The organism is Burkholderia sp. WP9, from assembly GCF_900104795.1.
Classification (GTDB): Bacteria; Pseudomonadota; Gammaproteobacteria; order Burkholderiales; family Burkholderiaceae; genus Paraburkholderia.
Genome location: NZ_FNTG01000001.1, coordinates 115344 through 172703, shown reverse-complemented (window position 1 = coordinate 172703; position 57360 = coordinate 115344). Strand labels below are relative to the sequence as shown.

Genomic DNA, 57360 nt, shown 5'->3' with positions numbered 1-57360 from the left:
GCCGCCAGCGCAAGCGTCAGGCGCTCTTCGCGAGCCGGTAGCCGCTGCCGCGCACCGTCTCAATCATAGCATCGCACCCGGCCGGCTTGAGGGCCGCACGCAGGCGTTTGATATGCACGTCGACCGTGCGCTCTTCGACGAACACGTGATCGCCCCACACCTGATCGAGCAATTGCGTGCGGCTGTGCACGCGCTCCGGGTGCGTCATGAAGAAGTGCAGCAGACGGAATTCGGTCGGGCCGAGATCGAGCTTGATCTCGCTGCCTTCCGCTGCAGCGGCCACGCGGTGCGTCGCCGGATCGAGCTTGAGACCGTTGATCGCGACCACGTCTTCGGTCAGCTGCGGCGCGCGACGGCGCAACACCGCCTTGATGCGCGCCATCAATTCTTTCGGCGAGAACGGCTTGGTGACGTAGTCGTCGGCGCCGATTTCGAGGCCGAGCACCTTGTCCTGCTCGTCGCCACGCGCGGTCAGCATGATGATCGGGATATGCTTCGTGCGCTCGTTGTTGCGCAGATCACGCGCGAACGCAATGCCCGATTTTCCCGGCAACATCCAGTCGAGCAGCACGAGGTCGGGCAGTACGTCGCTGATCAGGTTTTGCGCCTGCTCCGCGTTGTACGCGCGAATCGGGCAGTGTCCGGCGTGTTGAAGATTGACCGAAATCAGTTCGGAAATGGCGGGCTCATCTTCAATGACGAGAATGCTGCTGGGCATCGGCACCTCTGGTCCTTATGTCTGGATTAACTGAGTGCTTCGCGTTCGAGCGCGTCGCGCGACTTGTGCCGCACGTCGGTGCCCTTCACGATGTAAATGATGAATTCCGCGATGTTCTTCGCGTGGTCGCCGATCCGCTCGATCGCCTTGGCGATGAAGAGGAAATCGAGGCCCACCGAAATCGAACGCGGATCTTCCGTCATATACGAAATCAGCTTGCGCACGAACGCGCGGAATTCTTCGTCGATCGCTTTGTCGTCGCGCACGATCTGCGCGGCGGCCACCGTGTCGAGGCGCGCGAACGCGTCCAGCGCGCGGCGCAGAATCGACACCGCCATTTCGCCCGACAACTTGATCTCGGCGATGTTGATGGTGCGCGAGGCGCCGTCTTCCATCAAACGCTTGGTGCGCTTGGCGATTTTTTCGGCTTCGTCGCCAGCGCGCTCGAGATTCGTGATGGTCTTCGAAATCGCGATCAGGAGGCGCAGATCACGCGCGGCCGGCTGACGGCGCGCGATGATGTTGCTGCACTCTTCGTCGATCTCCACTTCCATCTTGTTCAGGCGCTCTTCGGCGGCGATCACCTGCTCGGCGATGTCGAGATCGAATTCGTTGAGTGCCTGCATGGCCTTGACGATTTGCGATTCGACCAGGCCGCCCATTTCGAGCACCTTGGAGGAGACCAGATTCAGGTCGGCGTCGAACTGGCTGGACAGGTGTTTGTCGGACATGTCGTACTCCCTTGTTTGACTCGGCGATTTAACCGAAGCGGCCAGTGATGTAGTCCTCGGTTTCCTTGCGGACCGGCTTGATGAAGATCTTTTCGGTGTCGCCGAACTCGATCAACTCGCCGAGGTACATATAGGCAGTGTAGTCCGAACAGCGGGCCGCCTGTTGCATGTTGTGCGTGACGATCACCACCGTGTAATCGCTCTTCAATTCAGCGATCAGCTCTTCGATGCGGCCCGTGGAAATCGGGTCGAGCGCGGAGCACGGCTCATCGAGCAGCAGCACTTCCGGACGGATCGCGATACCGCGCGCAATGCACAGACGTTGCTGCTGGCCACCCGACAGACCGTAGCCGCTCTGGCCGAGCTTGTCCTTCACTTCGTTCCACAACGCGGCCTTGGTCAACGCCCATTCCACGCGGTCGTCCATTTCCGAGCGCGGCAGCGTTTCGAACATCTTCACGCCGAACGCGATGTTGTCGTAGATCGACATCGGAAACGGCGTCGGCTTCTGGAAGACCATGCCGATCCGTGCGCGCAGCAGCGAGATATCGCGCTTCGTGGTCAGCAGGTTTTCGCCGTCCATCAGGATCTCGCCCTCGGCGCGCTGCTCCGGATAGAGCGCGTACATCTTGTTGAGCGTGCGCAGCAACGTGGACTTACCGCAGCCCGACGGACCGATGAACGCGGTCACCTTGCCTTCCGGGATTTGCAGGTTGATGTTCTTCAGCGCGTGATACTTGCCGTAGAAGAAGTTCAGGTCGTTGATCTCGATCTTCGGGCGCGACGGCGCTTGCGATTGGCCGCTTTGGGCGGGGTCGAAACCGGCGGGCGCCGTGGAGCGCTCGATCGGATTGAGTTGAGTTTCTGCCATATTCATCGGATTACACTCCGCCCTTACTTGTTCGTGAAGATCGTGCGCGCGAGGATATTCAATCCCAGCACCGCGAGCGTGATCAGGAAGACGCCGGCCCACGCAAGCGATTGCCACTGCGCGAACGGGCTCATCGCAAACTTGTAGATCGTGACCGGCAGGTTCGCGACCGGCTGGCCCATGTCCATCGAGAAGAACTGATTTGACAACGCCGTGAAGAGCAGCGGCGCGGTTTCGCCTGCGATACGCGCCACGCCGAGCAACACACCGGTGACGATACCCGCGATGGAAGCCTTCAGCGTGATCGACAGCACCATCTTCCACTTCGGCGTGCCGAGTGCGAAGGCGGCTTCACGCAGCGCATTCGGCACGAGTTTCAGCATGTTTTCCGTGGTGCGGATCACAATTGGAATCTGCAATAAGGCAAGTGCGAACACACCGGCCCAGCCACTGAAGTGGCCCATCTTCGCGACGACCAGCGCATACACGAACAGACCCACCACGATCGAAGGCGCCGACAACAGAATGTCGTTGATAAAGCGCGTGATGCTCGCGAGCCAGCCCTTCTGCCCATATTCGGCGAGATAGACGCCCGCCAGAATGCCAATCGGCGTGCCGACGAACGTGGCGAGCCCAACCAGCATCAAACTGCCGACAATCGCGTTGGCGAGGCCACCGCCGTCGGTGTTAGGCGGCGGCGTGGATTGCGTGAACAGTTCCACCGACAAGCCGCCGACACCCAGGCGCAAGGTCGTGTACAGAATCCAGATCAGCCACACCAGGCCGAACGCCATCGCGGCGAGCGACATGGTCAGCGCGATCGCGTTCTTCATGCGGCGGCGGCCTTGCAGACGCACGCGCATGGCTTCGAGCGCGGCGGCGTCGGTCGAACCCGGCATATTCAAAGTGGGCTGGCTCATTTCGCGCCCTCCCCTTTTTCGAGGCGAAGCAGCATGACTTTGGAGATCGCCAGCACGATGAAAGTGATCACGAACAGAATGAGGCCGAGCTCCATCAACGCCGACGTATGCAGGCCCGGATCCGCTTCGGCGAATTCGTTGGCGAGCGCCGACGTAATGCTGTTGCCCGGCGAAAAGAGTGAGACGTTATCGAGCAGATTGGTGTTGCCGATCACGAACGTGACCGCCATGGTCTCGCCGAGCGCGCGGCCGAGACCCAGCATGACGCCGCCGATCACGCCGCTCTTCGTAAAGGGCAGCACGATCTTCCACATCACTTCCCACGTCGTGCAGCCGATGCCGTACGCCGACTCTTTCAGCAACACCGGCGTGACTTCGAACACGTCGCGCATCACCGAGGCGATGTACGGAATGATCATGATCGCGAGAATCACGCCCGCGCACAAAATGCCGATGCCGATCGGCGCGCCCTGAAACAGCGCACCCACTACCGGAATGCCGCCGAGCACCACGCCGAGCGGCTTTTCGAAATACGTCGCGAAGATCGGCGCGAACACGAGCAGACCCCACATGCCGTACACGATCGACGGAATCGCGGCGAGCAGTTCGATCGCGATACCGAGCGGCCGGCGCAGCCACGCGGGCGCGAGTTCGGTCAGGAAAAGCGCGATGCCGAAGCTCACAGGCACCGCGATGATGAGTGCAATGATCGAGGTGGCGATCGTGCCGTAGATCGGCACCAGTGCGCCAAATTGCTTGCTGGGTGGATCCCAGTCGGCGGTCCACAGGAAGCTGAGACCGAACTGCCTGATCGACGGCATGGACGCGACGATCAGCGAAACAATGATGCCGCCGAGCAGCAACAAGGTGATGACGGCGGCGAGGCGCGCGAGACCGCCGAAGATCACGTCGCCGGCACGGCCAGGCGCTTTCTGCTGCGATGCGCTGCCGGGCGGGGTCGACCTGCTCGCGCCGGACGCTAATTGGATATCGGACATGAGAGCCTGATGGATCTGTTTCCAGTTGCCGTATGACACGTGTCGTGCGGCCGGTAATGCCGAGGGTTAAAGCCATTGGCCGTCCTCACATGAGGACGGCCAACGTGTTACGTACTGCTGATGCTGACCGCCTGACTTACTCGGCGATTGCCTTGCCCGAAGCGTCCTTCACCTTTGCCTTCCATTGCGTGCGGATTTCCGCCACGACCGAATCCGGCAGCGAGATGTAATCCAGATCGTTCGCAGCTTGCGTGCCGTTCTTGAATGCCCAGTCGAAGAACTTCAGCGTTTCCGTTCCTTGCGCCGGCTTGTCCTGCGCCGTGTGCAACAGCACGAACGTCGCGCCGACGATCGGCCATGCGTTCTTGCCCGGCTCGTTCGTCAGGATCTGGTAGAACGACTTCGACCAGTCCGCGCCTGCTGCCGCTGCCTTGAAGGTGTCCGTTTTCGGCTCGACCACCGTGCCCGACGAGTTCTTCAGCGCGACGTACGTCATGTGGTTCTGCTTCGCATACGCCCATTCCACGTAGCCGATTGCGCCCGGCAGACGTTGCACGAAGGCTGCAACGCCGTCGTTGCCCTTGCCGCCCGTGCCCGTCGGCCAGTTGACCGTCGAACCTTCACCGACTTTCGACTTCCAGTCCGCGTTGACCTTCGACAGATAGTTCGTCCAGATGAAGCTGGTGCCCGAACCATCGGCGCGGCGAACCACGGCGATGTCGGTATCCGGCAGCTTGACCTTCGGGTTCAGTGCAACGATCGCCGGATCGTTCCACTTCTTGATCTTGCCCAGGTAGATGTCGCCGAGCACTTCGCCCGACAGCGTCAGTTCAGCCGGCTTCACGCCCGGCACGTTGACGACCGGCACCACGCCGCCGACCACCGTCGGGAACTGGAACAGGCCTTCCTTGGCGAGTTCGTCGTCCTTCAGCGGAGCGTCCGAACCGGCGAAGTCGACGGTCTTCGCGACGATCTGCTTCACGCCACCCGACGAACCGATACCCTGATAGTTAACCTTGCCGCCACCGGACTTCTGATAGGCGTCGGCCCACTTCGTGTAAATCGGTGCTGCGAAGGTGCTGCCCGCGCCGGTGATGTCTGCGGCTTGCGCTGCGATCGCGAAAAGCGCGCCAGCGACGCCAGCGAACACGGTTTGCATCAATTTCATGAGACCTCCAAGGTGTGAGCGGTGTGAGCGAGTAACACGAACACCGCGAAGCTTAGGGTCTCTTTGTGACAGTAACGTGACTAACCGTGAAACGGATGTGACAGTGGGATTACTAGGGTGAAAGGCTTTTGGGGTGGGGAATTGCCGGTTTTGCTGAACTGGGCGGCTTCGTTCTACAGATTAGACGAAAAAGATGGGGCGCGAACGTTTGCGCGTGGAAGGCGGGGTGGGGAAAGGTTCAGATATGTGGCCCGCATGACGCCGATTGGTTTGGCGGGTTTGGCGGGTTTGGCGGGTTTGGCGGGTTTGGCGGGTTTGGCGGGTTTGGCGGCGGGACGATATTGCCATGTCCCGCCGCGCTGCACTAATAAGGCGCGCAGCTTACGCCGTAGCCAGCTTCACGGCGCTGGCAATCGATTCCGCATGATGAACCGCGTCGGCGACATTTTCCGCTTCCACCATCACGCGCAACACCGGCTCGGTGCCAGACGCGCGGATCAGCACGCGGCCGCGGCCGTTCAGCGCGTCTTCGGCCTTGGCAATGGCGCGGCGAATCACGTCGCTGCCTTTCCAATCCGCGTCGGGCTTCATCCGCACGTTGATCAGCTTTTGCGGGAACAGCGTGACGCCCTCGAGCAGATCAGCGAGCGTCTTGTCGCTGCGCTTCATGGCCGCCAGCACCAGCAACGCGGAGACGATGCCGTCGCCGGTGGAATGGCGGTCGAGCGACAGAATATGGCCGGAGCCTTCGGCCCCGAGCTGCCAGCCGTGCTCGCGCAACTGTTCGAGCACGTAACGGTCGCCGACCGCCGCGCGGACGAACTTCACGCCGGCCTTCTGCAGCGCGACTTCCACCGCCATGTTCGTCATCAAGGTGCCGACCGCGCCCTCCACCTTGCCCTCGGTCGCAATACGGTCCTTGACGAGGATGTACAGCAACTCATCGCCGTTATAGAGCCGGCCCGCGGCATCGACCACCTGCAGACGGTCGGCGTCGCCGTCGAGCGCGATGCCGAGATCGGCATGGTTCGCTCGCACGGCGCGCACCAGCGCATCCGGCGCGGTCGCGCCAACTCCGTCGTTGATGTTGAAGCCGTTCGGCGCAACACCGATCGGAATCACGTCGGCGCCCAGTTCATGGAAGACGTGCGGCGCGACGTCATACGCGGCGCCGTGCGCGCAGTCGACCACCAGCTTCAGCCCACGCAGGTCGAACGCAGCCGGGAAAGTGCTCTTGCAGAATTCGATGTAGCGGCCCGCCGCGTCGTCCAGACGCCGTGCCTTGCCGAGTTGCTCGGATGCCGCACAGTTCAGCGGCTGATCGAGTTGCTCTTCGATCTGTGCTTCCACTTCGTCCGGCAACTTGTTGCCGTCGGCGGAGAAAAATTTGATGCCGTTGTCGTAGTACGGGTTATGCGACGCGCTGATCACCACGCCCGCGGCCAGCCGCAACGCGCGTGTGAGGTAGGCGATGCCGGGGGTCGGCATCGGGCCGGCCAGCATCACGTCCACACCTGCCGCGGAGAAGCCCGCTTCCAGCGCCGCTTCGAGCATATAGCCCGACACCCGCGTGTCTTTGCCGATCAGCACGGTTGGCCGCGTGCCCGTCCTCGCCCAGCGGTCCCCGCCCACCAGCACCTTGCCGGCCGCGTAACCGAGCCGCAATACAAATTCCGGCGTGATAGGTCCTTCGCCGACTTTGCCCCGAATGCCGTCCGTTCCGAAATAACGACGTGCCATGTTTTATATTCCTCCTTGGCTTGTGGGCTCAGCCGCGCGCGCGACTGTGATTCGCCGCTTCGCGCATGGCTGCCCAGACTTTCAATGCATCTACTGTTTGCGCGACGTCGTGCACGCGCAGAATCGCAGCGCCCCGTTCAGCAGCGCACACCGCCGCTGCAATACTGCCCGCGACGCGTTCAGGCGCCGGCCGCCCCACCACCGCGCCGATCATCGACTTGCGCGACATGCCGGCAAGAATGGGATACGGCGGCTCGGCTCGCGGCGCCGTATCCGGCAGGTGGGCAAGCAGCGCATAATTGTGCTCGACCACGGCCTTGCCGAACCCGAAACCTGGATCCACGCTGATGCGAGCACGCGCGATGCCAGCCTGTTCAAGCGTTGCGACGCGCTCCTCCAGAAATTCCCGAACGGCACTCACCACGTCATCATAGAGAGGCTCGCCGAGTTGCATGGTCTGCGGCTCACCGAGCATATGCATGACGCACAGGCCGCATTGGCTGTCGCGCACGGCGTCGATTGCGCCGGCCATCCGGAAGCCCCAGATGTCATTGATCAGATCGGCGCCCGCGGCCAATGCGTGGCGCATCACTTCAGGCTTGTATGTGTCGACCGACAGCGGCACATTCGCGCCGCGCAATTGCTCGACGAGAGGGATCACCCGCTCGAGTTCTTCGTCGAGCGGCACTGGCGGCGCACCGGGCCGCGTCGATTCGCCGCCGATGTCGATGATGTCCGCGCCGTCGAGCATCATACGCTCGGCCTGGCGCAACGCATCGCCGCGCATCGCGTATTTGCCGCCATCGGAAAAAGAATCGGGTGTGACGTTCAGAATGCCCATGACCAACGGGCGTTCAAAGGTCAGCTTGAAACGGCCACACTGCAACGGTTCCGGAACTGGTAAAGCAGAAAATTCGACTTTCGACACGAGGAGATACTTCACGCAAACGAATAAATGCAAAACGGGCCGGTGTGAAAACACACCGGCCCGCACTTTCTAGTGGTCGCCGATCAGGCCGGAGCTGTTGCGCTACCCGGCTTGACCTCGGTACCCGGGCTGCCGCCCGATGAGGCGTCGCTTGCCGACGGCGGCGAGCTTTTCGGCGAGCGCGGCGGACGGCCAGCCATGATGTCGTTGATCTGATCGGCGTCGATCGTTTCCCACTCCATCAGTGCGGCGGTCATTGCCTCGACCTTATCGCGGTTCTCGTCCAGCAGGCGCTTCGCGAGGTTGTACTGCTCGTCCAGCACGCGGCGGATTTCGGCATCGACCTTCTGCTGCGTCGCTTCCGAAATGGTGCGAGTGAAGCCTCGGCCAAACGGCGTCGCGTCGTTTTCGTCGTCGACGTAGACCATTGGTCCGAGCGCATCCGTCATGCCGAAGCGGGCCACCATGGCGCGCGCCGTTTGCGTCGCCTTGTTGAAGTCGTCCGACGCGCCGGTGCTGATCAGGTTCAGGAACAACTCTTCCGCAACGCGGCCACCGAACAGGATCGCGAGACGATCCAGCAGGTAGTCCTTCGAATACGTTTCGTTGTCATGCTCCGGCAACTGCCACGTCACGCCCAGCGCACGGCCGCGCGGAATGATCGTAACCTTGTGCACCGGATCAGCCTTTGGCAGGAGCTTGGCGATCACCGCATGGCCCGACTCGTGGTACGCCGTTGCGCGCTTCGATTCTTCGCGAATCACGGCAGACTTGCGCTCCGGACCCATGAAGATCTTGTCCTTCGCGTCTTCGAAGTCCGTCATTTCGACGATGCGCTTGCCGCGGCGAGCCGCGAACAAGGCCGCTTCGTTCACGAGGTTCGCGAGATCGGCGCCCGAGAAGCCCGGCGTGCCACGTGCGATCACTGCTGCATCGACGTCGTTCGAAATCGGCACCTTGCGCAGGTGGACCTTCATGATGTGTTCACGGCCGCGAATGTCCGGCAGACCGACATACACCTGACGGTCGAAACGGCCCGGACGCAACAGCGCCTTGTCGAGCACGTCCGAACGGTTGGTTGCAGCGATCACGATCACGCCCGAGTTCGCTTCGAAGCCGTCCATCTCGACGAGCATCTGGTTCAGCGTCTGTTCGCGTTCGTCGTTACCGCCGCCCATGCCGGCACCGCGATGACGGCCAACCGCGTCGATTTCGTCGATGAACACGATGCATGGCGCATGCTTCTTGGCTTGCTCGAACATATCGCGAACACGAGCCGCACCGACACCCACGAACATTTCAACGAAGTCCGAACCCGAGATGCTGAAGAACGGCACTTTCGCTTCACCGGCGATAGCACGTGCCAGCAGCGTCTTACCGGTTCCCGGCGGCCCGACCAGCAGCACACCACGCGGAATACGGCCGCCCAGTTTCTGAAATTTCTGCGGATCGCGCAGGAAGTCGACCAGTTCGGAGACTTCTTCCTTGGCTTCGTCGCAACCGGCGACGTCGGTGAAATTGATTGCGTTGTTGTTTTCGTCGATCAGACGTGCACGGGATTTACCGAACGAGAACGCACCGCCTTTCCCGCCTCCCTGCATCTGTCGCATCATGTAGAACCAGAAACCGATGATCAGGATCGTCGGCCCGAGGTAATACAGTGCGGACACAAGCGCATTGGGTTCGTCATCAGCCTTGCCGCTCACCTGAACGCCGTACTTCATCAGATCGCCGACCATCCAGATGTCGCCGGGCGACACGATCTGGTACTTCTGGCCGTCTGCTGGAGTGACCGTGAGGTTCCGCCCCTGGACAATGACGTTCTTGACTTTGCCGTTCTTTGCGTCGTCCATGAACTGCGAATAGGAAACGCCTTCCTGGACACGGGGCTTGTCGAACTGCTTGAACACCGTAAACAGCACCAGTGCGATAACCAGCCACACTGCTGCTTTCGAAAACATATTGTTGTTCAAAGCACCACTCCTTCACTTAGACGGGCGCCTACATTTGCCTTGCGGCACCACGAAAGCATTCTAATCCAGTCCGCAGACCCCTGCCATAAGGTTTCACTACCACAGAAATAGGACAGCGTGCCATTGCAGCACCCGTTTCTGAAGTCGTGATCGCATTAACGGCAGATGCGGAACCTTCCTGCAGCGCCTCTATGCGGGCCGCTTGAGATGCTTACCCAAAATAAACGTTTCTGACGATTTGTCCCGCGACGCTTTCGGCTTGCGGGCCCCCACTACCTTGAACTGATGCTTGAACTTTTCGACAATCTGGCTGTAACCGCTGCCGTGAAAACATTTGACTAAAAGGGCACCATCCGGTTTCAGGTGATTTTGTGAGAATTCCAGCGCGAGATCGCATAGGTGCTCGATTCGCGCGGCATCCGCCACCGCCACTCCCGACAGGTTGGGCGCCATATCCGAAATTACAAGATCTACCTGACGTTCGCCGACCAATTCTTCCAGTTGCGCCAGAACCGAGTCTTCGCGGAAGTCACCCTGAATGAAGTGAACGTCGGCGACCGGCTCCATTGGCAGCAGGTCGAGCGCGATGATCGTGCCGTCGATCCCGCCTTCGCGCTCGGCGTCGCGTTGGGCGCCCTTGGCAAGTTTGTTGCGCGCATACTGGCTCCAGCTACCCGGCGTCGAGCCAAGGTCGACGATGACCTGCCCCGGGCGGATCAGCTTGTCCTGTTCGTCGATTTCCTTGAGTTTGTAGGCCGCGCGGGCGCGATAGCCCTCCCGCTGCGCCATTTTTACGTACGGATCGTTGATGTGGTCATGCAGCCACGCGGTGTTGAACTTGTTTTTTGCCATTAAACGTTGAACTCTTGCTGCGTGATGTCACGCTTTAGCGGATAATACGCGGTTAATTCGCGCGGCCACCGCCAAAACTGGCGGCCATCCGCGATTCTGTTGTTCTGACGCGCCGCCCTGCCGAATCGCCTCGATCAAGTCAATCGAACGACTGTACCGGGGAACGCAGGTGCCGCCATTTTAGTCGAGTCTCCCACTTTCCATGCCCGCCCTCAAAGTCTCTTCCGACCAACGCGCCGAGTTGCGCTCCCAGGCACATGCGCTCAAACCGGTCGTACTCGTCGGCGCCGAAGGCTTGACCGACGCCGTGCTCTCCGAGATCAAGGTCCACCTTGGCGCTCATCAGCTCATCAAAATCCGCGTGTTCGGCGACGAGCGCGAAGCGCGCCTTGCGATCTACGAAGAAATCTGTGACAAGCTGAACGCCGCGCCGATCCAGCATATCGGCAAGCTGCTGGTGATCTGGAAGCCGGAAGCCACACAGCCGGCGGTGAAGGCCAAACGCGGCGCACTGCCGAGCGCGCGCGAAGCCGCTGTGGAAGCCAAACCGGGCAAAGGCCGCGCGCCACGCGTCGTAACGGTCGTCAAGCCCAGCGAAATCCCGATGCGCAAACCGAAGGCAAAAGCAGTCGTGGTGCGCGGCAATGAACGTGTTACCCAAGGCGGCAACATCAAGCGCGCCAAGAAGCGCCAAAGCAGCGCGAAGCGCGCGCATCAGTCGTCGAAATAAGCGATTGATGAGAGGTGCGGGCGAGTCCCGCATCTCGGCGTTGCCTGCCGAACGCGTCTTTCAAGCTCAACATCGTGCTCAGCGAAAGAAACCGCCGCCGAGTCGATTTGCCCAGACGCTGCGAAGCGCCCCACTGGTTCGCAACGTCAGCCAGTGACCTTGCCCGCTGTGTTGCGGGTACCTTGCTCCGCCGCCGCAACACCTGCGCCCGCAGGTAACTTCCACACGAGCGCCACGCCCAGCAGGCTTTCGATCAGATAAAACAGACTCGACACGCCGTGCAGGATGCCAAAGCGCGTCGCATAAGCCGAATGGCCGACGTCGCTGCCCGCTTCGAGCGCGGCGATGCGCATGGCATTCATGAACGGCTGCAACGCGAAGTAGCCAACGAGCACGCAAACGAGCATGCCGGCGATCAGCCAGCGCAAGCGTCGATAGGCATCGCCGCCGCGGCGAACCAGTACGTTCGCAAGACCGAGCAGCAAAATGCCGCACACCGCACCCAGCACGCCTTCAATGCGAAACAGTTGCGCCGCGACCGCGCCCGCCGTCACTCGGTCGAGCGAGCTGAACAGCACGGGTGCAACGGCATAGCCGATAGTCAGCAGACTACCGACCCACACCACCGTCAATAACCGGAACAATCGATGCGGCATCTGGGGCACCAGGGGCGCGTTCAAACGTAGCTGACTGCGATGATTTCGTATTCGCGCACGCCGCCCGGTGCCTGCACGGACGCAACGTCGCCTTCCGACTTGCCGATCAAGGCACGCGCGATCGGCGAGCTGATCGAGATCAGGCCATGATCGATGTCCGCTTCGTCGTCGCCGACGATCTGATATTTGACGGACGCGCCCGAATCCAGGTCTTCCAGTTCCACCGTTGCACCGAACACCACGCGACCGTCCGCTTCCACCGCTGACGGGTCGATCACTTGCGCACCGGCCAGCTTCGATTCGATTTCGGCGATACGGCCTTCGATGAAGCCCTGCTTTTCCTTCGCCGCGTCGTACTCTGCATTTTCCGACAGATCGCCCTGGGCACGCGCTTCCGCGATCGAATTGATCACCGAGGGACGCTCAACCGATTTCAGGCGCTGCAATTCATCGCGCAACATTTCCGCGCCGCGCTTAGTCAATGGAACAGTGCTCATAAACAACTCTATGCAAAAAACAGCCGTAAAAAAAATCACCGCGGTTAAGTGCATTCCGCGGGGGCCAGAGCGCCGGGCAAAACCCGGTGCCAAGCACCTGCGGAACGCCGCTTAACCGCGGCACTTACATCTTGGACAGGTATTCGAAGCCTTAGTTTAGGCGAGCGTGGAGGCCTTGTAAATCATAGACTTCCAGGTCCTTCAAATAGCGCAAACCTTCCACTGCGGCCCGCGCGCCGGACATGGTCGTGTAGTACGTGACCTTGTTCGCCTGGGCGCTCATGCGGATCGAACGCGAATCGGCGATCGCGGCGCGGGTTTCGTCGACGGTCGTGAAGACCAGCGCGATCTCACCATTCTTGATCATGTCGACGATGTGCGGACGGCCGTCCTTCACCTTGTTGACGACCTTGACCGGCACACCGGCCGCTTCGATGGCCGCGGCCGTACCCTTGGTCGCGACGATCGGATAACCGAGTTCGTGCAGCATGCGTGCGACTTCGACGGCCTTCGGCTTATCGGCGTCCATCACAGTCAACAGCACCGTGCCCGACTCCGGCAAACGCGAACCCGCCGCGAGTTGCGACTTGAACAAGGCTTCGCCGAAGGTCTGACCCACGCCCATCACTTCGCCGGTCGAACGCATTTCCGGTCCGAGCACCGGATCGACTGCCGGGAACTTGACGAACGGGAACACGGCTTCCTTCACGCTGAAGTACGGCGGGTCGATCTCTTTCGTCACGCCTTGCTGCGCCAGCGTCTGGCCGACCATTGCACGCGCGGCGATTTTCGCGAGCGGCAGGCTGGTCGCCTTCGACACGTACGGCACCGTACGCGAAGCACGAGGATTCACTTCGAGCACGTAGATGATGTCTTCTTTCGAACCGTCCGCCTGCGGCACCTGCTGGATCGCGAACTGCACGTTCATCAGGCCGACCACGTTCAGCGCCTTCGCCATTGCGCCCGTTTGACGCTTCAGTTCCGCGACGGTTTCCTTCGACAGCGAATACGGCGGCAGCGAGCACGCCGAGTCGCCCGAGTGCACGCCAGCCTGTTCGATGTGCTCCATCACGCCGCCGATGAAAACGGCTTCACCGTCGGAGATGCAATCCACGTCGCATTCGATCGCGTCGTTCAGGAAGCGGTCGAGCAGCACCGGCGAGTCGTTCGACACCTTCACGGCCTCGCGCATGTAGCGCTCGAGGTCGCGCGGCTCGTGGACGATTTCCATCGCTCGGCCACCCAACACGTACGACGGACGCACCACCAGCGGATAGCCGATTTCGTCGGCGAGCTTGAGCGCTTCGTCTTCGGCGCGCGCGGTGCGATTCGGCGGCTGACGCAGACCGAGGTCCTGCAGCAGCTTCTGGAAACGCTCGCGGTCTTCCGCGGCGTCGATCATGTCCGGCGACGTGCCGACGATCGGCACACCGTTCGCTTCGAGATCGAGCGCGAGCTTCAACGGCGTTTGACCACCGTATTGCACGATCACCCCGACGGGCTTTTCCTTGTCGACGATTTCGAGCACGTCTTCAAGCGTCAGCGATTCGAAGTACAGACGATCGGACGTGTCGTAGTCGGTCGAAACGGTTTCAGGGTTGCAGTTGACCATGATCGTTTCGTAGCCGTCTTCGCGCATGGCGAGCGCGGCGTGCACGCAGCAGTAGTCGAACTCGATGCCCTGCCCGATCCGGTTCGGGCCACCGCCCAGCACCATGATCTTCTTGTTGTTGGTCGGGTTCGCTTCGCACTCTTCCTCATAGGTCGAGTACATGTAAGCGGTTTTCGTGGCGAACTCGGCCGCGCAGGTGTCGACGCGCTTGTACACCGGGCGCACGTTCAACTCGATACGGCGTTGACGCACTTCCGCAGGCTTCGCGCCGAGCAGTTTCGCGAGACGCCGATCCGAGAAGCCGCTTTGCTTCAGGTACTTCAGCTCTTCCTTCGAAAGGCTCCCGAGTGTGCGGCCGGCCAGCGCCTTTTCCTTCAGGATGATCTGTTCGATCTGCGCGAGGAACCACGGGTCGATCGAGGTTTCCTCGAAAATCTCTTCAGCCGTCATGCCGACACGGAACGCGTCGCCCACGTACCAGATACGATCCGGGCCGGCTTCGCCGATCTCGCGGATGATCTCGTCACGGTTGTCGGTCTTTTCGTCCAGACCGTCCACGCCGACTTCGAGACCGCGCAGCGCCTTCTGGAACGACTCCTGGAAGGTGCGGCCGATTGCCATCACTTCGCCGACCGACTTCATTTGCGTGGTCAGACGCGAATCGGCTTCGCGGAATTTTTCGAACGCGAAACGCGGGATCTTGGTGACGACGTAGTCGATCGTCGGTTCGAACGACGCCGGGGTCTGGCCGCCGGTGATTTCGTTCTTCAATTCGTCCAGCGTGTAGCCGACGGCGAGCTTGGCCGCGACCTTGGCGATCGGGAAACCCGTTGCCTTCGAAGCCAATGCCGACGAACGCGACACACGCGGATTCATTTCGATCACGATCATCCGGCCGTCTTTCGGATTGATCGAGAACTGCACGTTCGAACCGCCGGTGTCGACGCCGATCTCGCGCAGCACCGCGAGCGATGCGTTCCGCAGGACCTGATATTCCTTGTCGGTGAGCGTTTGCGCCGGGGCAACCGTGATCGAGTCGCCGGTGTGGATGCCCATCGGGTCCAGGTTTTCGATCGAGCAGACGATGATGCAGTTGTCCTTCCTGTCGCGGACCACTTCCATCTCGTACTCTTTCCAGCCGAGCAGCGACTCTTCGATCAGCAGTTCGCGCGTGGGCGACAGGTCGAGACCGCGCTTGCAGATCTCTTCGAACTCGTCGCGGTTATACGCGATACCGCCGCCCGAGCCGCCCAGCGTGAACGACGGACGAATCACCACCGGATAACCGCCGCTGCCGGTTTGCGCGGCGATGTCGGCCTGCACCTGCAGCGCTTCTTCCATGGAATGCGCGGTGCCCGATTTGGCCGAACCGAGGCCGATCTTGGTCATCGCGTCTTTGAACTTCTGGCGGTCTTCCGCCTTGTCGATCGCTTCCGGCGACGCGCCGATCAGTTCGACCTTGTACTTTTCCAGCACGCCGTGCGCGTGCAGATCGAGCGCGCAGTTCAGCGCGGTCTGGCCGCCCATCGTCGGCAGGATCGCGTCCGGGCGCTCCTTCGCGATAATGCGCTCGACCACTTCCCACGTGATCGGCTCGATGTAGGTCACGTCGGCCGTGTTCGGGTCGGTCATGATCGTCGCCGGATTGCTGTTGACGAGAATGACCTTGTAGCCTTCCTCACGCAGCGCCTTGCATGCCTGCGCGCCCGAGTAGTCGAACTCGCACGCCTGGCCGATGATGATCGGACCCGCGCCGATGATGAGGATGCTCTTGATGTCTGTCCGCTTGGGCATAACGCTCTCGCTAATGTATTCCTGAATTCTTTCCGTCGGCGCGCGCTGCTGTTACGCTGCGCGCGCTCTGCTCTGTCTGGTCCGGCTCGCCGCGTGTTCGCCGCGTGTTGGTCGCGTGTTCGTCGCGCATACGCCGCTTGTGCGTCGATCACGCGCGGCGCGGCGCGAGCCGTGCGCCGCCGAGACTTTGATGCTGCTTTATGCCGCAGCGGTCTTGCCGGCCTTCTTCGTGTCCATCAACGCCGTGAAGCGGTCGAACAGATAGGCGATGTCATGCGGGCCAGGCGACGCTTCCGGGTGACCCTGGAAGCAGAACGCCGGCTTGTCGGTCAGCGCGAAGCCCTGCAGCGTGCCGTCGAACAGCGAGACGTGCGTGGCGCGGGCGTTGGCGGGCAACGTGTCGGCGTCGACCGCGAAGCCGTGGTTCTGCGACGTGATCACCACACGGCCGTTGTCCAGATCTTTCACAGGATGGTTCGCGCCGTGGTGGCCAGTCTTCATCTTCATGGTCTTGGCGCCGACCGCGAGGCCCATGATCTGATGGCCGAGGCAGATGCCGAAGGTCGGAATGCCACGCTCGATCAGCTCCTTCGTGGCGCGAATCGCGTAGTCGCACGGTTCCGGATCGCCCGGGCCGTTCGACAGGAATACGCCGTCCGGATTGAGCGCGAGCGCGTCGGCCGCAGTGGCTTGCGCCGGCAGCACCGTGACGTGGCAGCCGCGTTCAGCCAGCATGCGCAGGATGTTGTACTTGACGCCGTAATCGAACGCCACGACGCGGTACTTCGGCGCGGTTTGCGTTCCGTAGCCCTCGCCCAGACGCCATTCGGTCTGCGCCCACTCGTACGATTCCTTCGTCGACACGACCTTCGCGAGGTCCATGCCCGCGAGGCCCGGGAACGAGCGTGCGAGTTCGATGGCGCGGGCTTCGTCGTCCGAACCGGCGAGGATCGCGCCGTTCTGCGCACCCTTGTCGCGCAGAACGCGAGTCAGCATGCGGGTATCGAGACCGGCGATGGCGACCACGCCTTCGTCCTGCAGATATTGCTGGAGCGTGCGCTCCATGCGGAAGTTCGACGCGAGAACCGGCAGATCACGAATGATCAGGCCGGCGGCATGGACTTTCGTTGCTTCGACGTCTTCGGCGTTCACGCCGACGTTGCCGATATGCGGATACGTGAGGGTCACGATCTGGCGCGCGTAGCTCGGGTCAGTCAGGATTTCCTGATAGCCGGTGATAGCGGTGTTGAACACGACTTCGCCGATGGTATGCCCGGGGGCGCCGATCGAGTAACCACGAAAGACCGTGCCGTCGGCGAGCGCGAGCAGAGCGGGAGAAAATGACGGCAACACGGGAGACTCCTTGGGGAACACCCTGTTGCCGACCTGTCTATCCGACTGCGAGCCGCAGCGAGACGCATCCGGGATGCGCGCGCAGACTCGCTCGCGAACTGCCGTTGACGTTGCAAGGGGCGCGATGGGTCCATTGTGTGGACGGATCGGCTGGGGGCGAAGCCCTGCTTGCTACGCCAGTGGCGCGCGGCGGATGAACGGTATGGGAGAGGTAGGCGCTAGGGTGCGGGTTGATAAGCTCAAACCTTGAAATTATAGCGTGAAAACGCCCTTCCGTCCAAATCCGAGATGGCAAGCGAGCTTGGGAAAGCACGCCTGAAAGCCGCTCAAAGCCTCGCTGCGTCTGGCGCGGCCGACATTCGACATAATTTCCACGGGTTCGAATCGGGATAGTCCAAGCCTGGTGTCGACGGTCACCAGAATTACTCCGGCGGACTGCTCAGAGTGGCGAATCGACGCGGCTGGCAGCATCGAGGCGTGCTCGAGACAGTGTTTAGCGAACTCAAGCTTCCTGTTCGAGGTGGACTTCAGGCGGACACAGCTGTTTTTTGCGGCCAGGCAATACGTACCAGATCGCGCTCAGCATCTGCAGCGCGACCAGAATGCCCCACGCGGTCAAATGCGCGGCCGCCGGGTAATGGCCACCACTCGCCGGCCAACGTGAAAGCACCGCGCCCACGCCGATCTGGAAGCCGAAAATCAGCAGGAAGATGATCAACGTCAGTGTGGTGTTCACCCGGCCGATCATCTGCGCGGGGAAGTGCCGGGCCATGACCGCGTAGCTGAGAATGCCCGTGCCACCAAAGATCCCGTACGCCGCCCACAAGAGAGCCGCGGGCAGCGGCGCCTTGAACATGATCAGCAACTGCGTCAGCACATACAGCGCCATGCCGACGCCGCAAAACGCATGGAGCGAGATGCCGCGCCGCTCGAGACCGCGCGCCGCCGCGCCGAAGCCCACGCAGCCGGCCATCATCGCGAAGCCGAGAACCGACACGAGCGCTGCCGCCTCGCGCGGCCCGAAGCCCTGCACGTCACGCAACCACGCGCCGACCCAAAGCGACTGCATTGCATAGAAGACGCCTTGCGTGACGACCGAGAACGACGCGATCTTCCAGAACGCCGCGCTGCGCAAAATATGCAGCGTGCCTTTGAACTGCGCGCCGAGACTCGCCTGGTGATGGGTTTCCTTCGTGTCCGGAGCGAGCGTCCATTGCGCCAGCGCGACGAGCACGGTCAGCAAGCCCAGCCCGACGCAGACCATGCGCCAACTGGCAAACGTCAGCACCCACGTCAGCGGCGAGCCGACCATCACGCCGCCGAAGCCGCCGATCGCCATCACCAGTCCGTTCATTAAGGGCAGGCGTGCCGGCGCAAAGTGTTGCGCCAATGCCTTGAATGCGGCGCCGAGACAGACGGAGACACCCACGCCGATCAGCAGCCGCCCCGCCATCATCGCGCCGACGCCCTGCGCGGCGCCGAACACACCGATGCCGAGCGCGGCAAACAGCAGCGTGGCGGCCGTGACCCGCCGCGCGCCGAAGTGATCGAGCAGGACGCCGGCTGGAATCTGAGCGCCCGCAAAGCCAAGAAAATAGAGACTGGTGAGCAAGCCCAGATCAGCCGCCGACAAGCCGAGATCACGGGTAATGAACGGCGCAAAGCCGAGGTTGACGCCGCGAAACACGTAGGAAACGAAATAACCGGCGGAAAACAGCAAAAAGACGCGCAGCTGGGTCGACGACATAAGCTCCTGGATCAGGCGGCTGGCCGGATCAATTTGATCCAAAGCACGAACGATAAAGGAAAAGCGCCGGCTTTACCCAAAATGATCTGCAGAATGAAAAACGCCGTCACCACAGGTGACGGCGTTGGAAAAAGCACGGTGCGTGATCGGAGCGCAATTCATGCGCTGCCCCCGCAACGCATGTGGTCACTACCGTGTGAGCCGCTATTGGTCTACTTACCCTTCTTCGCGTTGGCCGCGGTCTTCGGGCGGCTCTCTGCCGCAGCCTTCGACGCCTTGCTGGACGTGGAAGCCGATACCTTGGTCACCTTGCCCTTACTGGCGCTCGATGCCGTCGGCTTGCTGACTTTGCCTGCCGGCTCGGAAACCTTCACCACGCCTGACCGGCCACGACCCTTCTTATTATCGTAGCGCGAATCGCTTCTCGTGTCCGCGACACGGGTGCCGATCTTCTCGACGCCGCCGCCCTGCACGTCCGTCGCGATGCGCTCAGGGCCCGGTTCGCTCGGCATGGCCTTGCCGACCGGCACGTGCAGCACGATCACCTGGCCGCGCGAGACACTGTCCCGGTGCGTGCGGTTCCATGCCTTCAACTGACCGATCGACACGCCGTAACGCACGGCAATGGCAGCCATAGTCTGATTGCGGCGCACGCGAATCAGCATCTTGCGCGTGTCGGGGACGTCGGGTTCCATTGCCAGCACCGCGCTTTCAGCCACGTCCGCGCTGATGTCTTCGTCGTCGTCCGAACCGCGCGGCACGACGATCGTGGAGCCGGGTTTCAGGCGCATGCCGACGGGAATCTTGTTCACTTCCATCAGCGTGTCGGCATCGACACCGATTTTCTGCGCGATCGCCGCCGGCGCCGCGCGCTCGGTGACCGTATACGTGGTCCACGACGACAGCGAGCCGGAGTAGGTCTTCAGATTGCGTTCGAACGCGCTCGCGTTGTCGAACGGCAGCAGGATCTGCGGCTGCGTGGCGCCGAGAATGACCGGCTTTCTGAACGACGGATTCAACGAGCGGAACTCGTCCGTGGAGAGATTCGCAAGCTTGGCGGCCATGTCCACGTCGATATCGTGCGAGGTGGTCACCGTCACGAAATACGGGTGGTTCGGAATGGACGGCAGCGCGAGCCCGTACATTTGCGGGTTCATCACGATGTTCTTCACCGCCTGCAGCTTGGGCACGTAGTTACGTGTCTCGTTAGGCATGCGCAGGCTCAGGTAATCAGTCGGCAGACCCGCCGCTTCGTTACGCGCGATCGCGCGCTGCACGTTGCCCTCACCCCAGTTGTACGCCGCGAGCGCCAACTGCCAGTCGCCGAACATGTCATGCAGACGCGACAAATAATCGAGCGCGGCACTGGTCGAGGCCAGCACGTCGCGGCGCTCGTCCTGCCACATGTTCTGCTTGAGATTGTAGGTGCGGCCCGTGCCCGGCATGAACTGCCACATGCCGGCCGCCTTCGCTACCGACAAAGCCTGCGGGCTATACGCCGACTCGATGAACGGCAGCAACGCGAGCTCGGTCGGCATATGGCGCGCTTCGAGCTCTTCGACGATGTGGTACAGGTACTTCTGCGAACGCTCGGTCATGCGTTGCACGTAATCGGGACGCTGCGCATACCAGTTCACCTGCATGTCGACGAGGTCGGTTTGCAGGTCCGGCATCTGGAAACCACGGCGAATACGGCCCCAAAGATCGGCGTCGGCGCTCGTCAACTGCGTGACGGAGCCCTGGTCGACGTTAATCGTTTCTTTGGCGGTGGCGCTCTTGCGAAGGGCGTCGGCTACGGCTTGCTGACTGGCGGGATTTGTTGCGGTGGAAAGGCTACTCGTCGTTGGTCCCTGGCTCGCGCAGGCGGCGAGCGTCAGAACCAGCAACGCACTTAAGATAAATCGCATGAACGTCTCGGCTTCCACAAGGGCTGGAATTTGCAGCCGATAGTACGAAACGGCAACGTTTACGTCAATCGGAAAATTACGAAAAAATCAAGTAAATCTTGGGCTTGGCGAATTTTTCCGATTCTTCGCGTGAACAACACCCTTCATTGGAACGGGTCAACGGAAGCGGTTTTTCCATTCGCGCATCAACGTAAAGGCCGTCAATCGATCGGGCACTTTTTCGTGCAACTGCTCTTGCAGGCTCGCCTGGACTGCCGGATTATCAGCGCGCAAAAACGGATTCACCGCGCGTTCGTGGGCGATCGTGGTGGGCAGCGTCGGCACGCCGCGCGCGCGCAATTCGCTCGCCTTATCCCGCCAGGCTTGCAGTTCAACGTTGGCGGGTTCGCAGGCGAGCGCGAAGCGGATATTCGAGAGCGTGTACTCGTGTGCGCAATGAACCTCGGTCGCGCCGGGCAGCGCGGCAAGCGCGTCCAGCGAAGCGAGCATCTGCTTCGGCGTGCCTTCGAACAGCCGGCCGCAACCGCAGGCGAACAGCGTGTCGCCACAAAAAACGTGCGGCGTGCCGCGCGGGTCGGCCGCCTGAAAGTAAGCGATGTGCCCGCTCGTATGACCTGGCACATCGAGCACGCTCAATTCGAGCGCGGGGGCCGCAATCGACACGTGATCACCATTTTTCAGACGGCGCGTGAGATGCTCGATCGCCTCGCCCGCCGGGCCGTAGACGGGCACGGCCTGGCCGTTCAGCAGATCGGCCACCCCGCCGACGTGGTCTTGATGATGGTGCGTGAGTAAAATAGCGCTCAGCCGCCAACCCCGCTTCGCCAGATAAGCTTGCACGGGGGCGGCCTCACCCGGATCGACGACGACCGCATTGTGTCCGTCGGAGACGACCCAGATGTAATTGTCATCAAACGCCGGGACCGGTACGTACTCGAGCGCATTCATAGGCGACGCATTCTCTGATATGACTGATCGAGCGATTATAGACTGGCCCGCGTGGACCGATTCGCCGCCTGGCCGCTACGTGCTCGAGTGGGAACAGACCCAGCTCGATCGCGTGGTGTCGGACGTGTTCGGTTACCATGCGCTGCAACTCGGCCTGCCGCAGCTCGACGCATTGCGCGAAAACCGCATGCCGTGCCGCGGGCTCGTGCTCGACGCCGCGAGCGGTGCGAGCGCGCCTTACGCTTTTCCGCGCGGGCTGGGGCATGGGCTCAGCAACGGCGCCGCACAAGGCGGACTTGCAGGCCTGCCGGCGCCGGTCGGGCGCAGTGCCGTGTGGTGCGACCTGCTGGACTTGCCGTTCGAAGCACAGAGCGTCGATCTGATCGTGATGCCGCACACGCTGGAATTCACGAGCGACCCTCACCGTCTTCTGCGCGAAGCCGAGCGCGTGCTGATGCCCGAGGGCCAGTTGATTATTTTGGGCTTCAACTCGCTGTCGCTCTGGGGCGCGCGGCAGTCGGTCGGCAAGATGACCGGCCGGCCTTTCGTGCCGGCGGCTGTCGACCTGATTGCCTTCACGCGTCTTAAAGACTGGATCAAACTGCTGGGCTTCGACCTTGAACGCGGTCGCTTCGGCTGCTATCGTCCGCCGCTTGGCAGCGAACAATGGCTGTCGCGCTACGGTTTCATGGAAGCCGCCGGCGACCGCTGGTGGCCGATCTTCGGCGCCACCTACATGATCAAGGCGATCAAGCGCGTGCGCGGCATGCGCCTCATCGGCCCGCTGAAAGTGAAGAAACCCGTCCTCGCCGCAGGCCTCGCGCCCGCCGCCACACCGAATACACGCAACCACACTCAATGACTTCCGATCTCATCGATATTTATACCGACGGCGCCTGCAAGGGCAATCCCGGCCCCGGCGGCTGGGGCGCGCTGCTGCGCTTCGGCGACCAGGAAAAAGAACTGTTCGGCGGTGAACCCAACACCACCAACAACCGCATGGAACTGATGGGCGTGATCGCCGCGCTCGAAGCGCTCAAACGCCCCTGCAAGGCGGTCGTGCACACCGACTCGCAGTACGTGCAGAAAGGCATCAGCGAATGGATCCACGGCTGGAAGAAAAAAGGCTGGATCACCGCCGCCAAGCAGCCGGTGAAGAACGCCGATCTGTGGAAGCGGCTCGACGCGCTCGTCGCGCAACACGAAATCGAATGGCGTTGGGTGCGCGGGCATAATGGCCACCCGGAAAACGAGCGCGCCGATCAGCTGGCCAATCGCGGCGTCGCATCACTCGCGCAGATTTGATTCTTGCTGCGACGGCCGTGCCGGCTAGCCGCGCGTGCCATCTTTTTTTGCTGCAATTTTCTGAGGCAGGCTAATCCGACATGCGTCAACTCATCCTCGATACCGAAACCACCGGCCTGAATCCCCGCACCGGCGACCGGATTCTCGAACTCGGCTGTGTCGAACTGGTGAACCGCCGGCTCACCGGCAACAACCTGCACTTCTATATCAACCCTGAACGCGACAGCGATCCGGGCGCATTGGCCGTTCACGGCCTCACCACCGAATTCCTGAGCGACAAGCCGAAGTTCGGCGAGATCGCCGATCAGTTCCGCGATTTCATCCAGGGCGCGGACCTGATCATTCACAACGCACCGTTCGATATCGGCTTTCTGGATGTCGAGTTCGCCCTGCTCGGCTTGCCGCCGGTGAACACCTACTGCGGCGAAATCATCGACACACTGGCGCGCGCCAAGCAGATGTTCCCTGGCAAGCGCAATTCCCTCGACGCGCTGTGCGATCGCTTCGGCATCAGCAACGCGCACCGCACGCTGCACGGCGCGCTGCTCGACTCGGAACTGCTCGCCGAAGTCTATCTGGCGATGACGCGCGGCCAGGAAAGCCTCGTCATCGACATGCTCGGCGATTCACATGCCGGCGGCGATGCGCGCGCACCGCGTGTCGCGCTCGACTCGCTGGATCTGGTCGTGCTCACCGCCAGCGACGACGAACTGGCCGCGCACCAGGCGGTACTCGACGGTCTCGACAAGGCGATCAAGGGCACGAGCGTGTGGCGACTCGAACCGGCGCCGACCGCGGATGAGCAAACCGCTTAAAAAGTACTGGACGAGTGCAAAAATCCCTGACATAATTCGGCTCTCTTCGGGTGGTTAGCTCAGCGGTAGAGCACTGCCTTCACACGGCAGGGGTCACTGGTTCGATCCCAGTACTACCCACCAGAATTTTGGTGTGTCGATCACCGAAGACTAAAGGGCTTACGCAGAAATGCGTAAGCCCTTTTTCATTTGCGGCCGTCGGTTGCTGTGCGCTGCTGCGAGCTTTTGCTGCACGCCGAAAACCGTATGGAATGCCAGGTAGATCTCGGCGTGCTCTGCAGCGGTTGAGCCACTCGCCTCGCTCCAAACGATTTGCATCGATCAAATCGAAGCAGCGTCACAAGACCTCGCATCGCGCTTTGCCGTCAACACCGAATCTTCGTACGTTTGCGGGCGCCGAATACTGCTGATATAGTTGGCACTCGGGCATTCGCCCCGTCCTTTTTCTTCACTTCATTCGACCACAGGGAGGCGCCACATGTTTGCAATGCGTATCGCCGCCCCTGGCATGGTTTCGCGAGCGTTGTCGCGACCTTAAGTTTCTCAGGTTGCTCATTCGCTGCTCACGCGGTTCCGCCTGAAAAGGCGCTCCGCGCAATTCCCAGACAGTCCGCAGTTCCATCGCCCGTGCATAGCGGCGCGTTTTGACTGTCTCGTCCTTTCGCTTCTGACTGGAACCTCGGTGCGCTCATGCGTCACCGGGTCGTGGCAAATGACCAGAAAAAAACTCGACTTTCGCGGACAGGCCTTCAAGGACGTCCTCGGCTTTACCTTCCATCATTGGGCGCAGCAGCCCTGGCGCATTCTCGTGATTACGGGGCTGGTGCTGCTCTCCGCGTTGGCCGACGTGCTCACGCCGATGTTCGCCGGACGTCTCGTCGACGCCATCGCGTCGGGCGCGGCCAGCAACGCAGTGGCCTGGCACGCGGCAGTGACGGCGTTCTGCGTGCTGAGTGCGCTCGGCCTCGGCGCCACGCTGCTGCGGCAAGGCGTGTACTTCAATATCATCAGGCTCACGCTCAAGATGATGAGCGAGATCGCCGCGAACGCGTTTCATCGGGTGCAACGCTTCTCGACCGACTGGCACGCGAACAGCTTCGCCGGCTCCACGGTGCGCAAGATCACGCGCGGCATGTGGGCGCTCGACCTGCTCAACGACACGCTGCTGATCGCGTTGTTGCCGTCGCTCGTCATGCTGGTCGGCGCCACGACCCTGCTCGGTTGGCGCTGGCCGATGATGGGCGCGGTGGTCGGCATCGGCTCGGTGCTGTATATCGCGGTGACCGTAGCCATGTCGCTCGGCTTCGTGGCGCCGGCTGCGCGCCTCGCAAACGCATGGGACACGCGCATGGGCGGCGCGCTCGCCGACGCAGTCAGCTGCAACGGCGTAGTCAAGGCATTCGGCGCAGAAGAGCGCGAAGAAGCGCTGCTCGCGCGCGTGATCGGCAAATGGCGGCATCGTACGCGCCGCACGTGGATGCGCGGCACGATCAACGGCGGCGTCCAGGGCGGCATGCTGGTGGCGATCCAGGCCGCCATTCTCGGCGCGGCGCTGCTGTTGTGGGCGCGCGGCGAGGCAAGCGTCGGCGACATCACGTTCGCGCTAACCATGTTTTTCATGCTGCAAGGCTATCTGCGCGACGTGGGCATGCACATCCGCAACCTGCAACGCTCGGTCAACGACATGGAAGAACTGGTGTCGCTGGAAAGCCAGCCGCTCGGTATCGAGGACCGGCCCGGCGCAGGTCCGATCGTGATCGGCAAAGGCGAGATCCGTTTCGAGCACGTCACCTTCCATTACGGCGCGAGCGGCCAGCCGCTGTACGACAACTTCTCCGTGCGTATCGCGCCGGGCGAGCGCGTCGGACTGGTCGGGCATTCGGGCTCGGGGAAAACCACGTTCATCAAGCTGATCCAGCGGCTCTATGACATTTCGGAAGGCCGCATCACGATCGACGGTCAGGACATCGCCCGGGTGAGGCAGGCGTCGCTGCGCAGCCAGATCGCGATCGTTCAGCAGGAGCCGGTGCTATTTCACCGCTCGCTTGCCGAGAACATTGCGTATGCGCGGCCCGGTGCGAGCCGCGCCGAGATCGAACGCGCCGCGAAGCTCGCGAGCGCGCACGACTTCATCGCGGCGCTGCCCCATGGCTACGACACGCTGGTCGGTGAACGCGGCGTCAAGCTGTCGGGCGGCGAACGTCAGCGCGTGGCCATCGCACGGGCATTTCTCGCCGACGCACCGATCCTGATTCTGGACGAGGCGACGTCGAGTCTCGACAGCGAAAGCGAAGTGCTGATCCAGCAAGCCATGGAGCGGCTGATGATGGGCCGCACGACGTTGGTGGTGGCGCACCGTCTTTCCACCGTGCGCGCGCTGGACCGCTTGCTGGTGCTGGATAAAGGCAAGGTGATCGAGGAAGGCAGTCACGACGCGCTGATCCGACTCGAGAACGGCCTCTACCGGCGGCTGTTCGAGCGTCAGGCACTGGAACTGATCAAGGGGCTGGGCGAGCCGGAACTCGCGAATCATGCCTCGCGGCCGAGTGCGATCCGCACGGACGATTCCAGCTTGCTGGTCGGGAAGTAAATGATGCTAGTCGTGTGGGATGTCCGCTGGAAACCGCCGGTGTGAGCCGGCGGTTTTTGGGGGCCTTGGGGCGGTTTTTAGGCAGTTTTTAGGCAGCGTTTTGCCGCCAATCGTTTTCCCATGCACTCAACGATCTCCTGAGCGCCGCTCTCCGCAAGCGTCCAACCACCCTTCAGCAGCCCCGGCTACACCGCGCCCGCCGGCAACCCCACCCCGCGCGCCATCCCGGTGGCCGCCAACACCACAACCACCATCAATATCGTCTGGATCACGCTGAAGCGTGCGTAGGAGCGCGCCTTGTGCAGATCGGGCGCGGCGCCTTTTCTGATCGCGGCCCGCCAGCGCATCAGCGCAAGCATCGACGGCACTTCGAGGATAAGAATGACCACGACCAACGTCATCTTGAGGTGAAAGAGCGGCTCGTGGAGATAGTAATCGGCGCCCTTTTCAAACCCGCCGAAAGCGCGCATCAACCCGGTGACGATCAGCACCAACGCCGAGATGCCCCAGCCGGTATCCGCCCGGAAAACGGATCGTAGCGCGGCTGGCACCGTGGCGCGGCGCAGCGCCCATGTGCGCCGCAGAATCGACGCGAGTGCGAAGCCATAAGCAAGCAGATGGATGGCGGCAAGCAACCAGCGAACCAGCATGGCGACTCCTGCAAAGGACGCAATACGATCGTTGTATGTCTCACTCGCCCGCGCTGAAGCGCCGGGCGCCATGACTTCATTATCGACTACGGCTCAATTTACAACGCCTGCTTCGACCACAGGGTGTGGCCAACTGCACAAACCGGCAGATTCAGACCTGCTGCAACGATGTGTCAAGCGCACGGGCGGCGACCCGATCGCGTTCGGTCGTCAGCGCGGTACGGAACACGGTTTGGCGATTGTGACCCGCCGCAGCCGGCGAATCCCACAGCAATTCGATTTTCGGACGGCGACCGAACGCGCCACGCGCAAGCGACGGCGCAGCGGCCGCCCCGAGTGACGCGCCGGAGCCGCCCGGCTCGCCCGCGGCGCTGAACGCCACTGCGGGCGTGGGCGTCGGCGTGGGTCGCGCGGCTTGCCCGGCAGCCCAGCGCACGGACAATTCGCGCGCGTCGTACTGCCCCACTTTGCGGCGCTCCGCCCACACAATGACCGTGCGCGTGACCGGGTCGAGCGAAACGGCATAGCGGCCGATCGCAAACCGGCGCGCGGCGATATTGGTACGCCACAGCGCGCGCGGGCGGCAGATCCACAGCACGGCCGCATACAGCGCCGGCGCGGCCAGCAACCAGCCGTTGGACGCCGCCACCGCGTTGGCGGCGCGGCGCCAGCCGGCGCTCGCCGCGAACGCACCGACCGACCAGACTGCAAAGAGGAAGCCGAGAAAAGCAAACAGACGCAACGCTTGCCGCAGCCATTGCGGCAGCGGATGAAACGGACGCTCGGCGACAGCGCGCGCGCCCGGCAGGAAAATCAGAAGGAACAGGAAGACGAGGTTGATGCACGCCCAAGGCGAGGACACCATGGCCAGCAGCGATGCGCCCGCATCCATCTGCGCCATGGAAAAGAGCCAGCGAGCGAGGAGCACGAGACCGATGGCGCGCAACGCGAAAATCGTTCCGGCGCCAGGCGCCGCGTTCGCACGCGTCTCTTTCGTTCTCGCCAAGGCATCCTCCTGTCGTCGGCGGCGCCGCAGCCAAATTTGCGGCACGGCCATTATAGGGATTTTACGGAGAGCGGCTCATTCTTAACGGCCGAAACCGCTCACTTTCGTCGGTTCATTGAAAAAAGCGCGGCGCGCTTGCAACAACGCCCCGTGGGCCGGTGGCACACGGGGCGTTGCTGGAGGCTGACAGAGCACCGCAAAGCGCTCCTCAACCGAATCGACTCATCTGTTGCGCATGAACCGACGGCGATTAGCCGGCGTTGACTTCGCGCAGCACGGTGCGGTGCTTCTGACGCAGCAGTTCTTCGTAGGTGGCGACGTAGTTCTGCGCCATGACCTTCGACGAAAAGCGCGATTCGAACGCCTTGCGCACGTTGGCGCGCGACAGCGTGTGCAGACGCTTGACCGCGGCGACCGCGCTGATTTCGTCTTCGACGACGAAGCCCGACACGCCGTTTTCGATCACTTCCGGCACCGAACCGCGGTTGAACGCGATCGCCGGCGTACCGCACGCCATCGCTTCGATCATGACCAGACCGAAGGGCTCCGGCCAGTCGATCGGGAACACCAGTGCGTGCGCATTGCCGAGGAACTCACGCTTTTCGGCTTCGCCGATTTCGCCGATGTACTCGACGTGCGGGAGCGCCATCAGCGGCTTGATCACTTCTTCGTAATAGGCACGGTCGGCCTTGTCGATCTTGGCGGCGACCTTGAGCTTCATGCCTGCCTGGCCGGCGATGCGGATCGCGCGGTCGAGGCCCTTCTCCGGCGAGACGCGGCCGAGGAACGCGAGATAGCCCGGTTCGACATTATCGATCGGCGTGAGCACGTTTTCCGGCAGACCGTGATAGACGGTTTGCAGCCAGTTCGCCTGTTGCAGCGGAATACGCTGGTTGTCCGAAATCGACACCACCGGCACGTCGCTGAACGTATTGAAGATCGGCTGCAGTTCCGGCAGGTCGAGACGGCCGTGCAGCGTGGTCAGGAACGGCACCGGCTGGCGGGCGAACAACGAGAACGGGTAGTAGTCGATGTGGAAATGCAGCACGTCGAATTCGTCCGCGCGGCGGCGCACTTCTTCCAGCAGCAGCATGTGCGGCGCCATCACGTCACGGATGGTCGGGTCGAGGCGCAGCGCCTGCGGCCAGAAAGCTTCGAGTTTCGCGGAGGTTTGCGAATCGCCGCTCGCAAAGAGCGTGACGTCGTGGCCCTGCTCGACCAAAGCCTCGGTCAGGTAGGACACCACACGTTCCGTACCACCATACAGCTTGGGAGGAACCGCCTCGTGCAACGGAGCGATTTGAGCGATTCGCATAATGAAGAACTCCTCGTAAAAAATCAGGCAAAGGTACTGCGTTTGGTAAAAGCGACTCGCTTGCTCGCCAGGGCAGTCTGGCCGGATATGCCGGCGCGGGCCTGATTCTTTCGAGAAATCCTGCGATGGATCGCTTGGGTAGTGAGCCCAGACTGGTTGTCAGCGTCTGTGCATGTGCCGGTAAACGCACGCAAGACACCTACGTTGACAAACTGTCAGAAATTTCGGTGGGCCTACAGAGCATGCATTATCAATGCCGGGATTCTCGCTGCACCACAACATTTCAAAGTCTTTACGTTGTTACAAAGGCGAAACACTTTGCAAACCCTTGTTTTCTAAGACAGTTCTACAGTGACAACTGGTTTGCAGCGCAGCAACGCCAGAACGGCGCGGTAAGGTCCCGAGTCAACTTTGCCGGCAAGCATTGAAGAAATGCCGCGCCGCAGTTGAATGCAATTTGTAATTATATCCTGAGTTGGTTCCGCGACCTGCGGCAACCTGACCCGCTGGCGGGTCCTGTCGCGGCAGGTTTCGAACGTCCATCGCGAGATCAATCGCGCCAAGGCCCGATAACACAGGGCGCAATCGCTTTTGCATGTTTACAATGCGAAGCATCGGCTTCGCGGCGAACCGTTTCTGACGTGGCCCGCGCTTTGCATGCACAACCCCGAACCCATCGACCTTCACGATCAATTGGAACATTTAACCGTCGCCCAGCGTAATGCCCAGGACGCAAAGCTTGCGAGCTATGCGCACCGGCCGCTCGCGTTTCTTTTCCGCTTCATTCGCCGCCATCCGCTCGCGCATGCGATCGTCCTGTGCAGCGTGTTCGCGGCCGTCGGCTGCGCGCTCGCTTCTCAGTATGCGATCAAGCATCTGATCGACGTGCTCGGCGAAGGCCGGCATCATCCCGGTCCGCTGTGGGGCGCATTCGCCATCCTCGTCGGCCTGATCGCCGCCGACAACCTGTTGTGGCGTGTCGGCGGCTGGGTCGCCGCGCATACGTTCGTCGCCGTGACCGGCGATCTGCGGCGCGACCTGTTCCAGTATTTGAGCGGCCATTCGCCGACCTATTACTCCGAGAAACAGCCGGGCATGCTCGCAAGCCGGATCACGGCCACCTCGAACGCGGTCTACACGGCGGAGAACACCACCGCCTGGAACGTGCTGCCGCCGTGCATCGCGGTGCTCGGCGCCATCGTCATGATCACCGCCGTGAATCCGCTGATGGCCGGCGGCCTGATGCTGTGCTCGGCGATTCTGTCGGTCGTGCTGTACAAGCTCGCCGGCCGCGGGTCGGCGCGCCATCACCATTTCGCCACCAAGGCGGCTTCGGTGGACGGCGAGCTGGTCGACGTGATCAGCAACATGGGCCTCGTGCGCGCTTTCGGCATGACCTTTCGCGAGCAGCAGCGTTTCGGCGCAACGGTCAAGGCCGAGATGGACGCGCGCCAGCAAAGCCTGCTGTATCTGGAAAAGCTGCGCCTGCTGCATGCCGTGATCACCGCGCTGCTGTCGGCGGGCTTGCTGGGCTGGGCGTTGCACCTGTGGGATCAAGGCCGGGCGACCTCCGGCGACATCGTGCTCGTCAGTTCGCTCGGCTTCACGATTCTGCACGGCACGCGCGACCTGGCCGTGGCGCTCGTGGATGTCACGCAACACGTGGCGCGTCTCGCGGAAGCCGTCCGGACGCTGCTCGAGCCGCACGGCATGCCGGACCGCGACGATGCGACCGAGCTGGTGCCGCAAGGCGGGCGCATCGATTTCGAAAGTGTCACGTTCGCCTATCCGCGCCGCCGCCCGATTCTCGACCATTTCGACCTGCATATCCAACCCGGCCAGCGCGTCGGCCTGATCGGCAAGTCGGGCGCGGGCAAATCCACGGTGCTGGCACTGCTGCAGCGTTTCTATGAAACCCAGGGCGGCGCGATCAAGGTGGACGGCCAGGATATCGCCGCAGTCACGCAGGACAGCCTGCGCCACGCGATCGCGCTGGTGCCGCAGGACATCTCGCTGTTCCATCGCACGGTGTACGAAAACATCGCCTATGGGCGTCCGGAGGCAACCCGCGAAGAAGTGCTCACGGCCGCTCGCGAGGCGCGCTGCGCGGACTTCATCGAGGCCATGCCGGAAGGCTACGACACGATCGTCGGCGATCGCGGCGTGAAGTTGTCCGGCGGACAGCGTCAGCGGATTGCGATCGCGCGCGCGATCCTCAAGAACGCGCCGATCCTGCTGCTCGACGAAGCGACTTCGGCGCTCGACAGCGCGTCGGAAGAAGCCATTCAGAAGGCGCTCGACCGGTTGATGGTCGGCCGTACCGTGGTTGCGATTGCGCACCGTCTGTCCACGCTGAACAACTTCGACCGGATCATCGTGATGAGCGCCGGCAAAGTTATCGACGACGGCAGCCCGGACGAGTTGCGCCAGCGCCCGGGCCTGTACCGCGATCTGCTCACCAAGCAGTATGGCAAAGGCACGACGCTGCATATCGGCGGCAAGAAGGTCGACGAACAGCACGTGGTCTGAACCCACGCGCGGGCATGCTTAGAGCCGGGGTCGCAACGACAGCGCCCAGCGCCAAAAGAAAAGCCGCTCGAAGAGCGGCTTTTCTGCTTTTCACACCGCCGGTTGCCAGCGGCCCCGAACGCGCCTACCCGGCCCGAGTCTGGCGTGCCTTTTTCCCCGGCACTGCGCGCGCCTTCCCGCTTCGGGTGCTCTTTGCACCAGCAACGCCCTGCAGATCGCGCATGAAGTTATCGCGCCACACGGACACATTGTTCTCGCGCAACTGCACCATCATGTCGCGATGACGTGCCTGACGCTCCGCGAGCGGCATCTCTAGCGCCCTCGCGAGCGCCTCGGCCATGCCGTCGATGTCGACCGGATTGACGATCAGCGCGCCGTCCAGTTCCTGCGCGGCGCCGGCAAAACGCGACAGCACGAGCACGCCGGGATTCTCCGGGTCCTGCGCCGATACGTACTCCTTGGCGACCAGGTTCATGCCATCGCGCAAGGGCGTGACATAGCCGACGTGCGCGGTGCGAAATAGTGCGGCCAGCACCGAGCGTTCGTATTGCTTATGGATGTAGAGAATCGGCGTCCAGTCCAGTTCGGCGAAGCGCCCATTGATACGCCCCGACTCCCCTTCCAGCTGCAAGCGGATGTCCTGATACGCATGCATGTCGGCGCGCGTCGGCGGCGCGATCTGCAGGAACGACACCTTGTTGCGTTGCGCGGTCGCATGTTCGAGCAGCCGCTCGAAGGCGCGAAAACGCTCGACCAGTCCTTTCGAATAATCGAGCCGGTCCACGCTCATGATCAGCTTGCGCGAATGCAGCGTCGCCTTCATCGTACGCACCGGTTTGCCGCGCTCGCCCGCTTTCGCGAGTTCGGCGATCTCGTCCGGATAGACGCCGATCGGATAGGCGGCCGCGCGCAGCGTGCGACCGAATGCGTGGATCGTCAGCGGGCCTTTCGCCGATGCGTCGACGGTGCCGTTCGCCTCGTTGACGATGTAGTCGCAGAACGCACGCAAATCCGGCGCCGTCTGGAAGCCGAGCAGATCGAACGAACACAGTGCTTCGACGAGTTCGCGATGCGGCGGCACCGCCAGCAGTACCTGCGAAGCTGGAAACGGAATGTGCAGGAAAAAACCGATGCGATTCTTTACGCCCGCCGCACGCAAAGCCTGCGCAAACGGAATCAGGTGATAGTCGTGAACCCAGATCACGTCGTCTTCACGCAGCAGCGGCACGAGTTGTTGCGCGAGCCACGCATTGACGCGGCAGTAGCCCTCGAAGTCGTGCCGGTCGTATTGCAACAGGTCGGCGCGATAGTGGAACGCCGGCCACAGCGTGGCGTTCGAGAAACCGCGGTAGTACTGGTCGTAATCGCGGCGCATCAGCGCGATGGTCGCGAACGTCACCGGGCCGCGCTCCTCGACCTTGATCTGCGGCTGGCCCGAGCCGAGCACGTCGCCGCTCCAGCCGAACCACATGCCGCCGGTTTCCTTCAGCGCGTCGTACACGCCGACCGCCAGACCGCCCGCCGCCGGGCCGCCCTCCGAGATCGGCGCGACCCGGTTCGATACGATGATCAGTCGACTCATGAAGCGCGTTTCCCGATGCAGTACGTTGTTTTCTTTGAGCGATGCGGCATGGCCATCAGACCGAGCGCGCCGCCGTGACGACCGACGCCAGCCAGTCGAGCAGCGCCGGGACGGAGTCGATACGCGTTTGCGCCAGCGTCTCGCCCGGACCGACCTTGATCGACACCCCGCCGCGCTCGTTGACGACGGCAAAGCCTTTCTCGTCGGTCAGATCGTCGCCGGCAAAGACCGGCTGGCGGCCGACGAAAGGCGGCTCGTCGAGGAACGCGCGCAACGCGCGGCCCTTGTCGACATCTTTGGGTTTGATTTCATAGACCATCTTGCCCGGCTGCAGCACGTAGGAGCCGGCGTAATCGGCCACCAGCCGCCCGGTTGCCTCGCGCGCCACCGGCTCGCGATCCGGCGCATTGCGGTAATGCAGCGCCACGGCCGCGCCCTTGATTTCGAGCAGCATGCCGGGATTTTCGTTGACCACCTGCGCGAGCACCTGCTCCATGCGCAGGAGCCGCTCGTCATGAAAGCCGATACGCTGCGTGTCGCCGTTCGCGTCGCGCCGCTCGGCGCCGTGCAGACCGGCAATCGGCAAATCGGGCATGCCGAGAAAACCGTCGATACTGTCGATACCGCGGCCCGACACGACCGCGACCGCACCGTTGGTCAGGCTGCGCAGCTCGCTCAACAGATCGACCACGCGGGGTTCCACCAGCACGCCGTCCGGCGTGGAAGCGAGTTCGACGAGCGTACCGTCGAAATCGAAGAAAAATGCAGTCTCGCCTGGAGACAGAACAGCCGGAAGTGCTTGCATCGGTTAGTTTTGCCTTTCAGCCTTGTGCGGCCGGAAAAGTGTGCGCATCTTACCGCGCATCCATCAATTTTTCGAGAAAGTAAGGCTGGACACAAGCCCGGCCGAACGCCGCGAGCGAACACCGTCGGCGATTGCGTTCAAAAAGAAGACAATCCGGCTTCATGCAGCTTTCAGCCGCCTGCGTCAAATTGCCTCGCAAAACGTGCGCCCGTCGGCGCTGCGCGACGCCATCAGCGATTTTGCGCTACAGTCGCTGCCACGCAGATCATTGCCGTTACGACCAGTTTTGCACACTATGACGGCCCGCGCGAAACGCCCGAATCGTGCAGCGCCGCTCGCGCGCGCACTGGCGCCGCCATTCAATCGAGTAACTGAACCCTGCTTTGTTCCCGATCTTCTCATTCCGGCATTCGCAATCGCACCTGGCGTCTTCACACGGGCTGCGCCGCGCGCGCCTGTTGGCGCTGACGCTCGCGTTGGGCGCGCTCGCGGCGCTTGCCGGCTGCACGCATCGCCAGGACACGTGGCAGTTGACCAATGTGACCGGCCACCTGCCGGATCTCGACTTCAACCTGACCGGCGACGATGGCCGCGCCGTCAACGGCGACTCGTTCAAGGGCCGCACCTCGCTGGTCTATTTCGGCTACACGCATTGCCCGGACGTCTGTCCTGAAACGATGGGCCGGTTGATGCAGGTGCTCGGCAAACTCGGCCCCGACGCGCAGAAGGTGCGCATTCTGTTCATCACCGTCGATCCCGCGCGCGACACGGCGCAAGCCTTGCACGACTACGTCGGCGCTTTCGACTCGCAACACGCCGAAGGGCTGACCGGCACCGACTGGCAGATCGAGTCGCTCGCCAAGCGTTACCGCGTTGCCTATCAGATGGAAAAGCGCGATCCCAGCGGCAACTACGAGGTCACCCATAGTTCCGCCGTCTACGTGTTCGACAGCCAGGGGCACGCGCGCCTGCTGGCCACCGACCGCGACACGCCCGATGCGATCGCAGAAGACCTGCGCCGTATCATTGAAGACCGTTCCTGACCTTTCCCGAGTCCATTCATGTCGATCAAGATCAAAACGTTCGCTGCACTGAGTTGCGCCCTCGCCCTCTCGTTCGGTGTTGCCACGACCGCGCAAGCCGCGGGCGCCAACGCGGTCAGCGCGAAAAACGCGTGGGTCCGCTGGCTGCCCAACAACCTGCCCGCCGCCGGCTATGTGACGCTCGTCAACGCGAGCGACAAGCCGGTCGATCTCGTCGACATCTCCAGCAACGACTACGGCGACGCAATGCTGCATCAGACGGTGTCGAACGGTTCGTCGCAGAAGATGGTGATGGTCGACAAGCTGACCGTGCCCGCGCACGGCCAGGTCGCCATCGCGCCCGGCGGCTACCACGTGATGCTCGAAGATGCGAAGCACAAGATCGCGCCGGGCGACACCGTGCATCTCACGCTCAAGTTCTCCGACGGCGAAACGCTCGACACGCCGTTCGCCGTCAAATCGCCGGCGCAGACGAAGTAAACTGCGGCGATGAATCTGCTCTACTGGCTCGATCCCTGGGAGTTTTCGCCGACCGTCGTGATCGCCTTGCTGGTGCCGGCGATCCTCTTCATGCGCGGCGCGCGCAAGGCGAAGATGTCGGTCGCGCGGCGTATCTCCTTCTGGTTCGGGCTGGTGGCGCTGTATGTCGCGTTGCATACGCGGCTCGACTATTTCTTCGAGCATGAGTTTTTCATGCATCGCGCGCAGCACCTGGTGCTGCATCATCTCGGGCCGTTCTTCATTGCACTGTCGTATCCGGGTGCCGCGTTGCGCGCGGGTATTCCGTTCAGTTGGCGGCAACGCTTCGTGCGGCCCGCGCTCGAGACGCCGGTCGTGCGCAAGCTGCTCGACGTGGTGATGCATCCGGTCGTTGCAGTGACGCTGTTCGTCGGGTTGATTTACTTCTGGCTGATGTCGCCGATTCATTTCGTCGCGATGCTCGACTGGCGGCTGTATCGCGTGATGAACTGGAGCATGGTGATCGACGGCCTGCTGTTCTGGTGGCTCGTGCTCGATCCGCGTCCCGCGCCGCCGGCGCGTTTGTCGCCCGGCAAGCGCGTGCTGGTGGTGATCGCCGCGATTCCGCCGCAGATCATTCTCGGCGCGTTCATCTTTTTCACGCCACGCGAGTTGTATCCGATCTACTCGATCTGCGGCCGTGCATTTACATGGTTGAGCCCAATGCGCGATCAGCAGATCGGCGGGTTGCTGCTGTGGATTCCGGGTTCGATGATGAGCGTGATCGGCGCGCTAGTGGCCTTGCGTCACTGGATGCGGTTGTCGGCACGCGGACGCTTGCGCGGCGAACGGCGCGCGAAGGCGACACACGCCCTGGCGAACGCGGTTTCAACGCCTGCGGGCAATCACCGTTAATCCCATAGTTTGCAACGGTCGCCGGAAACTCCGCGCGCGTACAACTTGCGCGGAGGATGTGCGCTGCTTCAGGCGGAACGCATCCAGACATGCGGGATGCCGTCTTCTTCGTGGACTTCCGACACCGGCGCGAAGCCGAACGCACCGTAAAAGCCTTGCAGATGGGCCTGCGCATGCAAGCGGATCGGCGTGCCCGACCACTGCGCGCGAATATGCGTAAGCGCCCGTTCGAGCATCGCATTGCCCAAACCGATGCCGCGGAATTCCGCTGTCGTGAGCACACGGCCAATGCGGATATCCGTGTCGTCCGCATCAGGCAGCAGCACGCGCAGATAACCCGCGAGCGGCGGCCGCTTTTCACCGGGACCATAGGCCAGCAGATGCCAGGCGTCCACATCGAGCCCGTCGATATCGCCATACACGCAGTTCTGCTCGACGACGAACACCGCGCTGCGCGCCCCCAGCATCGTATAGACCTCGATACTCGTGAGCTCGTCGAAGTATTTCCAGCGCCAGTCGAGTTGCGCGAGCCGCGTGGCGGCGCTCTGCTGCAGTTCAGTCATGACAACGTTCAATAGAAAGAAGGCGCACCGCACGAATAACGGTGAGGCGAGATTATGCCGCATGGCACGTCACGGCTTCGCCGCCGTGCCGGCTCAGTTGTGATGCGCGGCGCGCGCCTTCGACGCCTGTTTATGGCTGTACATCGCAGCGTCAGCCGCCGCCAGCAGATCGGCAACCGATCGATGCCGGGCGGGATCGTACTGAATCTGCCCGACGCTATAGCGAATGTCGTAGCCACGCTGGGCTTCGGCGTTGCGCTCGTCCAGCAGTTGCGCAAGTCGGTGCGTCACTTCCTGCGTGGCGCCGCGGTCCGAATCGGTGAGCAGCACGACGAACTCGTCGCCGCCGAGCCGCCCGATCACATCGCTTTCACGCAGCGCGGTGCGCAGGACGTCGGCGAAGTTCTTTAGCGCGTGATCGCCTTCGGCGTGGCCGAGCGTGTCGTTGATCTGCTTGAAATCGTTCAGATCGAAGAACAGCAGAGACGCCGGCTTTTGCATTCGCTTGCAGACGTTCAGCGCATGTTGCGCGAGTGACTCGAACCCGCGCCGGTTCGACAGAAGCGTCAGATCGTCGAGCGTGGCCAATTGCACCGCCGCCAGTTCCTGCTCGGCCATGCGCGCCAGATCACGCAGCAATTCGCGCTCTTCTTCGTCGAGGCCGCGCGGCTTGGTGTCGATCAGACAGAGCGTGCCGAGCTTGCTGCCGTTGGGCACTGTCAGCGGGCAGCCGGCGTAGAAACGGATATTCGGGCTGTCCGTGACGAGCGGATTGTCGTGAAACCGCTCGTCCGCGAACGTGTCGGGCACCATCAGGATCTCGTCGCCAACGATGGCGTGCGCGCAGAACGACACGTCACGCGAGGTCTCGCTCACGTTCAGGCCGACGCACGACTTGAACCACTGACGATCCGCGTCGACAAGACTCACGAGGGCGATAGGCACACCGAAGAGTCGCTTGGCGAGCCGGGTCAGGCGATCGAAGCGCTCTTCCGGCAGTGTATCGAGAATATGCAGCGCACGCAGGGTGTCGAGACGGGCGCTTTCGTCAATGGGCGTCGGTGGCACATGCATGTAGTAGTCCCCAAGGCGACCGGTGTGGCCGAAGTGGCAGGCGGTTAGTGTATAGCGACATACGTCACTTGGGGCAAGACCAGAGCGCGAGAGTTCCCTCGGATTGCGTGCCCGCTGCATCCGCATTCGCGCCGATGCAGGCCGCGCCGAGCCGAGACGCTCGCGCGGCAAGGTGTGACGGCGGCTTGACTAAGAGCTTTCAAAGACCGGCTCTACGGGCCGCGCAAGACAGTCGATCAGGTTGTCGGGTCCGCACAGATGCAGCGCGCCAACGACCACCAACGTGCGCTCAGGCCGCGACAGCAAGTCCCTCAGGCGCGCCGCCCATGCGCGATTGCGCGCGTCGAGAATCGCATGCCGGATGCCTGGCAGATTGAACATCGGCGACTCGTTGGCGATGCGGTGCACGGCGGCCAGATCGCCCTCCAGCCACGCGGCATGCATGCGTTCGAGCGTGCGCTGCGGTTCATCGAGATCGGCTATCAGCAGACCGAGCGCCGCGCCGACAGCATCGAGCGGAATCGATTCGAGCGCCGCCGCCACTTCCTGCGCGGTCTCGAGATAGTGATAGGGTTTGGCCTGCGCGATCGCCGAGCGCAGCATGCGCGGCTCGACGCCTTCGACGACCTGCTGGAACAGCGTCGGCGCGACGATCAGCGCGGCCCACGGGCGCAGATCGGCGAGCGGCGCCAGCGGGCCTTCAACGGGCCAGGCCGCCTGAAGACGCTGCCATGCGTCGGCGGATAGCAAGGGCTGCAGGCAAGCGGCGCCGCCCTGGCCGGCGGCCTTCAGAAACGGGAGGATCGTCGGCGGATCGGACTCGAAGACGAGCGCCTCGGCCCAGTCATACGCTTCGGCGATCCATGGCGGTGTTCGGCGGCTCGTCGCCGGAAAGAGATGCATCGAGCCGAGCAGGCGAACCTGAGTGCCGGTGAGTTGTAGGTACATGCAACCTCGGTGTGGACAAGCAATGATGCAAAGAAGCTGGGCCGCCGTTCAACCGATCACGTGCGGCGCGGCGCACCGGCTCGCCGCGCCTCGCCAGGCCGTACGCACGGTGAAGGCGACGAACAGCAGAAAGACGATCTGCGACAGATACAGATCCATACGGATCGGGTGATGCGGCGCGAACCACGAATTGTGCGCCACATCCGTGACGATAACGGCAATGCAAAGAATCAACCCTATTACCGGAGAGACTAGCAGCAGCAACGCGGTAACAGGATCGATGAAGAGCAGAGAAGTCCAGTAGATGCGCGTAAAGAGCGCGGCGTTGCCGTAGTCCCACGAGAGGCCATGCGTCAGCACCGCCTGAAGATACGTCCACGTGGCGCCGGCCAGGCAAAGCGCGTAGATCACGCGTAAATAAAGCGAGCGGCGGACGATATCCTGCATACGCATTTCCGGCAAATTTCGAAGTGGTCAACAAAAATAAAGCCCCGGATTGCCCGGGGCTTCTCGCAGGAAAAATCCTTCCGCTTGATACTCACACGCGGCAGATTATTCGGCGCTTCTTTTGAACGACTCCAGTTCGCTCGTATAGCGCTCGTTTCGCACTCCATTGCTGGCGTAATACTCTTCCACTGATTTTACCCACCGGCCAATTTCGGGCACATACCAGATTGCTTTATAAGTACGCCCGGTTGCCTGAACCGGGCCGGTTTTCTGTGCATGCGTCACCATGGCCGTATCGCCCTGCTGGACCTGCACGGCCTGTGTGACGGTCTGTGTCGGCTCGAGTTGCGCGGTCCAGTCGCCCTCCGCTTCCACCTTGATCGCCTGGAATTTGCCCGCCGGCACTTCGACCGTTTCCGTGTCCACGACCCGATATTGGGTGCGCCACTTCTCCAAGGCGTGCATCTTGTTGGGATGCTGTTCCGCGTAGTCGATGCTCCAGGTTTTACCCGGCGATAACGGGAACGCGAGTGGCCGGTTGACCACCATTTCGGTGCCGTTCACGCTGCGCTCGCGACTCCAGTCCGCGCCCGCGATCAGTTCGTTCGCCGCCTGAGTCGAACCCGACGGCTTCGACTCATAGTAAATGTGCGACGACGTGGCGCGCAAAACGGTCACCTCATCGTGCGTCTGGCGCCAGACCGAAGGCGCTTTTTCAAACGTATTGACGTAAGTCCAGGTGTCGCCGGTCTTGAGGACCGGAGGCGGCGCCGACTGAGCAATGGCCAATATCGGCAAACAGACGGTCAACAGCACGGCTGCGGTTATCGTTTTTTTCATTGGTCGAGATGTAGTAGTTGTAGCGGGTTTGCATTGCCCCATTCATTCACGATGAAAAAACATCGCCATCCATTCAGGTAGATTGCAGCCATGCGTTAAATGCGCGAATGTGCATTGCCACTGTACATTATCGGCAATTACCGATGGCAATCAATACTGCAAACCGAGCGCAGTTCCACTACTAAAATAAATATGAAAGGCAATTAAATAAAAACGAAAGTACGCGAGAAGCGATTGGCAAACGGCATAAGGTTCAGGCGAGCGGCGCCGCGTTGGCTATGACTCGGCAGGCATGAGATTCGCGGGACCGGTTCGAGGTTGGCTGCAAGCAAGGATGGACTCGCGCTGAACCCGCTGATGATCGCGCGGGCCGACGCTGATATGTGCAGCACCAGAGGTGAGACCGCTACACATGCGTAGCGTGAGCATCTGCATCCGCGCTGACGGAGCGCGCACAAAAAAGAAAAGCCCCGACAAGTCGGGGCTTTTCTTTGCATCAACTACTGGAGGCGCGAGCCGGAGTCGAACCGGCCTAAACGGCTTTGCAGGCCGCTGCATAACCGCTTTGCTATCGCGCCGCAAGCGGACTGGAACCTAGCAACAGATTCGCAGATTCTGTCTGGCGGATAACCGGAAGGACCGGACCACCAAACAAAAAGGGAAGCACTGCTTCCCCTTATGTATGGAGCGGGAGACGAGGCTCGAACTCGCGACCTCAACCTTGGCAAGGTTGCGCTCTACCAACTGAGCTACTCCCGCATTGCACTGCTTCACAACGCGCTGCCTTTTTACTTCGCCAAACAACGCACTGCTTTAAAAATTTGGAGCGGGAGACGAGGCTCGAACTCGCGACCTCAACCTTGGCAAGGTTGCGCTCTACCAACTGAGCTACTCCCGCATTGTGCTGCTTTTGCCTGCTTATTACTTACTAACTGCTGCCTTGTTACTGCAACTACTCTCTTACTGCCACCGACGTTTCGAACTGCGTGCATCGGAGAAACGAGATTATGGAGAAACGACTGAAACGTGTCAACCCCCTTTTGCGAATCTCTTTTGCTGAACAGATTTCACTCATGTTGCCGCGAAGTTCGGGCACGCACCGGACGTCTTCCGCAACGGCGAGCGATCAGGCCACACCGCTCCTCTCGCGAATCTGCGGCCATGCGAGCTTCATGTAGTAGAGCATCGACCAGATCGTCAGGAACGCGGCCAGATAGATGAGCCACAGGCCCCACACGCGCGTATCGATCACCACGCCCCCACCGAACGGCAGTGGCCCATAAAACAGCAGCATGGGAATCGCGACCATCTGACAAACGGTCTTGAACTTGCCGAGAGAATTGACTGCGACGCTCTTCGACGCGCCGATCTGCGCCATCCACTCACGCAGCGCCGAAATCGCAATCTCGCGCCCGACGATCACGAGCGCAATGGCCGAATCGATTCGCGCGAGCTGCACGAGCACCAGCAACGCGGCGGTCACCATCAGCTTGTCGGCGACCGGGTCGAGAAACGCGCCGAATGCCGAAGTCTGATTCCATTTGCGCGCCAGAAAGCCGTCGAACCAGTCGGTCAACGCCGCCAGAATGAAGATCGTCGCGGCCGCCAGATTGCGGTGCGCGGGGCTCATCATCATGTCGGGCAAATAGAACACGCCGACGACGAGCGGAATCAGGACGATCCGCAGCCAAGTCAGGAAAATCGGGAAATTAAACGGCATGGGCAGGCGCAGCGTCTGACGAGGGAGATGCAATTGTGCCGTGTCACAGGGCCTGCCACAAGCAAAGCGGCGCGCGGATCCTCGCGCACGTGCCGCTCGAAAGGTGCGAGCGGCCGGCCGGACCCGCCGCAATCAATGCAACTGGCGGTAAATCTGCTCCGCGAGCGCCTGCGAAATGCCTTCGACGCTCGCCAGATCGTCGACACTGGCGGCGACCACGCCGCGCAGTCCGCCAAAGCGCGCGAGCAGCCGCTGGCGCCGCTTCGCGCCCACCCCTTCGAGCTCTTCGAGCCGCGAGGTCTGGCGCGTTTTGCCGCGCTTCGCGCGCATGCCGGTGATTGCGAAGCGGTGCGCTTCGTCGCGGATCTGCGCGACCAGCATCAGCGCGGCGCTTTCCTTGCCGAGTTCGAGCGGCCCGCGGCCGTCGGCGAAGATGAGCGTTTCGAGGCCGACCTTGCGTCCCTCGCCCTTCGCGACGCCGACCAGCATGCCGGTATCGAGACCCAGTTCCGTGAACACCTGGCGCGCGATTTCGACCTGACCCTTGCCGCCGTCGATCAGCACGATGGTCGGCAAGACGCCGCCCGCGGCGACCGGCTCCGCGGCGTCCGGCGCGAGCGACGGATCCGCGGCCGCGTCGTTTTGCAATTCGGCGGCTTCATCAGCGGCATTCGCAGCGGCTTGCGCCACCATCTTCTCGTAGCGGCGCGTGAGGACCTGGCGCATCGCGGCGTAATCGTCGCCGGGCGTAATGCCGGTAATGTTGTACCGGCGATATTCCGAGGACTGCATCTTGTGATGGTGATACACCACGCACGATGCCTGCGTCGCCTCGCCCATGGTGTGGCTGATGTCGAAACATTCGATGCGCAGATGCGCAAGATCGTCGCACTCCATGCCGAGCGTGTCGGTGAGCGCGCGCGTGCGGGCCTGCTGCGAACCCTGTTCCGAGAGCAGGCGCGCGAGCGCGAGCCGCGCATTCTGCTCGGCCATGGCGAGCCAGGCGCGCCGCTGTCCTTGCGGCTGACGCAGCACGGTTACCTTGTGCCCGGCCTGCTCGATCAGCACGTCGACCAGTTCGCGTGTAGCGGGCGCGTGGCTGACCACCAGCACCGGCGGCACGCGATTGCCCAGGTAGTGCTGCGCGATGAACGCTTCGAGGACCTCGGATTCGATGCCGCCGGCCGCGCGGGCGCGGCCTTTGCGCGGCTTCGCGGGTTCGGAGTCCGATTCGGGTTCTTCGGGTTCGCCGTCCTGTTCGTCCTGCTCGTCAGTTTCGCGCTCTTCGTCTTCCGGCGGCATATCTTGCGCGATTGCCAGCGCGTCCGCGGTAGCAGCTGATTCCGCCGCATCGTCCACGCCCGCTTCACCGAGCGAGCCTGGTGCAGCAGCCAACACCTCGCCGTCTTCTTCCAGACCACCCTCATCCGCCGTCAGCGCGCTTTCCACATGCGCCGGGAAATACGCCTTGTCACCCAGATGCCGTCCGCCGCGCACCATCGCCAGATTCACGCACACACGCCCGCCCAGCGCGACCACCGCGAGAATATCGACGTCGCTGTCGCTGCCGACTTCGATCGCCTGCTGATGCAGCACCGTCGACAGCGAGCTCATCTGGTTACGCACCGCCGCAGCCTGCTCGAACTTCAGTTCGCTCGCGAAGGCGTGCATCTTCTGCTCGAGTTCGCTCATCACTTCGCCTTGACGGCCGAGCAGAAAGCGCGACGCGTTGGCGACGTCGCGCGCGTAATCCTCTTCGCTGATGGCCGCGACGCACGGCGCCGTACAACGGCCGATCTGATGCAGCAAACAGGGCCGCGTGCGATTGTTGAACACCGAGTCTTCGCAGGTGCGCAACTGGAACACGCGCTGCAGGATCTGGATGCTCTCGCGCACCGCCCATGCACTCGGAAACGGACCGAAGTACTGATTCTTGCGATCCACCGCGCCACGGTAATACGCCATGCGCGGAAACTTGTGCCCGGTGAGCTTGAGGTACGGATACGACTTGTCGTCGCGAAACAGAATGTTGTAGCGCGGCGCCAGCGCCTTGATCAGATTGTTTTCGAGCAGCAGCGCTTCGGCCTCGGAGCGCGTGACGGTCGTCTCGATGCGCGCAATGCGCGTCACCATCATCGCGATACGCGGCGACAGTTGCGTCTTCGTGAAATAGCTCGAGACGCGCTTTTTCAGGTCGCGTGCCTTACCCACGTAAAGCACCGCGCCGTGCGTATCGTAATAGCGATAGACGCCGGGCAGATGCGGCAGTTGGGTGAGCACTTTTTTCGGCTCGAAAGCGTCGGTTGCTTCGGGTTCAGTCATGCAGAATCGGTTGGGTGGGACGGTCTTGCGAAGCGTTGCCCCGCGTGCCGCGCGCCTCGGCGAACCTCAATGTGCGTCGCGCGCGCAATCGTGAACGGGTGCTTTAGAATCGCCAGTTTAGAACATTCCGCGTGCGTTCGAACCCTGTTGCCCCGAATCGGACCACGCACCCGCGGCAGCCGGTCACGCCGCGACGCAGCAGGTTCAGACGGCTCGAACCGTACCGCTCCCTCCATCCGTTCCAATCCGCGACTCAGGCCATCATGTCCTCCGCCCCGCCTCTTCCCGACCACGCTGCTGACGCCTCCACGGCAATCGCTTGCGACATCTTCTGCGCGGTGATCGACAATTTCGGCGACATCGGTGTGTGCTGGCGACTTGCGCGCCAACTCGCCAGCGAACACGGCTGGCAGGTGCGCGTGTTCGTCGACGACCTGCATGCGTTTCAGAAGCTGTGCCCAGCCCTGACGCTGGAGCGCGCCCGCCAGACGGTGAGCGGCATCGTCGTCGAACACTGGCGCGAGCCGGCCCATGCGGGCGATACGCTCGAAGTGGCCGACGTCGTGATCGAAGCATTCGGCTGCGAACTGCCACCTGTCTATGTCGCCGCAATGGCCGCGCGCACGCGCACGCCCGTCTGGATCAACCTCGAATATTTGAGCGCCGAGGACTGGGTGGCGGATTTTCATTTACGGCCCTCGCCTCACCCGCGCTATGCGCTGACCAAGACTTTCTTTTTCCCCGGCCTGGGCCCGGGCACCGGCGGTGTGCTGAAGGAACGGCATCTCGACGGCGCGCGCGCCGCGTTCGAGAGTTCGCCCACCGCGCGCGAAGCGTGGTGGCGTGAAGCCACCGGCCACGCGCCGCCGCCCGCCGCGGCCACCGTCGTGTCGCTGTTCGCCTACGAGAACCCCGCCGTCGACAGCCTGCTCGAACAATGGCGCGACGGCGCCAGCCCGGTCGTGCTGCTGGTGCCCGAAGGCCGCATCTCTGGGGCGCTCGCGCGCTTCTTCGACCTGCCCTCGTTCGCTGCCGGTTCGCACGCCGTGCGCGGAAACCTCAGCGCGCACGCGCTCGCCTTTACCGACCAGACCGGCTACGACACGCTGCTATGGGTCAGCGACATCAATTTCGTGCGCGGCGAAGATTCGTTCGTTCGGGCTCAATGGGCCGCCAAACCGTTCGTCTGGCACATCTACCCGCAAGCCGACGACGCCCATCTGCCGAAGCTCGACGCGGCTCTCGCGCACTACGCGCGCACCCTGTCCGCCGACGCGCGCGACGCCCTTGGCCGCTTCTGGCACGCGTGGAACGGCGCGGGCCGACCGGACTGGGCGCAATTGCAGCGCCACGCCCCGGCGCTCGAGCGCCGTGCTGGCGAATGGGCCGGCGAGCTGGCTCAAGTGGGCGACCTCGCCGGAAATCTGGCCTTGTTCGCAAAAACTCAGTTAAAATAAGCGGTTATCCAACGGCCGACGACGCAAGCGCGGCCCGATCGCAGCGGCAGAATCCGGCCATTTGGCTTGACCGGCCCGTCGACCCGTATCGAAAGATGCGAGACAGTCCCCACATCAAAGTCTGAATGGCGGAAATGTCAAAAAAGGGACGTATGTTGCGGATCGGCGCCACTCGTGTACCCGCCCGCACAGGGTAAAAAGCAGGTAACGGATTGCTGGGAATGGCACAGGCCGAAGGTTGCGGCCCGAGAGCCAGTCTCCGCGGCAAGCCGGCCACGCCTTGATTCGCCCGCAACCCGCCGAGCCATTCCAGTCGGCGCGGCGCGCAGTGGGCGAAACGCCGAAGCCGCTTGCGCCGTATGCCGTTGAGCAAAAGTTGAAGCTACTTATTTCGTACAGGACAGTTTTATGAAGACCGCACAGGAACTCCGCACCGGTAACGTCGTGATGATCGGCGCAGACGCAATGGTTGTGCAAAAGGCCGAATACAACAAATCGGGCCGCAACTCCGCCGTCGTCAAGATGAAGTTCAAGAACCTGCTGACCGGCGCAGGCATGGAAAGCGTGTACAAGGCTGACGACAAGTTCGACGTCGTCGTGCTGGAACGCAAGGAAGTCACGTACTCGTACTTCGCTGACCCGATGTACGTGTTCATGGACGCCGACTACAACCAGTTCGAAGTCGAAGCCGAAATGATGGGCGACGCCCTTCATTACCTCGAAGACGGCATGGCTTGCGAAGTCGTGTTCTACAACGAGAAAGCCATCTCGGTCGAACTGCCGACCACGCTGGTCCGCGAAATCATCTATACGGAACCGGCTGTCAAGGGCGATACGTCGTCGGGCAAGGTGTTGAAGAACGCCAAGCTGACCACCGGTTTCGAACTGCAAGTGCCGCTCTTCTGCAACATCGGCGACAAGATCGAAATCGACACGCGTACGCACGAGTACCGCAGCCGCGCTTAAGCGCCCTGCTCGCCTGAATCCAGCGCCGCAACCGCGGCGCTGAGAAAAAAATGGCAAAAAAAAGCGCCCACATTGGGCGCTTTTTCTTTTTCGTGCTGCCGTGTATGGTTAAGGAAAACTTTACCGGCGATTTTCTCGGAATTGCACACCGGCGTCCCAAATTTTCCCATGATCCGCTCAGCAGACCATTGATTAGTTTAAGTAAATCATGATGGTACAGTTCATGCTTCTCTTGGGTATAGGCCAGTAAGGCTTTAATTTCTTCAACTCGGGAGATGCCACATGAATAACGACATCGCTGAAGGCAAGTGGAAGCAGATAGTCGGCAAGGCCAAGACTGCATGGGGCGAACTGACGGACGACGAATTGACCAAAGCCGAAGGCCGCGCCGACAAGCTTGCGGGTCTGATCCAGGAACGCTACGGCAAGACGCGCGAACAGGCGGAACTGGAAGTACGCCGGTTTTTCGATAGCAATCGGGATTTCTGACAGGCCGAGTGAAGGAAATACAGGTGCCCGCCCACGCTTACCAAGCTTACAAGAGGTCAGGATGGGCGCCGCAGTGTGATAACGCAAAGGACCAGAAGTACTCGAATCGAATCGCCGTGCGCCTGCCTGACTGTTTGATGGTTGTACGCGCCGCAGTGCCAGACGGTGCCATCCGGCCCCTCTTGCAGCGCGCAAGACGAGTTTGGCGGCGCGACACGCAATTCGATCGGAGATACCGGCCTGCATCGCGCCTAGTGCCGCGCGCCGAATTATTGGCGCAGCGGGCTGGGGATTCCATCCATTTAAAAAATTGCGCTCGCCATGCCACACGCCCTGATTGTTGAAGACGATCCTAATAGCCTGTCAGGCCTGTCCGCCATCCTCGCCGCCGACGGCTTCTCCGTCGACACGGCGACCACCATCGCGGAGGCCCGGGCCGCCTTGACACGCTTCATTCCCGACGTCGTGCTGGTCGACCTGAACCTGCCGGACGGCAGCGGGCTCGACCTGCTGCAGCATCTGCCCGCGCATCCGCCCGGCGGCGCCTTGCCCGTGATCGTAATGACCGGCAATGCGACGGTGGAAAGCGCGATCGAAGGTTTGCGGCACGGCATCTGGGACTACCTCCTGAAGCCGGTCAACATTCCACGCTTGCGCAGTCTGCTCGCGCGCATTCCGCGGCCGTACGAACTGACCGAAGAAGTGCAGACGCTGCGCGCGTCGCTACGCCAACTCGGCCGTTTCGGTTCCATGCTCGGCCGTAGCAGCGCGATTCAGCATGTCTATGACACGATCGAGCACATTGCGCCGACTGAAGCCGCCGTGCTGATTTCCGGCGAAACCGGCACCGGCAAGCAAATGGCGGCGCGCACCATCCACGATATGAGCCGGCGCCGTAAAGGCCCGTTCGTCACGCTCGATTGCCGGACGGCCAACAGCGCGAATCGCTCGCTCGACAGTCTGCTGTTCGGCCACGAACGCGGTGCGTTCAGCGGCGCCGAGCAGCGCGAGCCGGGCCTCTTCGAGCAGGCGAGCGGCGGCACGCTGTTCATCGACGAAATCGCGGAATTACCGCGCGATCAGCAGGAAGCGCTGTTGCGCGCGCTCGATTCGCAAACCTTCATGCGCGTCGGCGGCACGAATCAGGTCGTGACGGATTTCCGGCTGATCGCCTCGACGCGCAAGGTGCCGCGCGAGGCAGTAGCTGATGGCAGCCTGCACGCAGATCTGGCGCTGCGGCTCGAAGCGGCCGCCGTGACGCTGCCGCCGCTGCGCGAGCGCGGCGAAGATCCGGCGCTAATCGCTCAGGCGGTCGTCGACGAGCAGAATCACGAAGGAGCCACGCGCGGCACGCTGGAGGCCGCCAAGCAGATCGGGCCGAATTTTCTGCGCGAGTGTCTCACCTATGAATGGCCCGGCAATGTGCGCGAGCTGCACGACCGCGTGCGGCGCGCGTATCACGCGTCTGGCGATGTGCTGGAGTCGTTGCGCGCCGACGAAGCGGGCTCGGCAAATGGCCGCGATCTGAACGGCAGCCGCGTGCAGGTCACGGTGGGCACACCGCTCGCGGACGTCGAGGAAATGCTGATTCGGGCCACGCTTGATGCAGTGGGCGGTACACGTCACCGGGCGGCGTCGCTTCTGGGTATCAGTCCGAAGACGCTGTACAACAAGCTGCAGCGCATGCGCTTGAACTGAGCGCCGCCTCGGCGGCTCGAGGTGGGAGCCTTGTCGATAAGGTTAAAAAAACGGCACCTTCGAGGTGCCGTTTTTCCCGCTCGCGTGTCCGTCGCTCGCGCGACTCAGGCAAACGCGCTGCGCAACAATGCCTGCGCTTGAAGATATTGAGGCTCCGCGACCAGCTTGCTCCACTTCAAGGCTTTGCCGCGCGGACGCATGCGCTTGAGCCGCTGTTGCGATTCCTTCGACGGCGTGAAGCGCAGCGCATTCAGCACCTTTTCCGCCTCGTCCGGCTGATTACAGATCAGCACCATGTCACAGCCGGCTTGCAGCGCGGCGGTAGCGCCTTCGGTCAGCGTGCCGCCCTGGCGCGCGGCTTCCATTGAAAGATCGTCACTAAAGATCGCGCCTTCGAAGCGCAACTTGTTGCGCAGAATTTCCTGCAGCCAGATACGCGAGAAACCCGCGGGCTTCGAATCGATTTTCGGATAGACCACATGCGCGGGAATGACCGATCCCAAAGACAACCCGAGCCAGTCGTAAGGCGCTGCGTCATCACGCAGGATTTCTTCGAGCGAACGATCGTCGACCGGCATCGCGACGTGTGAATCCGCCTGCGCGAAACCGTGCCCCGGAAAGTGCTTCCCGCAATTGCTCATGCCGGCCAGCGCGAGTCCATGATTGAGGCTCTTCGCCAGCAAGGTCACCACACGCGGATCGCGGTGGAACGAGCGGTCGCCAATCACCTGCGACTGGCCGTAGTTCAGGTCGAGCACCGGTGTGAAGCTCATATCGATACCGCACGCGCGCAATTCCGCCGCGAGGATATAGCCGACGGCCGTCGTCACTTTGGTGGCGTGCAGTACATCGCTGTCCCACAACGCGCCGAGCTTGCCCATGGCCGGCAGCACCGTGAAACCGTCGGTGCGAAACCGCTGCACGCGTCCGCCCTCGTGATCGACGGCGATCAGCAGATCCTCGCGGATCGCTCGGATCGATTCGGTCAGCGCGATCAGTTGCGCGCGGCTCTCGTAGTGGCGCGCGAACAGGATCACGCCGCCGGTCATGGGATGCGCAAGGCGGCGTTTGTCGTCGTCGTTCAGCGTTTTGCCGACCACGTCGAGCATCACCGGTCCGGGAATGGTTTTCATCGATTTCCGCTAGAAAAAAGCCTGGAACAAAGGAAGACGCGGCCGGCGTGCGCCGCGTTCAAAGTATTTTTTATTCGGCGGCGCCGGGTGTCGCTGCTTGCGTGGCTTCCCGTGTTTCCGCGATCACGAACGACACCGCGTAATCACGCTCGTCGCTGATCGTGACGCGCGCCGTGATACCGCGCGCGTCGAGCCATTCGGCCAGCTCACCGGATGCGACCACCATCGGTTCGCCGCTCGGCTTGTTGAGCGTTTGCAGCGCGCGCCACGTCATCGGCCAGCGCATGCCGAGGCCGATCGCTTTCGAGAACGCTTCTTTCGCAGAGAACCGGGTGGCGAGAAACGCGAGACCGCGCGCCGCCGAGCGGGCGTGCCGCGCGTGATAGACGCGCAGTTCGTCCGGCCCGAGCACCTTTTCGGCGAAGCGGCCGTTGGTGCGCGTCATGACCGCGCCGACGCGGCTGACCTGAACGATGTCCGTACCGATGCCGTAGATCGTCATGCGCGGGGCCCCTCAGGTTGCATCAGGAGCGCGCGCCGAGACGCGCGGCGACCATGATCGCCTTCATCTCGCGCACCGCATTGTCCCAGCCGGCGAAGATCGCATGCGCGACGATCGCGTGGCCGATGTTCAACTCAACGATGCCCTCGATCGCGGCAATCTGCTGGACGTTCGTGTAGTGCAGACCGTGGCCCGCGTTGACCTTGATGCCAAGCGTCGCGCCGAATTCGACGGCGCGCACCACGCGCTCGAATTCGCGCTGCTGCTCGGCGGGATCGTGCGCTTCGGCATAACGGCCAGTGTGCAATTCGATCACCGGGGCGCCGGCTTCGTGCGCGGCACGAATCTGCGTTTCGTCCGGATCGATGAAGAGCGACACCCGCGAGTTCGCTTCTGCGAGCTGCCTGCAAGCGGCGCGCACGGCTTCGAACTGGCCGGCGACGTCGAGCCCGCCTTCCGTCGTCAACTCCTGGCGTTTTTCCGGCACGAGGCAAACGTCGTGCGGCTGCACTTCACACGCGATATCGAGCATTTCCTGCGTGACCGCGCATTCGAGATTCATGCGCGTTTTCAGGAGCGGGCGCAGCTTGCGCACGTCGGCATCGACGATATGACGGCGGTCTTCGCGCAGATGCAGCGTGATGACGTCCGCGCCGGCCTCTTCGGCCATCAGCGCGGCGCGGATCGGATCGGGGTAGGAAGTGCCGCGTGCGTTGCGCAGCGTGGCGACGTGATCGATGTTCACGCCCAGGTCAATCACATTCGGCGACGTAAGAAAGAAGCTCATAAGTTCTGCAAGTCGATCAGGATCTGGCGCGTCGCGAGCGGCGTGCCGCCAAGGTAAGTGTTGAGCAGAAAGCGCATCAGCGTCTTGCTTTGCGCCACGGTCTGCGCTCGATGGTAATCGTCCTGCTCCATGTCGAGCAAGGTTTGTCCGCCGATCACGGGCCATTGCGCGGGCAGATCGTCGGAAGCTTCGCGCACGCCGCGCTCCGGGTCGAACACGTAGCGGCCGTCGGCCCGCACCGCCTTGCGCGCGACGGTGCGATCCAACGCCATCGCGTAGCCGGTTTCGCGCAGCAGCACGCGCTCGAACGAACGGAGCACCTGCACGGGCGGTTCGTCGTGCGCGAGACGCGTCATCGTGACGACGTAGTGATGGAACAGTTGCGGATGCGGGTCTTCGCGCGCACAGAACTTGACCAGCAGTTCGTTGACGTAGAAGCCGCACAGCAGCGCGTCACCGGCCAGCGGCAACATGCCGCCGACCCACTCCGCGCCGGTCAGCGTGCGAACTTCGGATTTGCCCGACCATGACAGCGCGAGCGGCTGGAAGGTCTGCAACACGCCGCGCAGCGCGGAGTGCGGACGCTTCGCGCCCTTCGCGACGAGCGCGAGACGACCATGATCGCGCGAGAGCACGTCGATGATCAGACTGGTCTCGCGATACGGATAGCTGTGGAGAACGAATGCAGGTTGCTCAGCGATCCGGTAGTCGGATGCGGAGGTGCGCGGTGCGCGGCGAGGCGGCGCTTTGCGCGGCTCGCCTTCGGCGCCCTGGGCGCTTTTGGTCGATGAAGTTTTTCTGGTGCTACGAGCGGGTTTGGACGCGGGTTGGGACAAATCGCGTGCCGGCGCGGCCGGCTCCGAGTCGTCCGGATCAGCGTCGGAATTCAGCGTCATCCACGCGTCATTCGTACCCATACGCACGAAGTCCGGCTTCGTTGTCGGCCCAGCCGCTCTTCACCTTGATAAAGGTTTCCAGATACACCGGACCGTCGAACAGCTTTTCCATGTCGAGGCGTGCTTCGGTGCTGATCTGCTTCAGCTTGGCGCCCTTCTGGCCGATGATCATCGCCTTGTGCGTATCGCGTTCGACCATGATGGTCGCGAAAATGCGGCGCAGGCGCCCTTCGGTTTCGAACTTGTCGATCAGCACGGTGCTCGTGTACGGCAGTTCGTCGCCGGTCCAGCGGAACACTTTTTCACGCAGAATTTCCGCGGCGAGGAAACGCTCGCTGCGATCGGTCAGGTCGTCTTCGCCGTAGATCGGCGCGCCTTCCGGCAGGAACGGCTTGACGGTCGCCATCAAACGTTTGATGTCGTCGATATTTTTCGCCGACAGCGGCACGATCTCGGCAAACTTGTGCAGCGTGCTGACCTGCTGCATGAACGGGAACAGCGAGTCTTTATCCGACACGCGATCAAGCTTGTTCGCAATCAGCAGCGTGGGCACCGACGGCGGAATCAGGTCGAGCACTTTCTGGTCGTCCGGGCCGAAGCGGCCGGCTTCGATCACGAACAGGATCGCATCCACCGAAGTCAGCGTGGACGTGACCGCGCGATTGAGCGAACGGTTCAGCGCGCCGCTGTGCTTGGTCTGAAAACCCGGCGTGTCGACGAAAATATACTGCGCGTCTTCGAGCGTATGGATGCCCGTGATGCGATGGCGCGTGGTCTGCGCCTTGCGCGACGTGATACTGACTTTCTGGCCGACCAGCGCGTTCATCAGCGTGGACTTGCCGACGTTGGGGCGGCCGACGATCGCGACCATGCCGCAGCGAAAACCAGTGGGAGTGGGAACGTTCATATTCGGGCTACGGCAAGTTCAGATCGACACGCAGGAATGGCGCGCCGATGGCAATCAATGGCCCGCGTCGGCGACGCGCGTTTGCACCGCGTCGGCTACGCCGGGTTCGTGTTCGGTCGGTGCCGCCGCTGCGCTCGGCGCGGGCACGGCGGGACCGGGTGTGACTTCGCGGCCGCGGTGTTTGTCGACACTGCGGACCGCAGCGGCGTCCGGCTTGGCTTCTGGTTTCGCGTCCGGTTTGGCTTCGGCGAGTTTCGCGTCAGCGGCCTTGGTGTCGAGCTTTTCTGAGGCTTTTTCCGCTGCGGCTTTATCTGTGGACTTGTCGCCCGCGTGAGCGGCCGTCTTCTCCGCCTTCTCTGCGCGCTCGGCCTTGTCCTGTCCGCTGTACTCCACGTGCGCGGCGCGAATCACCGCCAACGGCGCGGCTGCGGCTGTCAGCGTGGGGCGTTCGGCTGCCGGCTCCGCAGTGGCCGCCCCTCCGCGGGCCTCGCCGCGCCCCGCTGCGCGCTCGCTCTTGCGATCCGGGCTGCGCAAATCCAGCGCGGCTTGCACGCCGGTCACGCCGGGCACGATCTCCGGCTCGACATGCTTCGCCGCGCGGGCGCTTTTCGAGCGCTTGGGTTTGGCGACCATGGCGGGCGCCGCGGCCATCACTTCGTCGAGTGCCTTCTTGGCCGCCGCCTGCTCCGCCGCGCGCCGGCTCGCGCCGGAACCGGACACTTTCACGTCCAGCTTCGGCACCGTGCATTCGACTTCGAACTGCTGATTGTGCGCCGCACCATGTGTAGCGACGACGATGTAGGTCGGCAGCGCGATCTTGTGACCTTGCAGATATTCCTGGAGCAACGTCTTGGCATCCTTGCCGAGCGTGCGCGGGTCGATGTGATCGAGAATCGGCACGTAAAGACGTTTGATGACCGTCTGGGCGGCTTCGAAGCCGCCGTCGAGGAACACTGCGCCCAGCACGGCTTCGAGCGTGTCAGCAAGGATGGAGGGCCGGCGGAAGCCACCGCTGCGCAACTCGCCTTCGCCCAGCCGCAAGCCTTCGGAAATATTGAGGGCCTGAGCGATTTCGTAAAGCGACTGCTGCTTGACCAGATTGGCCCGGACGCGCGACAGGTCGCCTTCGTCCAGCTTGCTGAAACGTTGGAACAAAAGCGCAGCCACCGCGCAATTTAGAACGGAATCGCCAAGAAACTCGAGCCGTTCGTTATGCGTGGAACTGTGACTGCGGTGCGTTAAAGCCTGGCGCAACAATTCCGCATTGCGAAATTCATAGCGCAGACGGCTTTCCAACGGAGATAGGGGCATGGGCAGAGTATAACGCGGGCGCCTGGCCCGGCGAAAACGCGGGGCGGCCAGCGGAAAAAGCGTGGTGAAGCGACGTTACCGCGGAATCTTAAAGTAGCGTGATAACACGCCGCGGCTGCGTGACCTGTGTAAAGGCCAACCGCGCGGCGTGTCGTGCAATGAACGCACACGAACTCAGTTGAATGAGCCGATGCGTTTCAGATTGCTGAAGTTCATCCAGATAAAAAACGCGCGTCCGACGACATTGTTGTCCGGCGCAAAACCCCAGTACCGGCTATCCGCGCTGTTATCGCGGTTGTCGCCCATCATGAAGTAGTTGCCCGGCGGTACCTTGCAGATCACACCGCGCGCGTTGTACGTGCAGTTGTCGCGATACGGATAATCTTCCGCGCCGACGATAAACGGCGGCACCGCAGGATTGTTCAGGATTGCGTTCTTGCGGCCGTCGAGATCTTCTTCGAACTGCTTCGCGTAACCCATGCGTTCGTCGTCGAGGTAATCGGGCAGCGGCGTTTCCGGCACCGGCTTGCCGTTGATCGTGAGCTGCTTGTCCTGATATGCGACCGTGTCGCCAGGCAGGCCGATCACGCGCTTGATGTAGTCGACCGATTCGTCTCTCGGGTAGCGGAACACCACCACGTCGCCGCGTTGGAGCGGACGGCCTGCGGTGATCTTCGTGTTGGTGATCGGCAGACGGATGCCGTAGTCGAATTTATTGACGAGAATGAAGTCGCCCACCAGCAGCGTCGGCACCATCGAACCCGACGGAATCTTGAACGGCTCGACCACGAACGAGCGCACCACGAAAACCACCAGAATCACCGGGAAAAAACTCGCCGAATACTCGAGCCACCACGGTTGGCGCAGCTTGTCGTCACGCAAACGGGCGCGCGTTTGCGCCGCGTTCTCGTCGGCGAAACGCTCGCCGACGCGTGCCTGCTGGCGGTCGAACTCGGCGACCGCGGCTTCCGCCGCGCGGCGCCGTTGCGGCATGAAAACCAGTTTGTCTGCGACCCATGCGACGCCCGTCAAAATGACGAGCACAAAAAGAATCAGCGCAAAATTCATAGGGTTCCGTTGTTCGTCTTATTTGTCTTCGACACGCAGGATAGCGAGGAAAGCCTCTTGCGGAATCTCGACCGATCCCACTTGCTTCATTCGCTTCTTGCCTGCCTTTTGCTTTTCCAGCAGCTTCTTTTTACGTGAAATGTCGCCGCCGTAGCATTTTGCCAGCACGTTCTTACGCAACGCTTTAATGTTTTCGCGCGCAATGATGTTCGCGCCGATCGTGGCCTGAATCGCCACGTCGTACATTTGACGCGGAATCAGTTCACGCATTTTCGCCGCGACTTCGCGGCCGCGATACTGGCTTTGCGAACGGTGCACGATGACCGACAGCGCGTCGACCTTGTCGCCGTTGATCAGCATGTCGACCTTCACCACGTCTGCCGCGCGATATTCCTTGAACTCGTAATCCATCGACGCATAGCCGCGCGAAATCGACTTCAGACGATCGAAGAAATCGAGCACGACTTCGCCCATCGGGATTTCATAGGTCAACTGCACCTGACGGCCGTGATACTGCATGTTGATCTGCGTGCCGCGCTTTTGCGTGCACAGCGTGATCACCGAGCCGACGTAGTCTTGCGGCATGTACAGATTCACGGTGACGATCGGTTCGCGCACCTCTTCGATCTTCGACGGCTCCGGCATCTTGGCCGGATTCTCGACCATGAGAATCGTGCCGTCGCGTTGCAGGACTTCGTACACCACGGTCGGCGCCGTGGTGATCAGGTCCATGTCGAATTCGCGCTCGAGACGTTCCTGCACGATCTCCATATGCAGCAGGCCGAGGAAGCCGCAACGGAAACCGAAGCCGAGCGCCTGCGACACTTCCGGCTCGTACATCAGCGAGGCGTCGTTGAGCTTCAGCTTTTCGAGCGAATCACGCAACGCGTCGTACTGGTTGGCTTCGACCGGATAGAGGCCGGCGAACACCTGCGGCTTGACCTCCTTGAATCCGGGCAGCGGCTCGGCGGCCGGACGGTTCACCAGCGTGACGGTGTCGCCCACCTTCGCAGCAGCCAATTCCTTGATGCCGGCGATGATGAAGCCCACCTGCCCGGCCGACAGCGATTCGAGA

The 57360-nt window shown here is 62.3% G+C and carries 52 protein-coding genes and 4 tRNA genes (1 of these 56 cut by a window edge); 14 read left to right on the top strand and 42 right to left on the bottom strand.

The window, feature by feature from the left end; genetic code table 11:
- Window positions 1-16: 16 nt before the first annotated feature.
- The 10 genes from phoB to BLW71_RS00745 form a co-directional block, all read right to left on the bottom strand.
- Entirely contained in the window at window positions 17-718 is a 702-nt protein-coding gene (gene phoB, locus BLW71_RS00795; protein WP_091792611.1) for a phosphate regulon transcriptional regulator PhoB, read from the bottom strand.
- A gap of 26 nt (window positions 719-744) precedes the next feature.
- A complete protein-coding gene (gene phoU, locus BLW71_RS00790) occupies window positions 745-1449 on the bottom strand; it encodes a phosphate signaling complex protein PhoU (RefSeq protein ID WP_091792610.1) in 705 nt (234 codons plus the stop codon).
- Window positions 1450-1477: 28 nt separating this feature from the next.
- Window positions 1478-2326: a phosphate ABC transporter ATP-binding protein PstB gene (gene pstB / locus BLW71_RS00785; RefSeq protein ID WP_091792609.1), complete on the bottom strand. Its 849-nt coding sequence runs from the start codon at window positions 2324-2326 to the stop codon at window positions 1478-1480.
- Window positions 2327-2343: 17 nt separating this feature from the next.
- Entirely contained in the window at window positions 2344-3240 is an 897-nt protein-coding gene (pstA, locus tag BLW71_RS00780; RefSeq protein WP_091792608.1) for a phosphate ABC transporter permease PstA, read from the bottom strand.
- Window positions 3237-4238 (bottom strand): phosphate ABC transporter permease PstC, encoded by a 1002-nt coding sequence (pstC, locus tag BLW71_RS00775; RefSeq protein ID WP_091792607.1) that lies wholly within the window; start codon window positions 4236-4238, stop codon window positions 3237-3239. The genes pstA and pstC overlap by 4 nt, the downstream gene beginning before the upstream one ends.
- Before the next feature lie 136 nt (window positions 4239-4374).
- Entirely contained in the window at window positions 4375-5406 is a 1032-nt protein-coding gene (pstS, locus tag BLW71_RS00770; RefSeq protein WP_091792606.1) for a phosphate ABC transporter substrate-binding protein PstS, read from the bottom strand.
- 381 nt (window positions 5407-5787) lie between these two features.
- Window positions 5788-7146 (bottom strand): phosphoglucosamine mutase, encoded by a 1359-nt coding sequence (gene glmM, locus BLW71_RS00760; protein WP_091792605.1) that lies wholly within the window; start codon window positions 7144-7146, stop codon window positions 5788-5790.
- Between the two features lie 28 nt (window positions 7147-7174).
- On the bottom strand, window positions 7175-7987 hold the full coding sequence (folP, locus tag BLW71_RS00755; RefSeq protein ID WP_286161911.1) for a dihydropteroate synthase: 813 nt from the start codon (window positions 7985-7987) through the stop codon (window positions 7175-7177).
- 170 nt (window positions 7988-8157) lie between these two features.
- Window positions 8158-10047 carry an ATP-dependent zinc metalloprotease FtsH gene (ftsH, locus tag BLW71_RS00750; RefSeq protein WP_006051983.1) on the bottom strand — a complete coding sequence of 630 codons (1890 nt, stop codon included), beginning with the start codon at window positions 10045-10047 and terminating at the stop codon, window positions 8158-8160.
- 189 nt (window positions 10048-10236) lie between these two features.
- On the bottom strand, window positions 10237-10899 hold the full coding sequence (locus BLW71_RS00745) for an RlmE family RNA methyltransferase (RefSeq protein ID WP_091792604.1): 663 nt from the start codon (window positions 10897-10899) through the stop codon (window positions 10237-10239).
- A gap of 202 nt (window positions 10900-11101) precedes the next feature.
- On the opposite strand from BLW71_RS00745, the gene BLW71_RS00740 reads away from it, so the two are divergent.
- On the top strand, window positions 11102-11629 hold the full coding sequence (locus BLW71_RS00740; protein WP_091792603.1) for a YhbY family RNA-binding protein: 528 nt from the start codon (window positions 11102-11104) through the stop codon (window positions 11627-11629).
- A gap of 146 nt (window positions 11630-11775) precedes the next feature.
- Here the strand turns inward: BLW71_RS00740 and BLW71_RS00735 are convergent, their stop codons facing one another.
- From BLW71_RS00735 to gloB, 7 genes are all read right to left on the bottom strand, one after another.
- The gene (locus tag BLW71_RS00735; protein ID WP_091792602.1) at window positions 11776-12285 is read right to left on the bottom strand and encodes a DUF4149 domain-containing protein; all 510 of its coding nucleotides are present in this window, start codon (window positions 12283-12285) and stop codon (window positions 11776-11778) included.
- A 20-nt stretch (window positions 12286-12305) separates the two neighbouring features.
- On the bottom strand, window positions 12306-12782 hold the full coding sequence (gene greA / locus BLW71_RS00730) for a transcription elongation factor GreA (RefSeq protein ID WP_091792601.1): 477 nt from the start codon (window positions 12780-12782) through the stop codon (window positions 12306-12308).
- 151 nt (window positions 12783-12933) lie between these two features.
- Entirely contained in the window at window positions 12934-16188 is a 3255-nt protein-coding gene (gene carB, locus BLW71_RS00725) for a carbamoyl-phosphate synthase large subunit (protein ID WP_091792600.1), read from the bottom strand.
- A gap of 198 nt (window positions 16189-16386) precedes the next feature.
- Entirely contained in the window at window positions 16387-17541 is a 1155-nt protein-coding gene (gene carA / locus BLW71_RS00720) for a glutamine-hydrolyzing carbamoyl-phosphate synthase small subunit (protein ID WP_091792599.1), read from the bottom strand.
- A gap of 502 nt (window positions 17542-18043) precedes the next feature.
- Window positions 18044-19288, bottom strand: coding sequence for an MFS transporter (locus tag BLW71_RS00710; RefSeq protein WP_091792597.1), 1245 nt, complete (start codon window positions 19286-19288; stop codon window positions 18044-18046).
- A gap of 212 nt (window positions 19289-19500) precedes the next feature.
- Window positions 19501-21195: a transglycosylase SLT domain-containing protein gene (locus BLW71_RS00705; RefSeq protein ID WP_091792596.1), complete on the bottom strand. Its 1695-nt coding sequence runs from the start codon at window positions 21193-21195 to the stop codon at window positions 19501-19503.
- Window positions 21196-21351: 156 nt separating this feature from the next.
- Window positions 21352-22143 (bottom strand): hydroxyacylglutathione hydrolase, encoded by a 792-nt coding sequence (gloB, locus tag BLW71_RS00700; protein ID WP_091792595.1) that lies wholly within the window; start codon window positions 22141-22143, stop codon window positions 21352-21354.
- Between the two features lie 19 nt (window positions 22144-22162).
- Here gloB and BLW71_RS00695 point away from each other — a divergent pair, with 19 nt between their 5' ends.
- The 5 genes from BLW71_RS00695 to BLW71_RS00675 all read left to right on the top strand — a co-directional run bounded on the left by BLW71_RS00695 (window position 22163) and on the right by BLW71_RS00675 (window position 26853).
- Window positions 22163-23005 (top strand): class I SAM-dependent methyltransferase, encoded by an 843-nt coding sequence (locus BLW71_RS00695; RefSeq protein WP_091792594.1) that lies wholly within the window; start codon window positions 22163-22165, stop codon window positions 23003-23005.
- Complete coding sequence (gene rnhA, locus BLW71_RS00690; RefSeq protein WP_091792593.1) at window positions 23002-23448, top strand: ribonuclease HI; 447 nt, start codon at window positions 23002-23004, stop codon at window positions 23446-23448. The genes BLW71_RS00695 and rnhA overlap by 4 nt, the downstream gene beginning before the upstream one ends.
- Window positions 23449-23528: 80 nt before the next feature.
- A complete protein-coding gene (gene dnaQ, locus BLW71_RS00685; protein WP_091792592.1) occupies window positions 23529-24263 on the top strand; it encodes a DNA polymerase III subunit epsilon in 735 nt (244 codons plus the stop codon).
- Between the two features lie 48 nt (window positions 24264-24311).
- Window positions 24312-24386, top strand: a tRNA-Val gene (locus tag BLW71_RS00680).
- 589 nt (window positions 24387-24975) lie between these two features.
- Window positions 24976-26853 (top strand): ABC transporter ATP-binding protein, encoded by a 1878-nt coding sequence (locus BLW71_RS00675; RefSeq protein ID WP_091792591.1) that lies wholly within the window; start codon window positions 24976-24978, stop codon window positions 26851-26853.
- A 185-nt stretch (window positions 26854-27038) separates the two neighbouring features.
- Here the strand turns inward: BLW71_RS00675 and BLW71_RS00670 are convergent, their stop codons facing one another.
- The 4 genes from BLW71_RS00670 to BLW71_RS40655 form a co-directional block, all read right to left on the bottom strand.
- Window positions 27039-27503: a DUF2214 family protein gene (locus BLW71_RS00670; RefSeq protein ID WP_091792590.1), complete on the bottom strand. Its 465-nt coding sequence runs from the start codon at window positions 27501-27503 to the stop codon at window positions 27039-27041.
- A gap of 151 nt (window positions 27504-27654) precedes the next feature.
- Window positions 27655-28509 (bottom strand): hypothetical protein, encoded by an 855-nt coding sequence (locus BLW71_RS00665; RefSeq protein ID WP_091800193.1) that lies wholly within the window; start codon window positions 28507-28509, stop codon window positions 27655-27657.
- A gap of 250 nt (window positions 28510-28759) precedes the next feature.
- Entirely contained in the window at window positions 28760-29824 is a 1065-nt protein-coding gene (locus BLW71_RS00660) for a glycosyltransferase family 4 protein (RefSeq protein WP_091792589.1), read from the bottom strand.
- A gap of 405 nt (window positions 29825-30229) precedes the next feature.
- Window positions 30230-30526, bottom strand: coding sequence for a hypothetical protein (locus BLW71_RS40655; protein ID WP_143048270.1), 297 nt, complete (start codon window positions 30524-30526; stop codon window positions 30230-30232).
- On the opposite strand from BLW71_RS40655, the gene BLW71_RS00655 reads away from it, so the two are divergent.
- Window positions 30482-32353, top strand: a complete 1872-nt coding sequence (locus BLW71_RS00655; RefSeq protein WP_177204938.1) for an ABC transporter ATP-binding protein — start codon at window positions 30482-30484, stop codon at window positions 32351-32353. The genes BLW71_RS40655 and BLW71_RS00655 overlap by 45 nt on opposite strands.
- 124 nt (window positions 32354-32477) lie before the next feature.
- Here BLW71_RS00655 and otsA read toward each other — a convergent pair whose 3' ends face one another.
- Both otsA and otsB read right to left on the bottom strand, forming a co-directional pair.
- Window positions 32478-33935, bottom strand: a complete 1458-nt coding sequence (gene otsA, locus BLW71_RS00650; RefSeq protein WP_091792588.1) for an alpha,alpha-trehalose-phosphate synthase (UDP-forming) — start codon at window positions 33933-33935, stop codon at window positions 32478-32480.
- Window positions 33936-33990: 55 nt separating this feature from the next.
- Window positions 33991-34740 (bottom strand): trehalose-phosphatase, encoded by a 750-nt coding sequence (gene otsB / locus BLW71_RS00645; RefSeq protein WP_091792587.1) that lies wholly within the window; start codon window positions 34738-34740, stop codon window positions 33991-33993.
- A 383-nt stretch (window positions 34741-35123) separates the two neighbouring features.
- Here otsB and BLW71_RS00635 point away from each other — a divergent pair, with 383 nt between their 5' ends.
- The 3 genes from BLW71_RS00635 to BLW71_RS00625 are packed head-to-tail and all read left to right on the top strand — an operon-like array spanning window position 35124 to window position 37157.
- Complete coding sequence (locus tag BLW71_RS00635; protein WP_502686810.1) at window positions 35124-35783, top strand: SCO family protein; 660 nt, start codon at window positions 35124-35126, stop codon at window positions 35781-35783.
- Between the two features lie 18 nt (window positions 35784-35801).
- Window positions 35802-36263: a copper chaperone PCu(A)C gene (locus BLW71_RS00630; RefSeq protein ID WP_091792585.1), complete on the top strand. Its 462-nt coding sequence runs from the start codon at window positions 35802-35804 to the stop codon at window positions 36261-36263.
- Window positions 36264-36272: 9 nt separating this feature from the next.
- On the top strand, window positions 36273-37157 hold the full coding sequence (locus BLW71_RS00625) for a cytochrome c oxidase assembly protein (RefSeq protein WP_091792584.1): 885 nt from the start codon (window positions 36273-36275) through the stop codon (window positions 37155-37157).
- A gap of 68 nt (window positions 37158-37225) precedes the next feature.
- Here BLW71_RS00625 and BLW71_RS00620 read toward each other — a convergent pair whose 3' ends face one another.
- The 10 genes from BLW71_RS00620 to uvrC all read right to left on the bottom strand — a co-directional run bounded on the left by BLW71_RS00620 (window position 37226) and on the right by uvrC (window position 45071).
- Entirely contained in the window at window positions 37226-37720 is a 495-nt protein-coding gene (locus BLW71_RS00620; RefSeq protein ID WP_091792583.1) for a GNAT family N-acetyltransferase, read from the bottom strand.
- Window positions 37721-37813: 93 nt separating this feature from the next.
- Window positions 37814-38794, bottom strand: a complete 981-nt coding sequence (locus BLW71_RS00615) for a sensor domain-containing diguanylate cyclase (protein ID WP_091792582.1) — start codon at window positions 38792-38794, stop codon at window positions 37814-37816.
- Window positions 38795-38983: 189 nt separating this feature from the next.
- Window positions 38984-39742, bottom strand: coding sequence for a TraB/GumN family protein (locus BLW71_RS00610; RefSeq protein ID WP_091792581.1), 759 nt, complete (start codon window positions 39740-39742; stop codon window positions 38984-38986).
- Between the two features lie 48 nt (window positions 39743-39790).
- Window positions 39791-40189: a hypothetical protein gene (locus BLW71_RS00605; RefSeq protein ID WP_091792580.1), complete on the bottom strand. Its 399-nt coding sequence runs from the start codon at window positions 40187-40189 to the stop codon at window positions 39791-39793.
- Between the two features lie 105 nt (window positions 40190-40294).
- The gene (locus BLW71_RS00600) at window positions 40295-41029 is read right to left on the bottom strand and encodes a hypothetical protein (RefSeq protein ID WP_091792579.1); all 735 of its coding nucleotides are present in this window, start codon (window positions 41027-41029) and stop codon (window positions 40295-40297) included.
- A 504-nt stretch (window positions 41030-41533) separates the two neighbouring features.
- Window positions 41534-41607: transfer RNA gene (locus tag BLW71_RS00595), tRNA-Cys, on the bottom strand.
- A 105-nt stretch (window positions 41608-41712) separates the two neighbouring features.
- Window positions 41713-41788 (bottom strand) — tRNA-Gly (locus BLW71_RS00590).
- Between the two features lie 63 nt (window positions 41789-41851).
- A tRNA-Gly gene (locus BLW71_RS00585) sits at window positions 41852-41927 on the bottom strand.
- A gap of 228 nt (window positions 41928-42155) precedes the next feature.
- A complete protein-coding gene (gene pgsA, locus BLW71_RS00580; RefSeq protein ID WP_091792578.1) occupies window positions 42156-42749 on the bottom strand; it encodes a CDP-diacylglycerol--glycerol-3-phosphate 3-phosphatidyltransferase in 594 nt (197 codons plus the stop codon).
- A 132-nt stretch (window positions 42750-42881) separates the two neighbouring features.
- Window positions 42882-45071, bottom strand: a complete 2190-nt coding sequence (gene uvrC / locus BLW71_RS00575) for an excinuclease ABC subunit UvrC (RefSeq protein ID WP_091792577.1) — start codon at window positions 45069-45071, stop codon at window positions 42882-42884.
- A gap of 263 nt (window positions 45072-45334) precedes the next feature.
- Between uvrC and earP the strand changes: the two genes are divergently transcribed.
- Both earP and efp read left to right on the top strand, forming a co-directional pair.
- Window positions 45335-46528 (top strand): elongation factor P maturation arginine rhamnosyltransferase EarP, encoded by a 1194-nt coding sequence (gene earP / locus BLW71_RS00570; RefSeq protein WP_091792576.1) that lies wholly within the window; start codon window positions 45335-45337, stop codon window positions 46526-46528.
- A gap of 408 nt (window positions 46529-46936) precedes the next feature.
- Window positions 46937-47494: an elongation factor P gene (efp, locus tag BLW71_RS00565; RefSeq protein ID WP_091792575.1), complete on the top strand. Its 558-nt coding sequence runs from the start codon at window positions 46937-46939 to the stop codon at window positions 47492-47494.
- Here the strand turns inward: efp and BLW71_RS41475 are convergent.
- Window positions 47491-47664, bottom strand: a complete 174-nt coding sequence (locus tag BLW71_RS41475; protein WP_177204937.1) for a hypothetical protein — start codon at window positions 47662-47664, stop codon at window positions 47491-47493. The genes efp and BLW71_RS41475 overlap by 4 nt on opposite strands.
- 112 nt (window positions 47665-47776) lie before the next feature.
- On the opposite strand from BLW71_RS41475, the gene BLW71_RS00560 reads away from it, so the two are divergent.
- A complete protein-coding gene (locus BLW71_RS00560) occupies window positions 47777-47983 on the top strand; it encodes a CsbD family protein (protein ID WP_091792574.1) in 207 nt (68 codons plus the stop codon).
- 321 nt (window positions 47984-48304) lie between these two features.
- On the top strand, window positions 48305-49681 hold the full coding sequence (locus BLW71_RS00555; RefSeq protein WP_091792573.1) for a sigma-54-dependent transcriptional regulator: 1377 nt from the start codon (window positions 48305-48307) through the stop codon (window positions 49679-49681).
- Between the two features lie 104 nt (window positions 49682-49785).
- Here the strand turns inward: BLW71_RS00555 and nagZ are convergent, their stop codons facing one another.
- The 8 genes from nagZ to lepA form a co-directional block, all read right to left on the bottom strand.
- The gene (gene nagZ / locus BLW71_RS00550) at window positions 49786-50814 is read right to left on the bottom strand and encodes a beta-N-acetylhexosaminidase (RefSeq protein WP_091792572.1); all 1029 of its coding nucleotides are present in this window, start codon (window positions 50812-50814) and stop codon (window positions 49786-49788) included.
- A 70-nt stretch (window positions 50815-50884) separates the two neighbouring features.
- Entirely contained in the window at window positions 50885-51316 is a 432-nt protein-coding gene (gene acpS / locus BLW71_RS00545) for a holo-ACP synthase (protein WP_091792571.1), read from the bottom strand.
- A 22-nt stretch (window positions 51317-51338) separates the two neighbouring features.
- Window positions 51339-52103, bottom strand: coding sequence for a pyridoxine 5'-phosphate synthase (gene pdxJ / locus BLW71_RS00540; protein WP_091792570.1), 765 nt, complete (start codon window positions 52101-52103; stop codon window positions 51339-51341).
- Window positions 52100-53020 carry a DNA repair protein RecO gene (gene recO / locus BLW71_RS00535; protein WP_091792569.1) on the bottom strand — a complete coding sequence of 307 codons (921 nt, stop codon included), beginning with the start codon at window positions 53018-53020 and terminating at the stop codon, window positions 52100-52102. Before recO ends, pdxJ begins: the two co-directional genes overlap by 4 nt.
- Entirely contained in the window at window positions 53007-53906 is a 900-nt protein-coding gene (gene era, locus BLW71_RS00530) for a GTPase Era (protein ID WP_091792568.1), read from the bottom strand. Before era ends, recO begins: the two co-directional genes overlap by 14 nt.
- 54 nt (window positions 53907-53960) lie before the next feature.
- The gene (rnc, locus tag BLW71_RS00525) at window positions 53961-55217 is read right to left on the bottom strand and encodes a ribonuclease III (protein ID WP_091792567.1); all 1257 of its coding nucleotides are present in this window, start codon (window positions 55215-55217) and stop codon (window positions 53961-53963) included.
- A 174-nt stretch (window positions 55218-55391) separates the two neighbouring features.
- Entirely contained in the window at window positions 55392-56285 is an 894-nt protein-coding gene (lepB, locus tag BLW71_RS00520) for a signal peptidase I (RefSeq protein ID WP_091792566.1), read from the bottom strand.
- Between the two features lie 18 nt (window positions 56286-56303).
- Window positions 56304-57360: the 3' portion of a translation elongation factor 4 gene (gene lepA, locus BLW71_RS00515; protein WP_091792565.1), read on the bottom strand. 737 nt of this gene lie beyond the right edge of the window; only the last 1057 of its 1794 coding nucleotides appear in the window; its start codon lies beyond the right edge, outside the window — the gene reads right to left on this strand; it ends in the stop codon at window positions 56304-56306.

Coding starts and splice junctions, on each gene's coding strand:
- phoB (WP_091792611.1), bottom strand. CDS start 718: ATGCCCAGCAGCATTCTCGTCATTGAAGATGAGCCCGCCATTTCCGAA.
- phoU (WP_091792610.1), bottom strand. CDS start 1,449: ATGTCCGACAAACACCTGTCCAGCCAGTTCGACGCCGACCTGAATCTG.
- pstB (WP_091792609.1), bottom strand. CDS start 2,326: ATGAATATGGCAGAAACTCAACTCAATCCGATCGAGCGCTCCACGGCG.
- pstA (WP_091792608.1), bottom strand. CDS start 3,240: ATGAGCCAGCCCACTTTGAATATGCCGGGTTCGACCGACGCCGCCGCG.
- pstC (WP_091792607.1), bottom strand. CDS start 4,238: ATGTCCGATATCCAATTAGCGTCCGGCGCGAGCAGGTCGACCCCGCCC.
- pstS (WP_091792606.1), bottom strand. CDS start 5,406: ATGAAATTGATGCAAACCGTGTTCGCTGGCGTCGCTGGCGCGCTTTTC.
- glmM (WP_091792605.1), bottom strand. CDS start 7,146: ATGGCACGTCGTTATTTCGGAACGGACGGCATTCGGGGCAAAGTCGGC.
- folP (WP_286161911.1), bottom strand. CDS start 7,987: ATGGGCATTCTGAACGTCACACCCGATTCTTTTTCCGATGGCGGCAAA.
- BLW71_RS00745 (WP_091792604.1), bottom strand. CDS start 10,899: ATGGCAAAAAACAAGTTCAACACCGCGTGGCTGCATGACCACATCAAC.
- BLW71_RS00740 (WP_091792603.1), top strand. CDS start 11,102: ATGCCCGCCCTCAAAGTCTCTTCCGACCAACGCGCCGAGTTGCGCTCC.
- BLW71_RS00735 (WP_091792602.1), bottom strand. CDS start 12,285: ATGCCGCATCGATTGTTCCGGTTATTGACGGTGGTGTGGGTCGGTAGT.
- greA (WP_091792601.1), bottom strand. CDS start 12,782: ATGAGCACTGTTCCATTGACTAAGCGCGGCGCGGAAATGTTGCGCGAT.
- carB (WP_091792600.1), bottom strand. CDS start 16,188: ATGCCCAAGCGGACAGACATCAAGAGCATCCTCATCATCGGCGCGGGT.
- BLW71_RS00710 (WP_091792597.1), bottom strand. CDS start 19,288: ATGTCGTCGACCCAGCTGCGCGTCTTTTTGCTGTTTTCCGCCGGTTAT.
- BLW71_RS00705 (WP_091792596.1), bottom strand. CDS start 21,195: ATGCGATTTATCTTAAGTGCGTTGCTGGTTCTGACGCTCGCCGCCTGC.
- gloB (WP_091792595.1), bottom strand. CDS start 22,143: ATGAATGCGCTCGAGTACGTACCGGTCCCGGCGTTTGATGACAATTAC.
- BLW71_RS00695 (WP_091792594.1), top strand. CDS start 22,163: ATGACTGATCGAGCGATTATAGACTGGCCCGCGTGGACCGATTCGCCG.
- rnhA (WP_091792593.1), top strand. CDS start 23,002: ATGACTTCCGATCTCATCGATATTTATACCGACGGCGCCTGCAAGGGC.
- dnaQ (WP_091792592.1), top strand. CDS start 23,529: ATGCGTCAACTCATCCTCGATACCGAAACCACCGGCCTGAATCCCCGC.
- BLW71_RS00675 (WP_091792591.1), top strand. CDS start 24,976: ATGACCAGAAAAAAACTCGACTTTCGCGGACAGGCCTTCAAGGACGTC.
- BLW71_RS00670 (WP_091792590.1), bottom strand. CDS start 27,503: ATGCTGGTTCGCTGGTTGCTTGCCGCCATCCATCTGCTTGCTTATGGC.
- BLW71_RS00660 (WP_091792589.1), bottom strand. CDS start 29,824: ATGCGAATCGCTCAAATCGCTCCGTTGCACGAGGCGGTTCCTCCCAAG.
- BLW71_RS00655 (WP_177204938.1), top strand. CDS start 30,482: ATGCACAACCCCGAACCCATCGACCTTCACGATCAATTGGAACATTTA.
- BLW71_RS40655 (WP_143048270.1), bottom strand. CDS start 30,526: ATGTTCCAATTGATCGTGAAGGTCGATGGGTTCGGGGTTGTGCATGCA.
- otsA (WP_091792588.1), bottom strand. CDS start 33,935: ATGAGTCGACTGATCATCGTATCGAACCGGGTCGCGCCGATCTCGGAG.
- otsB (WP_091792587.1), bottom strand. CDS start 34,740: ATGCAAGCACTTCCGGCTGTTCTGTCTCCAGGCGAGACTGCATTTTTC.
- BLW71_RS00630 (WP_091792585.1), top strand. CDS start 35,802: ATGTCGATCAAGATCAAAACGTTCGCTGCACTGAGTTGCGCCCTCGCC.
- BLW71_RS00625 (WP_091792584.1), top strand. CDS start 36,273: ATGAATCTGCTCTACTGGCTCGATCCCTGGGAGTTTTCGCCGACCGTC.
- BLW71_RS00620 (WP_091792583.1), bottom strand. CDS start 37,720: ATGACTGAACTGCAGCAGAGCGCCGCCACGCGGCTCGCGCAACTCGAC.
- BLW71_RS00615 (WP_091792582.1), bottom strand. CDS start 38,794: ATGCATGTGCCACCGACGCCCATTGACGAAAGCGCCCGTCTCGACACC.
- BLW71_RS00610 (WP_091792581.1), bottom strand. CDS start 39,742: ATGTACCTACAACTCACCGGCACTCAGGTTCGCCTGCTCGGCTCGATG.
- BLW71_RS00605 (WP_091792580.1), bottom strand. CDS start 40,189: ATGCAGGATATCGTCCGCCGCTCGCTTTATTTACGCGTGATCTACGCG.
- BLW71_RS00600 (WP_091792579.1), bottom strand. CDS start 41,029: ATGAAAAAAACGATAACCGCAGCCGTGCTGTTGACCGTCTGTTTGCCG.
- pgsA (WP_091792578.1), bottom strand. CDS start 42,749: ATGCCGTTTAATTTCCCGATTTTCCTGACTTGGCTGCGGATCGTCCTG.
- uvrC (WP_091792577.1), bottom strand. CDS start 45,071: ATGACTGAACCCGAAGCAACCGACGCTTTCGAGCCGAAAAAAGTGCTC.
- earP (WP_091792576.1), top strand. CDS start 45,335: ATGTCCTCCGCCCCGCCTCTTCCCGACCACGCTGCTGACGCCTCCACG.
- efp (WP_091792575.1), top strand. CDS start 46,937: ATGAAGACCGCACAGGAACTCCGCACCGGTAACGTCGTGATGATCGGC.
- BLW71_RS41475 (WP_177204937.1), bottom strand. CDS start 47,664: ATGGGAAAATTTGGGACGCCGGTGTGCAATTCCGAGAAAATCGCCGGT.
- BLW71_RS00560 (WP_091792574.1), top strand. CDS start 47,777: ATGAATAACGACATCGCTGAAGGCAAGTGGAAGCAGATAGTCGGCAAG.
- BLW71_RS00555 (WP_091792573.1), top strand. CDS start 48,305: ATGCCACACGCCCTGATTGTTGAAGACGATCCTAATAGCCTGTCAGGC.
- nagZ (WP_091792572.1), bottom strand. CDS start 50,814: ATGAAAACCATTCCCGGACCGGTGATGCTCGACGTGGTCGGCAAAACG.
- acpS (WP_091792571.1), bottom strand. CDS start 51,316: ATGACGATCTACGGCATCGGTACGGACATCGTTCAGGTCAGCCGCGTC.
- pdxJ (WP_091792570.1), bottom strand. CDS start 52,103: ATGAGCTTCTTTCTTACGTCGCCGAATGTGATTGACCTGGGCGTGAAC.
- recO (WP_091792569.1), bottom strand. CDS start 53,020: ATGGGTACGAATGACGCGTGGATGACGCTGAATTCCGACGCTGATCCG.
- era (WP_091792568.1), bottom strand. CDS start 53,906: ATGAACGTTCCCACTCCCACTGGTTTTCGCTGCGGCATGGTCGCGATC.
- rnc (WP_091792567.1), bottom strand. CDS start 55,217: ATGCCCCTATCTCCGTTGGAAAGCCGTCTGCGCTATGAATTTCGCAAT.
- lepB (WP_091792566.1), bottom strand. CDS start 56,285: ATGAATTTTGCGCTGATTCTTTTTGTGCTCGTCATTTTGACGGGCGTC.